The organism is Riemerella columbina, from assembly GCF_030517065.1.
GTDB lineage: Bacteria > Bacteroidota > Bacteroidia > Flavobacteriales > Weeksellaceae > Riemerella > Riemerella columbina_A.
The window spans coordinates 1556433-1614103 of the sequence record NZ_CP103950.1 but is presented as its reverse complement, the minus strand read 5'-3'; the positions used below and the strand labels follow the sequence as shown (position 1 = coordinate 1614103).

At 40.7% G+C, this 57671-nt stretch carries 51 protein-coding genes and 3 tRNA genes (2 of these 54 cut by a window edge); 38 read left to right on the top strand and 16 right to left on the bottom strand.

Annotated elements, in window-relative coordinates; all coding sequences use genetic code 11:
* The 4 genes from NYR17_RS07665 to NYR17_RS07650 all read right to left on the bottom strand — a co-directional run.
* A protein-coding gene (locus NYR17_RS07665) for a peptide MFS transporter (RefSeq protein WP_302505131.1) crosses the window boundary here: on the bottom strand, positions 1 to 394 show its 5' portion. The gene continues 1253 nt to the left of window position 1, outside the view; 394 of the gene's 1647 nt are visible here — the first part of the coding sequence; its start codon is at positions 392 to 394; its stop codon lies beyond the left edge, outside the window.
* A gap of 146 nt (positions 395 to 540) precedes the next feature.
* Entirely contained in the window at positions 541 to 1101 is a 561-nt protein-coding gene (locus tag NYR17_RS07660) for a hypothetical protein (RefSeq protein ID WP_302505130.1), read from the bottom strand.
* Between the two features lie 202 nt (positions 1102 to 1303).
* The gene (locus tag NYR17_RS07655) at positions 1304 to 2863 is read right to left on the bottom strand and encodes an Rne/Rng family ribonuclease (RefSeq protein WP_302505129.1); all 1560 of its coding nucleotides are present in this window, start codon (positions 2861 to 2863) and stop codon (positions 1304 to 1306) included.
* Positions 2864 to 3096: 233 nt separating this feature from the next.
* Positions 3097 to 3390: an HU family DNA-binding protein gene (locus tag NYR17_RS07650; protein WP_302505128.1), complete on the bottom strand. Its 294-nt coding sequence runs from the start codon at positions 3388 to 3390 to the stop codon at positions 3097 to 3099.
* 46 nt (positions 3391 to 3436) lie between these two features.
* Here NYR17_RS07650 and mutY point away from each other — a divergent pair, with 46 nt between their 5' ends.
* The 7 genes from mutY (at position 3437) to arfB (ending at position 10568) form a co-directional block, all read left to right on the top strand.
* Positions 3437 to 4471 (top strand): A/G-specific adenine glycosylase, encoded by a 1035-nt coding sequence (gene mutY / locus NYR17_RS07645; RefSeq protein ID WP_302505127.1) that lies wholly within the window; start codon positions 3437 to 3439, stop codon positions 4469 to 4471.
* Between the two features lie 71 nt (positions 4472 to 4542).
* A complete protein-coding gene (locus NYR17_RS07640; RefSeq protein WP_302505126.1) occupies positions 4543 to 5649 on the top strand; it encodes an AI-2E family transporter in 1107 nt (368 codons plus the stop codon).
* Between the two features lie 154 nt (positions 5650 to 5803).
* On the top strand, positions 5804 to 7042 hold the full coding sequence (locus NYR17_RS07635; RefSeq protein WP_302505125.1) for an aspartate kinase: 1239 nt from the start codon (positions 5804 to 5806) through the stop codon (positions 7040 to 7042).
* Positions 7043 to 7062: 20 nt separating this feature from the next.
* On the top strand, positions 7063 to 8886 hold the full coding sequence (locus NYR17_RS07630) for a lysophospholipid acyltransferase family protein (RefSeq protein WP_302505124.1): 1824 nt from the start codon (positions 7063 to 7065) through the stop codon (positions 8884 to 8886).
* A 116-nt stretch (positions 8887 to 9002) separates the two neighbouring features.
* Positions 9003 to 9078: transfer RNA gene (locus tag NYR17_RS07625), tRNA-Phe, on the top strand.
* 81 nt (positions 9079 to 9159) lie between these two features.
* Positions 9160 to 10179, top strand: coding sequence for an AMP-binding protein (locus NYR17_RS07620; protein WP_302505123.1), 1020 nt, complete (start codon positions 9160 to 9162; stop codon positions 10177 to 10179).
* On the top strand, positions 10176 to 10568 hold the full coding sequence (arfB, locus tag NYR17_RS07615; RefSeq protein WP_302505122.1) for an alternative ribosome rescue aminoacyl-tRNA hydrolase ArfB: 393 nt from the start codon (positions 10176 to 10178) through the stop codon (positions 10566 to 10568). Before NYR17_RS07620 ends, arfB begins: the two co-directional genes overlap by 4 nt.
* A gap of 4 nt (positions 10569 to 10572) precedes the next feature.
* Here arfB and NYR17_RS07610 read toward each other — a convergent pair whose 3' ends face one another.
* A complete protein-coding gene (locus NYR17_RS07610; protein WP_302505121.1) occupies positions 10573 to 11547 on the bottom strand; it encodes a deoxyhypusine synthase family protein in 975 nt (324 codons plus the stop codon).
* A gap of 204 nt (positions 11548 to 11751) precedes the next feature.
* Here NYR17_RS07610 and NYR17_RS07605 point away from each other — a divergent pair, with 204 nt between their 5' ends.
* The 3 genes from NYR17_RS07605 (at position 11752) to NYR17_RS07595 (ending at position 15519) form a co-directional block, all read left to right on the top strand.
* Positions 11752 to 14124 carry a M1 family metallopeptidase gene (locus NYR17_RS07605; RefSeq protein WP_302505120.1) on the top strand — a complete coding sequence of 791 codons (2373 nt, stop codon included), beginning with the start codon at positions 11752 to 11754 and terminating at the stop codon, positions 14122 to 14124.
* A gap of 251 nt (positions 14125 to 14375) precedes the next feature.
* Entirely contained in the window at positions 14376 to 15158 is a 783-nt protein-coding gene (locus tag NYR17_RS07600; protein ID WP_302505119.1) for a HipA family kinase, read from the top strand.
* Entirely contained in the window at positions 15136 to 15519 is a 384-nt protein-coding gene (locus tag NYR17_RS07595; RefSeq protein WP_302505118.1) for a DUF3037 domain-containing protein, read from the top strand. Before NYR17_RS07600 ends, NYR17_RS07595 begins: the two co-directional genes overlap by 23 nt.
* 377 nt (positions 15520 to 15896) lie before the next feature.
* On the opposite strand, the gene NYR17_RS07590 is transcribed toward NYR17_RS07595, so the two are convergent.
* Together NYR17_RS07590 and radA are read right to left on the bottom strand one after the other, a co-directional pair.
* Positions 15897 to 16076, bottom strand: a complete 180-nt coding sequence (locus tag NYR17_RS07590) for a hypothetical protein (protein ID WP_302505117.1) — start codon at positions 16074 to 16076, stop codon at positions 15897 to 15899.
* Between the two features lie 218 nt (positions 16077 to 16294).
* Complete coding sequence (radA, locus tag NYR17_RS07585) at positions 16295 to 17647, bottom strand: DNA repair protein RadA (RefSeq protein ID WP_302505116.1); 1353 nt, start codon at positions 17645 to 17647, stop codon at positions 16295 to 16297.
* A gap of 136 nt (positions 17648 to 17783) precedes the next feature.
* On the opposite strand from radA, the gene NYR17_RS07580 reads away from it, so the two are divergent.
* Positions 17784 to 18545, top strand: a complete 762-nt coding sequence (locus NYR17_RS07580; RefSeq protein WP_302505115.1) for an enoyl-CoA hydratase/isomerase family protein — start codon at positions 17784 to 17786, stop codon at positions 18543 to 18545.
* 214 nt (positions 18546 to 18759) lie between these two features.
* On the opposite strand, the gene recA is transcribed toward NYR17_RS07580, so the two are convergent.
* Entirely contained in the window at positions 18760 to 19800 is a 1041-nt protein-coding gene (gene recA, locus NYR17_RS07575; RefSeq protein ID WP_302505114.1) for a recombinase RecA, read from the bottom strand.
* A 189-nt stretch (positions 19801 to 19989) separates the two neighbouring features.
* Here recA and NYR17_RS07570 point away from each other — a divergent pair, with 189 nt between their 5' ends.
* The 8 genes from NYR17_RS07570 (at position 19990) to murI (ending at position 29383) form a co-directional block, all read left to right on the top strand.
* A complete protein-coding gene (locus NYR17_RS07570; RefSeq protein ID WP_302505113.1) occupies positions 19990 to 20682 on the top strand; it encodes an SIMPL domain-containing protein in 693 nt (230 codons plus the stop codon).
* Between the two features lie 147 nt (positions 20683 to 20829).
* Positions 20830 to 22455: a CTP synthase gene (locus tag NYR17_RS07565; RefSeq protein ID WP_302505112.1), complete on the top strand. Its 1626-nt coding sequence runs from the start codon at positions 20830 to 20832 to the stop codon at positions 22453 to 22455.
* Between the two features lie 91 nt (positions 22456 to 22546).
* Positions 22547 to 24340, top strand: coding sequence for a membrane protein insertase YidC (yidC, locus tag NYR17_RS07560; protein WP_302505111.1), 1794 nt, complete (start codon positions 22547 to 22549; stop codon positions 24338 to 24340).
* A gap of 95 nt (positions 24341 to 24435) precedes the next feature.
* On the top strand, positions 24436 to 25242 hold the full coding sequence (locus tag NYR17_RS07555; RefSeq protein WP_302505110.1) for an SDR family oxidoreductase: 807 nt from the start codon (positions 24436 to 24438) through the stop codon (positions 25240 to 25242).
* A gap of 1 nt (position 25243) precedes the next feature.
* Positions 25244 to 26848, top strand: a complete 1605-nt coding sequence (locus NYR17_RS07550) for a BamA/TamA family outer membrane protein (protein WP_302505109.1) — start codon at positions 25244 to 25246, stop codon at positions 26846 to 26848.
* 78 nt (positions 26849 to 26926) lie between these two features.
* Positions 26927 to 27535, top strand: a complete 609-nt coding sequence (locus NYR17_RS07545) for a DUF6759 domain-containing protein (protein ID WP_302505108.1) — start codon at positions 26927 to 26929, stop codon at positions 27533 to 27535.
* 123 nt (positions 27536 to 27658) lie between these two features.
* Positions 27659 to 28462, top strand: coding sequence for a hypothetical protein (locus NYR17_RS07540; protein ID WP_302505107.1), 804 nt, complete (start codon positions 27659 to 27661; stop codon positions 28460 to 28462).
* A gap of 144 nt (positions 28463 to 28606) precedes the next feature.
* The gene (gene murI / locus NYR17_RS07535) at positions 28607 to 29383 is read left to right on the top strand and encodes a glutamate racemase (RefSeq protein WP_302507041.1); all 777 of its coding nucleotides are present in this window, start codon (positions 28607 to 28609) and stop codon (positions 29381 to 29383) included.
* Positions 29384 to 29386: 3 nt separating this feature from the next.
* Here murI and NYR17_RS07530 read toward each other — a convergent pair whose 3' ends face one another.
* Together NYR17_RS07530 and NYR17_RS07525 are read right to left on the bottom strand one after the other, a co-directional pair.
* Positions 29387 to 29944, bottom strand: a complete 558-nt coding sequence (locus NYR17_RS07530) for an RsmD family RNA methyltransferase (protein ID WP_302505106.1) — start codon at positions 29942 to 29944, stop codon at positions 29387 to 29389.
* Positions 29945 to 29980: 36 nt separating this feature from the next.
* The gene (locus NYR17_RS07525; protein ID WP_302505105.1) at positions 29981 to 30700 is read right to left on the bottom strand and encodes a DUF3822 family protein; all 720 of its coding nucleotides are present in this window, start codon (positions 30698 to 30700) and stop codon (positions 29981 to 29983) included.
* A gap of 180 nt (positions 30701 to 30880) precedes the next feature.
* Here NYR17_RS07525 and fbp point away from each other — a divergent pair, with 180 nt between their 5' ends.
* The 5 genes from fbp (at position 30881) to NYR17_RS07500 (ending at position 37320) form a co-directional block, all read left to right on the top strand.
* Positions 30881 to 31891 (top strand): class 1 fructose-bisphosphatase, encoded by a 1011-nt coding sequence (fbp, locus tag NYR17_RS07520; protein WP_302505104.1) that lies wholly within the window; start codon positions 30881 to 30883, stop codon positions 31889 to 31891.
* 1 nt (position 31892) lies between these two features.
* A complete protein-coding gene (locus tag NYR17_RS07515; protein ID WP_302505103.1) occupies positions 31893 to 32897 on the top strand; it encodes an o-succinylbenzoate synthase in 1005 nt (334 codons plus the stop codon).
* 229 nt (positions 32898 to 33126) lie between these two features.
* Positions 33127 to 34797, top strand: a complete 1671-nt coding sequence (locus NYR17_RS07510; RefSeq protein ID WP_302507039.1) for a glutamine--tRNA ligase/YqeY domain fusion protein — start codon at positions 33127 to 33129, stop codon at positions 34795 to 34797.
* Positions 34798 to 34867: 70 nt separating this feature from the next.
* The gene (locus NYR17_RS07505; protein ID WP_302505102.1) at positions 34868 to 37078 is read left to right on the top strand and encodes a hypothetical protein; all 2211 of its coding nucleotides are present in this window, start codon (positions 34868 to 34870) and stop codon (positions 37076 to 37078) included.
* 8 nt (positions 37079 to 37086) lie between these two features.
* Positions 37087 to 37320: a hypothetical protein gene (locus tag NYR17_RS07500; protein ID WP_302505101.1), complete on the top strand. Its 234-nt coding sequence runs from the start codon at positions 37087 to 37089 to the stop codon at positions 37318 to 37320.
* On the opposite strand, the gene folP is transcribed toward NYR17_RS07500, so the two are convergent.
* Positions 37310 to 38134, bottom strand: coding sequence for a dihydropteroate synthase (folP, locus tag NYR17_RS07495; RefSeq protein ID WP_302505100.1), 825 nt, complete (start codon positions 38132 to 38134; stop codon positions 37310 to 37312). The two genes, NYR17_RS07500 and folP, sit on opposite strands and share 11 nt — an antisense overlap.
* Positions 38135 to 38322: 188 nt before the next feature.
* Here folP and NYR17_RS07490 point away from each other — a divergent pair, with 188 nt between their 5' ends.
* Together NYR17_RS07490 and ffh are read left to right on the top strand one after the other, a co-directional pair.
* Positions 38323 to 38649, top strand: a complete 327-nt coding sequence (locus NYR17_RS07490) for a DMT family transporter (protein ID WP_302505099.1) — start codon at positions 38323 to 38325, stop codon at positions 38647 to 38649.
* A 272-nt stretch (positions 38650 to 38921) separates the two neighbouring features.
* Positions 38922 to 40289: a signal recognition particle protein gene (gene ffh / locus NYR17_RS07485; protein ID WP_302505098.1), complete on the top strand. Its 1368-nt coding sequence runs from the start codon at positions 38922 to 38924 to the stop codon at positions 40287 to 40289.
* Between the two features lie 86 nt (positions 40290 to 40375).
* Here the strand turns inward: ffh and NYR17_RS07480 are convergent, their stop codons facing one another.
* Together NYR17_RS07480 and NYR17_RS07475 are read right to left on the bottom strand one after the other, a co-directional pair.
* Positions 40376 to 40867 (bottom strand): DNA-deoxyinosine glycosylase, encoded by a 492-nt coding sequence (locus NYR17_RS07480; RefSeq protein ID WP_302505097.1) that lies wholly within the window; start codon positions 40865 to 40867, stop codon positions 40376 to 40378.
* Positions 40868 to 41461: a Crp/Fnr family transcriptional regulator gene (locus NYR17_RS07475; RefSeq protein WP_302507038.1), complete on the bottom strand. Its 594-nt coding sequence runs from the start codon at positions 41459 to 41461 to the stop codon at positions 40868 to 40870.
* Between the two features lie 157 nt (positions 41462 to 41618).
* Between NYR17_RS07475 and pncA the strand changes: the two genes are divergently transcribed.
* From pncA to NYR17_RS07460, 3 genes are all read left to right on the top strand, one after another.
* Complete coding sequence (gene pncA / locus NYR17_RS07470; protein WP_302505096.1) at positions 41619 to 42224, top strand: bifunctional nicotinamidase/pyrazinamidase; 606 nt, start codon at positions 41619 to 41621, stop codon at positions 42222 to 42224.
* Between the two features lie 99 nt (positions 42225 to 42323).
* Positions 42324 to 44357: a methionine--tRNA ligase gene (gene metG, locus NYR17_RS07465; RefSeq protein ID WP_302505095.1), complete on the top strand. Its 2034-nt coding sequence runs from the start codon at positions 42324 to 42326 to the stop codon at positions 44355 to 44357.
* Positions 44358 to 44537: 180 nt separating this feature from the next.
* Entirely contained in the window at positions 44538 to 45476 is a 939-nt protein-coding gene (locus tag NYR17_RS07460) for an SPFH domain-containing protein (RefSeq protein WP_302505094.1), read from the top strand.
* Positions 45477 to 45557: 81 nt separating this feature from the next.
* Here the strand turns inward: NYR17_RS07460 and map are convergent, their stop codons facing one another.
* The 3 genes from map to gpmI are packed head-to-tail and all read right to left on the bottom strand — an operon-like array spanning position 45558 to position 48400.
* Positions 45558 to 46367 (bottom strand): type I methionyl aminopeptidase, encoded by an 810-nt coding sequence (gene map / locus NYR17_RS07455; RefSeq protein WP_302505093.1) that lies wholly within the window; start codon positions 46365 to 46367, stop codon positions 45558 to 45560.
* Positions 46368 to 46389: 22 nt separating this feature from the next.
* On the bottom strand, positions 46390 to 46821 hold the full coding sequence (locus NYR17_RS07450) for a BT0820 family HAD-type phosphatase (protein WP_302505092.1): 432 nt from the start codon (positions 46819 to 46821) through the stop codon (positions 46390 to 46392).
* A 49-nt stretch (positions 46822 to 46870) separates the two neighbouring features.
* Positions 46871 to 48400, bottom strand: coding sequence for a 2,3-bisphosphoglycerate-independent phosphoglycerate mutase (gene gpmI, locus NYR17_RS07445; protein WP_302505091.1), 1530 nt, complete (start codon positions 48398 to 48400; stop codon positions 46871 to 46873).
* Positions 48401 to 48538: 138 nt separating this feature from the next.
* Between gpmI and NYR17_RS07440 the strand changes: the two genes are divergently transcribed.
* From NYR17_RS07440 to polA, 9 genes are all read left to right on the top strand, one after another.
* Positions 48539 to 48862 (top strand): translation initiation factor, encoded by a 324-nt coding sequence (locus NYR17_RS07440; protein ID WP_302505090.1) that lies wholly within the window; start codon positions 48539 to 48541, stop codon positions 48860 to 48862.
* Positions 48863 to 48910: 48 nt separating this feature from the next.
* Entirely contained in the window at positions 48911 to 49765 is an 855-nt protein-coding gene (locus NYR17_RS07435) for a nucleoside phosphorylase (RefSeq protein ID WP_302505089.1), read from the top strand.
* A gap of 27 nt (positions 49766 to 49792) precedes the next feature.
* Positions 49793 to 50659, top strand: coding sequence for a mechanosensitive ion channel family protein (locus NYR17_RS07430; RefSeq protein ID WP_302505088.1), 867 nt, complete (start codon positions 49793 to 49795; stop codon positions 50657 to 50659).
* Complete coding sequence (gene crcB / locus NYR17_RS07425) at positions 50659 to 51027, top strand: fluoride efflux transporter CrcB (protein WP_302505087.1); 369 nt, start codon at positions 50659 to 50661, stop codon at positions 51025 to 51027. The genes NYR17_RS07430 and crcB overlap by 1 nt, the downstream gene beginning before the upstream one ends.
* A gap of 114 nt (positions 51028 to 51141) precedes the next feature.
* A tRNA-Ser gene (locus NYR17_RS07420) sits at positions 51142 to 51226 on the top strand.
* 324 nt (positions 51227 to 51550) lie between these two features.
* Positions 51551 to 51624 (top strand) — tRNA-Ala (locus tag NYR17_RS07415).
* Between the two features lie 147 nt (positions 51625 to 51771).
* On the top strand, positions 51772 to 52344 hold the full coding sequence (locus NYR17_RS07410) for a hypothetical protein (RefSeq protein WP_302505086.1): 573 nt from the start codon (positions 51772 to 51774) through the stop codon (positions 52342 to 52344).
* A 164-nt stretch (positions 52345 to 52508) separates the two neighbouring features.
* The gene (locus NYR17_RS07405) at positions 52509 to 54833 is read left to right on the top strand and encodes an ATP-dependent helicase (protein WP_302505085.1); all 2325 of its coding nucleotides are present in this window, start codon (positions 52509 to 52511) and stop codon (positions 54831 to 54833) included.
* A gap of 180 nt (positions 54834 to 55013) precedes the next feature.
* Positions 55014 to 57671, top strand: partial view of a DNA polymerase I gene (gene polA, locus NYR17_RS07400; protein ID WP_302505084.1) — the 5' portion only. It continues 153 nt past the right edge of the window; only the first 2658 of its 2811 coding nucleotides appear in the window; the start codon lies at positions 55014 to 55016; its stop codon lies off the right edge, out of view.

Genomic DNA, 57671 nt, shown 5'->3' with positions numbered 1-57671 from the left:
AGTAGAGGTTCCCCAAAAGTGTGGAAATGCTGGGTTTAAAAAATCCATTCCCCACGATAATCAGTCCTAAGGAGGCATAAAATAAAGGCAATTCCTTAAAAAGCCCTAAGCCGATATAGCCCAAGCCCATCAGAAAACCACCGATATACACAGCTTTGATGTAGCCTAAAACCCGATCCGCCAAGAAGCCACCGAGGAACGGCGTAAGGTAAGTGAGCGCAATAAAGGTTCCGAAGATATCATCGGCGTTTTTATCTTCAAATGCTAAACCGCCCGTTTCCGAAGGGTCTATCATATACAAAACGAAGATGCCTAAAATCAGGTAGTAGCCAAAACGCTCCCACATTTCTGTAAAGAATAAATAGGGCAGTCCTTTGGGGTGTTTACTTTTCATAAAATTCTATTTTTTTGTTGGAAACAAATATAAAATTTTTTTTATAAAGTGCAAGTGGCTGTGTTTTGGGTTGATTTGTTCTCTATATCCGCAATAAAAAAGCTGCCTCGTAGAGAGGCAGCTCTGAAAAATTTATTTTGTACGGATTATTTTCCTAATGGAATGTTGTACGCTACACCAGCGCCTATGCTACCAGCGTTGAAGTCTTGGTTGCCGATTTTACCATCATCACCTGTGAATACTTTGGTGTAGTGTAAAAAGAAATTCCAATCTCTGTTATGGAAACCTATTTCTGGCTTAAGGTAGAAACCGCCTTTTGGCATCTCTACAGTGGAGTTAGAAGCCACTTTGTCATCGCCTACAATAAAGCCATAACCTAAATCTGCACCAGCGTAGAAACCTGATTTTTGAGGGTAGAATTTAAACATTGCCGCTACAGGTACCACACCGAAATCGTTGTTTTTGATGCCATCTTTCTCTTTACCGAAAAAGTGGTTGTACCCTGTAGAAATCCCTAAACCGAAACCTGGTGTAACTAAATTTTGGTAAGATAAATCTACGCCTAAGTTAGCCGAGGTATTGCCCCCAGTAGAAGCGCCCGCATTGATGCCTAATTTTAACATATTGGTCATAGAAACGCTCTGTGCAGAAACTAAACCTGCAGACAAAATGCCTAATGCTAATACAGCTTTTTTAATTGATTTCATTATTTTTCGTTTTTTAATTCGCAGGGTGTAATTGTAAAAATCGTGCCAAAGTGATAATATGGTGCGGAGGTTAGTTTTATCTTGTTTATTATCAGGAGTATAGAATTAAATGTTTGTTTAATTAAATATGACAGAAACTCTGCCAAAAAGTGCTGATTTTGTCCATAAAAAAAGCACACATAGAGAAATGTGTGCTTGTGTTTTAGTTTGAGAAACTGACCAATTCTTCTTTCTTATCGTTATAGATTTTGTATTCTAAGTATTTGAAGGAGTCTCTCGGGACTATCGTTACCCATTTTTTGTATTTAAAAAACCATTTGGTTTGTATGCTCATCAGTCCTTTGGTTAGGTAGGCTTCTACAAAGGGATGGGTGTGCAGATATAGGCGTCCTTTTTCTTTTTGTAATAAGTTTCTAATCACCTCAGACATCCGCTCTACAATCACGACTGGTGCTAAGATTTCGCCGTCTTTATTAGGATTTTCTTCCTTAGTTTCTATCACTTTTTCTGGGCGCACGCGCTGTCGGGTGATTTGTATAAGCCCAAACTTGCTGGGCGGTAGTATTTTATGGCGTGCTTTATCACGCTTCATTTCCGTTTTTAGATGTTCGTAGAGTTCTTTTCTGTGGTTGGCTTCTCTCATATCGATAAAGTCCACCACAATAATGCCGCCCATATCTCTGAGTCTCAGCTGTCTGGCGATTTCTGTTGCTGCCATTTTGTTGACTTTTAAGGCGTGCTCTTTGTTGGCGTGGCTCCCTGTGGAGATGTTGTTGCCGGAGTTCACATCAATCACATGGAGGGCTTCGGTGTGTTCTATCACCAGATAGGCGCCTTTGGAACTCGGGATGTTCACATGCTTGCCAAAGCTCTGTTTGAGCTGTTTCTCTACATTGTAATACTCTAAAAGTGGGATATGATTATCATAAAATTCCACTATGTTTTTTCGTTCTGGTGCAATGACTTCCAGATAGTTTCTCATATCTTGCACCATGGTTTCATCATCACAGATGATGCTTACAAAATCTGCATTAAAATTATCTCTTAGAATGGCAGACGCTTTGTCCTCCTCGCTTAAAATTTTAGAGGGGATTTTGTTTTTTTGAATATTTTTGAAACAAGTTTCCCATTTCTCTACCAGATGGTTCATATCATTGTGTAGTTCGGCAACTTTTTTGCCTTCTGCTACTGTTCTGATAATCACGCCAAAGCCTTCGGGCTTTATACTTTCTATCAAGGTTCTTAGGCGGTCTTTTTCCGCATTATCCCTGATTTTTTTAGAGATAGAAACTTTTTGGTCAAAAGGAATAAGCACAAGAAACCTGCCTGTGAGGGATATCTGTGTGGAGATTCTGGCACCTTTGGTGGAGATAGGTTCTTTGGTAATTTGGATGAGCACGGTGTCATCTTTTGCCAAAACGCTATCTATCATTCCATTTTTGTCAATGGTTTTTTCTATTGGAAAATTCTTCAAGCTGGAGTCGTTTTTTCTTTTAGAATGGACTTCTCTGAGAAATTTCTTATAAGTAAGGTACTGTGGGCCTAAATCTTGGTAATGTAAAAACGCATCTTTATCATAGCCGATATTCACGAAAGCGGCGTTGAGGTTGGGTGCTAATTTTTTAATTTTACCTAAATAGATATCACCTACCACAAGGGTATTGTCTTGTTCTTCCTCGTGTAGTTCAAATAAGCGTCCGTCTTCTATCAATGCAATTTTAGAAGCACCATCTTCATTGGATATTAAGAGTTCTTTCTTCATTCTAAAATTTTATAAATAGTGAAACAAAAATATAGTTGATGCTTTATCAACCAAAATAAAAACACCAACTATATTGCTTATGTCATTTAAAAAAGAGACTACAGATTATTTCTTTTTCTTATGTCTGTTTTGTCTTCTTCTCTTTTTTCTTTTGTGGGTTGCCACCTTGTGTCTTTTTCTTTTCTTTCCGCTAGGCATAGTCTTTTATTTTTATTTGTTAATAATAAATTGGATTATTTCTTTACTGGAACTTTGTTTTTCACTTTCTCTGCAAAAGATTTTGAAGGCTTAAATGCAGGGATATTGTGGGCAGGAATTTCTATCGCTGTATTTTTAGAGATGTTTCTTCCTGTTTTTGCAGCGCGCGTCTTGATAATAAACGAACCAAACCCTCTAAGGTAAACATTATCTCCTTCGTATAGAGAATTTCGTATTTCCTGCATCAATGCTTCCACCACTTTTTGAGTGTCATTTTTTTCCATTCCTAACTTATTAGAGATGGTATTTACCAATTCTGCTTTTGTCATGTCCTTTTTTGTTTTTATTTTTGGTGTGCAAATATATAACTTATTTTTGAAAACAAACAAACAAAACCCTGATTTTCTAAACATTGGCACCAAAATCATTGATTGGTACGATGAAAATGCGCGCGAACTTCCGTGGCGAAGCACCCAAAATCCGTATAAAATATGGATCAGCGAGGTTATTTTACAACAAACCCAAGTGCAGCAAGGGCGTGCTTATTACCTTAGATTTATAGAGCGTTTCCCAGATGTGAAAACCCTAGCAGAGGCAGATACAGACGAGGTTCTTCTCTACTGGAAAGGTTTGGGCTACTACTCCCGAGCGCTCAATCTCCACGAAGCCGGACAGCAAATAATGCGGGATTTCAACGGTGAGTTTCCCTCCACTTATCAAGAGATTTTAAGCCTAAAAGGCATCGGTAAATATACGGCAGCTGCCATTGTGAGCATTTGTTTTGGCGAGGCTTATCCTGCGGTAGATGGTAATTTTTACCGTGTTTTTTCCAGACTTTTTGCCGATGATTTTGATATTTCTAAATCCAATGCGTTTCAATATTTTTCGGCATTGGCAGATCGGGTTATGCCGCCGCACCGCCCTGGAGATTTCAACCAAGCCATTATGGATTTGGGCTCGGAGGTCTGCAAACCTAAAACGCCACAATGTGGTCTGTGCCCCGTTTCGGAAGATTGTATGGCTTATCAAACGGGCAGGGCTTTAGAGTTTCCCGTGAAGCATAAAAAAGTGAGCGTCACTACAATGAACCTAACTTATTATATGATACACTGCCAAGGTTATTTTTTAATTAAAAAAAGAAATAGGGCCTCCATTTGGAAAAATTTATACGAATTTCCAACGCAGATTCCTGAGGCGTGGCAGCCTTTTATCCGAGAAACCAAGGTGGTTAACCATAAACTAACCCACCGAAATTTAATCATAGAAATGAATGAAGTGCCCACCAAAACGCTGCAAGAGCTCCACGCCTATGCCCAGCAACACGGCTACGATGTGGTTAATCCAGAAATGGCAGCGCAAAAATCTTTCCCTAAACCCTTAGAACAGTGGTTAAAAGATTTTTTTGTTTAGTGTTTATTATTGCAAATAGTTTCGTTATTTTGCAAAACATAAAACAATAGTATTCAATTTTAAATTCTAAAATGATGGAAATCAAATTACCTTTTATTATGAAACTCGCTATGGTGCTCATTTGCATTTTGGCATTGGGTTATTTGGCAGTTTTAGGGCAAACCATCTTGGCGCCGCTCTTTTTTGCATTTTTGTTGGCGCTGTTATTTGTGCCGTTTGCTAATTTTTTAGAGCAAAAATGGCGATTTTCCAGAGCGCTATCCACTTTTACATCATTATTGCTGATGCTTTTGGTGGTCTCTGGCGTGGTGTATTTTTTCTCGGCACAGCTGAGTGATTTTGTCGCTGATTTTCCTACGCTGATGCTGAATATCAACCAAGCCTTCCTTGATTTGCAAACTTGGGTTTCCAAAACTTTTAAAGTGAATTTTGACCAACAGATGGAGTATCTCAACCAAGGTTTGGAGAAAATATTAGCCTCTTCGGGTATTATTTTAAGTACTACGGTAACAATGTTTTCTTCTGTATTGGCGTTTTTCTTATTCTCGGCTTTGTTTCTTATTTTTATCTTGAATTACAGAAGATTATTGTATAAATTCATAGTTTCTGTGTTTAATGAGAAGCATTTCGCAAAGGTGAATGAGATTATTTTAGAAATTCAAAAAATCATCAAAGATTATATTATCGGCTTGTTCATTCAGATTATTATTGTGAGTACTTTGTCCAGCATTTTATTGACTTGTTTAGGCGTTAAATATGCGCTATTGCTCGGTTTGCTCACAGGGTTGCTCAATGTTATTCCTTATATTGGGATCATCATCACGGGTTTTTTGGCGTGCGTAATTTCCTTTGCTACAGGCGGTGAGCATACGCTTATGGTGCTGATTGGCTACGGCGTAATCCACGCGATAGATGCTAATTTAGTCCTTCCACTCGTGATTGGTTCTAAGGTGAAAATCAATGCATTGTTCTCATTTTTAGCGCTTTTGGTAGGCGAGCATCTGTGGGGGATTTCAGGGATGTTCTTGTGTATTCCATTTTTAGCGATGATGAAAGTGATTTTTGAACGCATAGATGGGCTGAAACCTTGGGGATTAATTTTAGGCGAAGAACACACCCAGCGCAAACGCAAAAAATATAAAATTACCAAAAATATCACCCTTGAAGAAAAGGAATAATATGCGACCAATAAAGGCAATGGAGCGGTATATTTTTTCATAATTGAGGTGTAGAATATCATTTTTTATTTTCTTTTTTTAATAAGATTTCATATTTTTGAAACTTATTTTAAATGAAGAACACAGGATTTGGAGCAAAAACAATTAATTGGGTATGAAAGTTTTTAAGTTTGGCGGCGCCTCCGTAAAAGATGCAGAGGGCGTAAAAAATGTAGCAAAAGTTTTGGCTTCGCAGGGGGGGGGAGCGTGCTTGCTGGTGGTTTCCGCTATGGGCAAGACCACTAATGCTTTGGAGCAAGTGGTGGCGGCTTATTTTAACAATGGAGATTACAAAACGGAAATTAAAACCATCAAGTCTAACCATATCCAGATCGCATCGGATTTATTTGATGCTCAGCACGAGATATTTGAAGAAATAGCCCTGTTTTTTGATGATATAGAGGCTTTTTTAAGACGAAATAAATCTCCAAATTACAGCTTCGTTTATGACCAGGTGGTGAGCTGTGGTGAGCTGATTTCTTCTAAAATTTTAAGTGAATACCTTAATAATCAAGGGTTTAAAAACCAGTGGTTAGATGCACGAGATTTCATCAAAACCAACCATAATTACCGAGAAGGCGTTGTTGATTGGGCGCTTACGGAAGACCATATTAAACAATTGTCTCAAACGGAATGCTATGTTACTCAGGGGTTTATAGGTTCTGATGAGCATAACTTTTCGGTAACCCTCGGTAGGGAAGGTTCGGATTATTCTGCGGCTATTTTTGCGTATGCCTTAGATGCCCAAGTGATGACCATTTGGAAAGATGTGCCAGGCGTGATGACGGGCGATCCACGGAAATTTGATAAGGTAGAGTTGCTCTCTCATATTTCTTATGAAGAAGCGATAGAAATGGCGTATTATGGCGCTTCGGTGATTCACCCTAAAACCTTGCAACCGCTCAAACAGAAGCATATTCCATTCTTTGTGAAATCTTTTTTAGAACCAGAGCAAGCGGGGACCAAAATTGGGAATTCCGAAAATAATCAAAAGAAAGAATCCTATATTTTAAAAGAAAATCAGCATTTAATCCATATTTCTACCAGAGATTTTTCGTTTATTGCGGAGGATCATATCAGTTATATTTTTAATCTATTGGCGGAATATAAAATTAAGGTGTCTCTGATGCAAAATTCTGCGATCTCTCTGGCGTTGTGCTTGGAGGATAAATATGGAAAATTAGATGATTTTAACGAGGCTTTGCAGGCGGAATTTAAAACAGAACTGACCAAAAATGTGCAGCTCTACACTGTGCGAAATGCCCATATGAAAAACATAGAACACTTTTACGAAGGCAAAAATATTTTATTAGAACAATTGTCCAGAAACACGGTGCAAGTTGTTACTTTTTGACCACGAAAAAACAAAAATATATGAGTCTCATTTCAAAGAATGATATAATAAAAGCCGCAGGTTTTAACCGTTTAGGCTTGCTTAAAAAGCCTTTGGCTACGGCTGTGATGTATTTTACGAAAATCAACAAAGTGAATCAACTTTATGATAAATTGAAAGATACAGAAGGCAGTGATTTCTTTGACCAATTCATCAAAGAGAGGCAACTCAAATATGTGGTTTTTGAGGAAGATTTACAGAAAATCCCTAAAACAGGACCTTTCATCTTGGTGGCTAACCATCCACTGGGCGCTATTGATGGTATTTTGATGTGTAAAATCCTCACAGAAATTCGCCCTGATTTTAAGGTGATGGGCAATTTTCTTTTGGAGAAAATAGAGCCAATGAAGCCTTATGTGATCGCTGTTAATCCCTTTGAAAACAGGAAACACCTCAAAAATAGTGCGTTAGGAATGCGGGCAGCATTGGCGCATTTGCAAGAGGGCGGTTGCTTGGGGATTTTCCCTGCAGGCGAGGTTTCCAATAAAAACAACGCCTATGCGGAGATTTTGGATAAAGCGTGGGAGAAGCCAGCTTTAAAATTGATAAAAAAAGCCAAAGTTCCTGTAGTACCGATGTATTTTCACGCTAAAAATAGCCGATTGTTTTACTCGGCGGCGCAGGTGCATCCTGATTTACAGACGCTTTTGCTCCCTTCCGAGATGATGAACAAACGCGAAAAACCAATTCGCATAAGAATAGGGAAGCCCGTTTCGGTCAAGACAATGGAAGAGTATGAAACACCAGAGGAACTGGGCGATTTTCTTCAGAAAAAGATTTATTTAATGAAATCTTATTATGATAAGCGCAAATCTTTGGTGGATTTAATGAAACTTCCGAATTTAAATCTTAAATTGTCACCAAACAAATCCGCAAATGTCATACAGAATATCATTGAAGAAACGCCAAAAGAAGACCTTCTGAAAGACATCAACAGCCTGAGGGCAGAGAACAAAATGCTCTTCAAAAACGGCAATTACGAAGTTTATTTCGGCGCTTATCAGGAAATTCCGTCCATTATGCGGGAGATTGGCAGGCAGCGCGAATTGACTTTTAGAGCCGTAGGCGAGGGCAGTAACCTCCCTTTTGATTTAGATGAATACGATCGCCATTACCACCACCTGTTCCTTTGGGATGAAGAAGCGCAGAAGTTGGCAGGAGCCTACCGTATGGCGTTGGGGACAGAGGTAATGAAAAAATATGGCATCAGCGGTTTTTACACCAGTTCTCTATTTGATTTTGATCAAGAATTGCAGCCTTTTTTTAAGAAAGTGATAGAAATGGGGCGCGCCTATATTTCCACGGAATATCAGCAAAAACCATTGCCGTTATTTTTACTTTGGCGAGGCATTGTGCATGTGTGTTTGAGAAATCCAGAGCATAAATTTTTGATGGGTGGCGTAAGCATCAGCGACAAATTTTCCGATTTTTCTAAATCGTTGATGATAGATTTTATGCGTTCCCACTACTATGATTCTGCGGTGGCGCAGTACATTCATCCTAAAAATGAATTCAAAGTCCGAATGCGCGAGCGAGATAAAAACCTCTTTTTTGAGGCTATAGACTCTGATTTAGGCAAATTGGATAAGATTATTGATGATTTAGAGCCAGAAATGCGCCTCCCAGTTTTGATTAAAAAATACATCAAACAAAATGCAAAAGTCGTGGCTTTTAATGTAGATCCCAATTTTAATGATGCTGTAGATGGGCTGATGTACATTCGGATTAGCGATTTACCAGAAAGTACGATAAAGCCAGTATTAGAGGAAATGAGCGAGCAGATGAGAAACGAAAATGAAAAATAATAATTCTGATAAACAGAGGGTTAATAAATAAAGTTAAAAAAGTTGATAAAAAACTTGCGTGGTAATATAAAAGTGTATATCTTTGCACCACTTTAAAACAACTGATAAGCAGTTATGGTGCCTTAGCTCAGTTGGTAGAGCAAAGGACTGAAAATCCTTGTGTCCCTGGTTCGATTCCTGGAGGCACCACCATAAAACCGCCAAATTAATTTGGCGGTTTTTTTATTATATTTGTATTTCCAAAAGCCTATTTCTTTAAAAATAAAAAATACAATGCTTATAGACGCCTCTCAGGAGATTGATATTTCAAAACTCCGCCCTCAGAACGATTTTGAACACCAAGTGGTGCTTTTCTTGGAGGACTGTTTTTCGGCGGCACCTACGGTGAAGGTGCAGACTTCGGGGTCTACGGGAACACCAAAAATCTTTGAGGTAGAAAAGGAAAAAATGAAATATTCTGCACAGCAAACTTGTCGTTTTTTAGGACTTAATAAAGGCGATACGGCGTTGTTATGTCTTCCTGTGGCGTATATTTCAGGAAAAATGATGGTGGTAAGGGCGTTGGAGCAAGGTTTGAAATTGAAGGTGGTGCCGCCATCTGTTCAGCCGCTAAAAAATCTAAATATAACGGTAGATTTCTGTGCAATGACGCCGCTTCAGGTGGAGCATTCTTTGGCAGAACTCCATCAAATCCGAAAGTTGATTATTGGTGGCGCCGCCGTTTCGGAAACGCTCAACGATAAAATTTTAGATTTGAAAATCCCCCATCAGAAAGTTTATGAAACCTATGGAATGAGCGAAACCCTTTCTCATATTGCTTTGCGGGAGATTTCGCCTCAGAAAGCTCAGTATTTTAAGGCTTTAGATGGCGTGCAATTGTTCCAAGATGAACGCGGCTGCCTTGGCATCAATGCACCTAAATTAAATGAAGACCAATTGATAACCAATGATTTGGTAGCGTTTGGTTCGCCGCAAGAATTTTATTTTTTAGGCAGGGTAGATTCCATTATCAACTCGGGGGGCGCCAAGATTTTCCCAGAACAATTGGAAGCTTTGGCAAAGAGAACCATTGACCGAGAGTTGGTTTTTATCGGTGTTAAAGATGAGGTTTTAGGAGAAAAGTTAATCGTAGTGGTAGAAGGTGAGGAAACGCCAGAAATTAAAACGCAAATAGAAAATTTGGCGTATGAAAAATCCTTTCATCGTCCTAAGGCGGTCGTGTTTATGCCGAAAATACCACGCACGCCTAACGGAAAAGTGAGCCGATTAGAACTCAAAAAATGCTTAGAATGAGTGATTATGCTTCAGAATTTGCCTACAAAACCTCACGAAGTAGTGGGGCAGGAGGGCAGAATGTTAATAAAGTGGAAACTGCCGTTACGGTGATGTGGTGCGTGGCAGATTCGGCGTATTTTTCGGAGGATCAAAAGCAACGGATTATGGAGAAATTAAGCTCTAAAATCAATGCAGAAGGTGTTCTTCAACTCACGGCAAGTGACACCAGAACACAACTTCAAAATAAAAAAATAGCAACAGAGCGGCTAGTTCAATGGATTGAACAAGCCCTCTATATTCCTAAAAAACGGTATAAAACAAAGCCTTCAAAAGCGCAAAGAGAAAAGCGATTGAAGGCTAAAAAGTTAAATTCCGAGAAAAAACAAAATCGGAAATATAAATACTAAAATTTTAAGAATTCTCTAAAATATATTGGAACATCAGCGGTGCACAGATGGTAGCATCACTTTCTACAATAAATTTCGGTGTGGTGATATCCAATTTGCCCCAAGTGATTTTCTCGTTCGGTACAGCGCCAGAATAAGAACCGTAAGAGGTGGTAGAATCAGAAATTTGGCAGAAATAAGACCAGAACGGAATATCGTGCATCTCCATATCTTGGTAGAGCATCGGTACTACGCAAATCGGGAAATCTCCAGCGATACCGCCACCAATTTGGAAGAAACCAACCCCTTTGCCACCGCAGTTTTTAGTGTACCAGTCGGCTAAGAAAGTCATATATTCAATGCCTGATTTCACGGTGGAAGGCTGCAATTCCCCTTTAATACAATAGCTGGCGAAGATGTTCCCCATGGTAGAATCTTCCCAACCTGGCACTACGATAGGCAAGTTTTTTTCTGCCGCCGCCAACATCCAAGAGTTCTCTTTTGGAATTTCATAATATTGCTCCAAAACGCCTGATAGAAGTATTTTGTACATATATTCGTGTGGGAAATAACGCTCGCCTTTGGCTTCCGCATCTTTCCAAATTTCGTAGATGTGTTTTTGTAATCTTCGGAACGCCTCTTCTTCTGGAATACAAGTGTCCGTTACACGGTTGAGCCCTCTTTCCAATAAATCCCACTCTTCTTGAGGGGTAAGGTCTCTATAATGCGGCACCCTTTCGTAGTGAGAATGCGCCACTAAATTCATCAAATCTTCTTCTAAATTAGCCCCAGTACAAGAGATAATAGCAACTTTATCCTGCCGAATCATCTCGGCTAAAATTTTGCCAAGCTCTGCCGTAGACATCGCTCCAGCAAGGGTAATCATCATTTTGCCACCATCTTTTAAATGGGCTACATAGCCTTTGGAAGCATCCACTAAAGCCGCAGCATTAAAGTGCAAATAGTATTTCTCAATAAATTCTGTTATCGGTTTATTCATAAAATTATATTTTGAGCAAAGTTAAGGATTTTTTTTCATCTGAAATCAACCCTAATAATTTAGAGCAAGCCTAAAAACGAAACCCTTACAGTTTAATGTGAGGAAAACTTCAAAAGCCATTTTTTTATGATAAAAATAATTTTTGTAAATAAAAATTCTTATTTTTGAACACAGATTAAACGATGGACTAAAATGAACCATATCATGAAAGCAAAGTTATGGATAATAGGCGTGTTTTGTGGTGTTTTGTCTTATGGACAGAATATTCAGAACAACCCTAAAAGCAACCACGGCAATAAATTTGAGCAATTAGGCACCATTTTACCGACGCCTAATGTGTATAGAACCGCCTCGGGCGCCCCTGGTAGTCAGTATTGGCAGCAACGCGCAGACTATGATATTTCGGCGTATTTAGATGAGGAAAAGCTCAATTTAAAAGGTGCCGAAACCATTACTTATTACAATAACTCGCCTGATCAGTTGGATTATCTCTGGCTTCAGTTGGACGAAAATGAGCAATCTACGGTTAAAAATGCAGGCTATCAGTTCAGTTCTCGTTTGCCTAAAATAGCCACTGATGAAGGCTTAAAAGTAACCAACTTACCGGAGAAAGATAATGGCTATGGTGTTAATATAGAGAAAGTTACCGATGCCAATGGCAAAGCTTTACCTTATATTGTCAATAAAACGATGATGAGAATAGACTTGCCGAAACCTTTAAAAACAGGCGAGGTGTTTAAGTTCAACATTGAGTGGAATTACAACATTCCCAACCGCATTACCATGGGCGGCAGGGGCGGTTACGAGTATTTTCCAGAAGATGGCAATCATATTTTTACCATCACGCAGTGGTATCCGAGAATGTGCGTGTACAGCGATTTTAAAGGTTGGCAAAACCACCAATTTACAGGCAGAGGCGAGTTTGCGCTGACCTTTGGCGATTTTAAAGTCAAAATGAATGTGCCTGCAGACCATATTGTAGCGGCAACGGGCGAGGGGCAGAATTATAAAGAAGTGCTTACACCAGCCCAATACAGCCGATGGCAAAAAGCCCAAAATGCCAAAGAACCCGTGGAAATTGTCACCTTAGAAGAGGCTAAAACCGCCGAAAAAAATAAAAATAAAAACCGTAAAATTTGGCAATTTAAAGCCGATAATGTCCGAGATTTTGCCTGGACTTCTTCGCGTAAATTCATTTGGGACGGAATGGCAGAAATCATCAAAGACAACGGCAAAAAGGTGATGTGTATGTCCATTTATCCTAAAGAAGCCTATGCGCTGTATCGCCCATTTTCTACCAAAGCCGTGGCACATACCATCAGGGTTTATTCGGATTTTACCATTCCTTATCCTTATCCTGTGGCGCAGTCGGTGGAGGCTGCAAACGGTATGGAATATCCAATGATTTGCTTTAATTATGGGCGTACCGAGAAAGATGGTACCTATTCCGAAGCCACCAAAAACGGAATGATTGGCGTGATTATCCACGAGGTGGGGCACAACTATTTCCCGATGATCATCAACTCTGATGAAAGGCAATGGAGCTGGATGGATGAGGGGCTCAACACTTTTTTACAATACTTAGCGGAGAACCTTTGGGACAAAAATTTCCCCACCCGAAGAGGTCCTGCACGGAATATCGTAGACTATATGAAACTCCCGAAAGACCAATTGGAACCCATTATGGTCAATTCCGAAAATATCAACAATTTTGGAGCTAATGCCTATGCAAAGCCAGCTACGGGGCTCGTTATATTGAGGGAAACCATTATGGGTAGAGATTTATTTGATAAAGCCTTTAAAACCTATGCCAAAAGATGGGCGTTTAAGCACCCTGAGCCTGCGGACTTTTTCAGAACGATGGAAGATGCCAGCGCCGAGGATTTAGATTGGTTTTGGAGGGGTTGGTTTTTTGATATTGATCCTGTGGATATTAGTATTGATCAAGTCACTGTGGCAGAGCCAGATTTTAGCGCCGAACCTCCTAAAAAAGAGGTGCATATTAAGGTTGATGAGCCTCAGATTAACGATTTTGAAACCATCACACAACAGCGCAACCGAGAGGAAGGCAAAACTTTTTATACCGATGCTGACCACAGTCTTAGGGATTTCTATTGGCGCTATTCTCGTGGAAAAGAACAATTAAAAGTGAAGGAAATCAGCCGTGTGGAAGAACCTTTTGAGCGGGTGAGTGCTAAAAACATTAAGAATTTAGAAAATATTAAAGCCTACCAAATTGATTTCTCCAATAAAGGCGGAATGGTAATGCCGATTATCTTAGAATTTACCTTTGAAGATGGCACTAAGTTGCACGATAAAATCTCGGCGCAGGTATGGCGTAAGAACGAGCAAAAAGTGTCCCTCACTTATTATTTTGATAAAAAATTGAAAGCCATACAGCTGGATCCAAGAGAGGAAACCGCCGATATTGACACCACCAATAACCATTGGTCAGCGGAAGGTCAAGCACCTGAGGTTTCTAAATTCCAAGTCTTTAAGATGAAGGGAGAGCCAGCGCGCCGTGGGGCATCGCAAGGGAGATTAAATCCAATGCAAGCCGCAAAGCCTCAACAGTAGGAAAGGTTATTTTTGAAATAAAACCATTGGTTTTGAGAATTTAAGAAATTAACAAAGATGATTTTATCATCAAAAAATGCGCTATACTATCATTTTTAAGTGTAGTGCATTTTTTATAAACCTAAGTGATTTTATTTGATGAGAAATTTGCTTTGTAGGCTTGATTAAAGGCATAAGAATTTTTTTTTCAATCTTTCAATTTTTAAATCATTGAATCATTTTGAACCTGAAAATTTTCTTACCTTTGTGCGATGCAAGAGATGAGAACGGTTACCGTGATGCGCTATATTACGCCACTGAGAGAGGGTGGCTCTTTGCCGGCGTTGGCAGAGGCTGATGATGATTTTAAGTATGTGCTGAAATTCCGTGGGGCAGGGCACGGCGTGAAAATGCTCATCTCCGAGTTGCTCGGCGGGAAGATTGCCCAAGCTTTGGGACTGCAAATTCCAGAGTTGGTTTTTGCTCTGTTGGATGTGGATTTTGGGCGTACCGAGGGCGATGAGGAAATCCAAGACCTACTGAAAGCCAGCGAGGGGCTCAACCTCGGTCTGCACTACCTTTCGGGGGCGCTTACTTATGAACCTTCCATTAAAATTGACCCTCTTTTGGCATCAAAAATCGTGTGGTTAGATGCCTTTACCACCAATATTGACCGCACTTTCCGAAACACCAACCTGCTGATGTGGCACAAAGAATTGTGGGTGATAGACAATGGGGCGTCCTTTTATTTTCACCATTCGTGGGCGAATTTTGAGAAGGCAGCTCAGTCGCCGTTTGCCTATGTGAAGGACCACGCCCTTTTGCCCCAAGCCAGCGAGTTGGCGGCGGCAGATGCGTGGGCACATCAAGTATTGAACGAGGATTTTTTCCGAGAATTGGTCAACCTCATCCCCGAAGAATGGCTCCAGTGGCAAGATGTGGAGGAAACGCCCGCACAGATCCGAGAGGTTTATTTTCAGTTCCTCACCCGCCGACTTCAACATTCATCAATATTTCTAAAAGAAGCCGAAAATGCAAGAGGACAAATTATATGAATACGCCGTAATCCGCTTAGTGCCGAAGGTTGAGCGTGAAGAGTTTTTTAATGTAGGCTTGGTTTTGTTCAGCAAGAAAGCCCGCTATATCCGTGTGGCGTTCCACCTTTGCGAGGAAAAATTCCGACTGATGCGCTGCCCGATGGACTATGAGGAGGTGGCACACCAGCTGTCCAACTTCAAGAAAATTGCAGAGGGTAGCCCCGAGGGTGGTACCATTGCTCAATTGGATATTCCAGAGCGGTTCCGTTGGCTGACCGCTGTTCGTAGTGCCGTCATCCAAACCTCCCGACCGCACCCAGGCAAAACCCAAGACTTAGATGCCACCTTTGACCGCCTCTTTGAGGAGTTGGTGAGGTAAATAGGGAAGAGGGAACCGCTAATATATAATGCTGATACGCTAATAGGTATCAGCATTTTTGATATAGATAATCTATTTATTCATCAAGTTAAGACTTTTCTTTATATATAAGATAGATTTCTTCATTCTGTTACCTATTTTTCACTATACTATTTAAATAAACTTCTAATATATGATGATAATATGCTAATGGGTATCAGCATTTTTGATATAGATAGTCTATTTATTCATTAAGTTGAGGTTTTTCTTTATATATAATATAGATTTCTTCATTCTGTTGTCTATTTTTCGCTATACTATTTAAGTTAATGGCTTATTGATTTTTATATTTTGATTATATAAATGAGTTTTTATTTTAAATAAATTGATTGTTTTTGCTAATATATAATAGAATTGTTTATAGAAATGGATAAACCGCAAAGGTAATCCATTTCTATCTGCGGTTTATTGATTTCTATCTGCGGTTTATTGATTTCTGCGTGCGGTTTACTCATTTCTATCTGCGGTTTATTGATTTCTATGTGCGGTTTATTCATTTCTGTCTGCGGTTGGTTCATTTCTGCGTGCGGTTTATTGATTTCTGCGTGCGGTTTATTAGTTTCTGTCTGCGATTGATTGATTTCTATGTGAGGTTGATTAAATTCTAAGTGCAGATAATTGATTTCTGTATAAGGTCAATCAATACCTAAGCAGCAATCAATAAAAAATCGGAGGGGTTAATTATGATAACCTCACCGATGATAGATGACCAATAGCGGATATTGAGCAACGGATGTCAAAAAAGCATCTCGTGGAAGTCTTCTATTTTAGACACTTCTACAATCTCTATGTTAATTTTGCGTCTGGGGATTTTATTTTGTTTAGAAATGAAAATCTTATCGTAGCCAAGCTTCTCCGCTTCGGAAATACGCTTCTCAATCTGGGGCACAGGGCGAATCTCACCGCTCAAACCGATTTCCCCAGCGAAGCAAAACCGCTCTGGGATGGCAATATCCTCGTTAGAGGAGAGAATGGCGGCGACCACAGCTAAGTCCAAGGCTGGATCATCCGTTTTGATGCCGCCTGTGATGTTCAGAAAGACATCTTTGGAGCCCAACTGGAAGCCTGAGCGCTTCTCTAAAACTGCCAAAAGCATATTCAGCCGTTTGGCATCAAACCCCGTAGAACTGCGCTGCGGTGTGCCATAAACGGCGGTGCTCACCAAGGCTTGCATCTCCAAAAGCATCGGGCGGTTGCCCTCCAAAGTCACGGCAACGGCATTGCCAGAGAAGTCCTCCAGCTTTTTGGTAATCAGCACTTCGGAGGGGTTTTTAATCTCCTTGAGCCCAGCGGAAATCATCTCGTAGATGCCAATTTCTGCCGTAGAACCGAAGCGGTTTTTGTTGGCTCTAAGCAATCGGAACAGGTGGTTCCTATCGCCATCAAAGTTAAGCACTACATCTACCATATGCTCCAGCACCTTGGGGCCTGCAATCTGCCCATCTTTGGTAATATGCCCTACCAAAAATATCGGAATATTGCTGGCTTTGGCGTATTTGATGAGCTCCGAGGCGCATTCTCTAATCTGCGAGACGGTTCCTGGGGAGCTCTCCATCGTTTGAGAATGCAGGGTTTGTATGGAGTCCACAATCACGAAATCTGGCGATAGTTTCTGCGCTTCGTGGAGGATTTTTTCAATGGAAGTTTCGGTGTAGAGAAAACAATTGGGGTTCTGTTTTTCGGTCAGTCGGTTGGCTCGCATTTTAATCTGAGAGGCGCTCTCTTCGCCAGAAACATAGAGGATTTTCTTCTTCATCTTCAGGGCGAGTTGCAGCAATAGTGTAGATTTTCCGATGCCGGGCTCTCCACCGATGAGCGTAACAGAGCCTAAGACGATGCCGCCACCCAGCACGCGGTTGAGCTCCTCGCTTGGGGTTTTTATGCGCTCTTCTGTGTGGGTTTCTACCTCTATAATATTGATGATGTGGGGTCTGCCGAAGTCGCCAGCGTAGTTTTTAGAAGAAGATGCGGGGGTGGCTATTTCTTCCACCAGCGTATTCCACTCGCCGCAGTTTTGGCATTGTCCGTGCCATTTAGAATATTGAGTGCCACAGTTTTGGCAGTAATAAACGGTTTTTATTTTAGCCACTTTAGAATTAAAATTGAGATTAAACAGGTGCAAGTTACAAAATAAAATTCTTATTTTTTGCTTTATGGTCTGGCAATGGCAGTTTCTATTCGCAAAAAAATATTATCTTAGTGGCTCATAAATAATCAAGTATAAAATGGAAGCATTTGTAAGCGCAGAGATTAAAAATTCTATAGCCGAAATTACCTTCGGGACGCCAAAAAGTAACGCCTTGCCAGGGGATATTTTGGAGCGATTGGCGACCACCATACAGCAAGAAGCCGCTAAAACAGAGGTGAAAGCTTTACTAATCAAGTCCGTGGGTGAGCGAGCTTTTTGTGCAGGTGCCAGCTTTGATGAGCTTTTAGCCATTGAAGATCTTGAAACTTCTAAGCGGTTTTTTGGCGGTTTTGCTAAGGTTCTCCACGCGATGAGAACTTGCGGAAAGATCGTGGTGGTAAGGGTGCAAGGCAAGGTAACAGGTGGCGGTGTGGGCATCGCTTGTGCAGCGGACTATTGTTTTGCGACTAAGGCGGCAGCTATGGCTTTAACGGAAATCAATTTGGGGATTGGTCCCTTTGTGATTGGTCCTTATGTGGAGCGTAAAATTGGGGCTTCACAACTGATGGCAATGGCAATAGATGCGGAGTTTAGAACGGCAGAATGGGCAGAGCGCTACAATGTTTATCACCACCTCAGCGATTCTATAGAGGAGATGGATACCCATATAGAAGGCTTTTTGGCTCAGCTTTCGGGGCGTAGTGCTCAAGCGCTGGCTTACCTAAAAGAGATGGCGTGGCAGGGAACTTCGCACTTTGATGCTCTGATGCCTCAACGCATAGAAATGAGTGCCAGCCTCGTTTTAGAAGACACCGCCAAAGCCAACATCCAAAAAATAAAAGAGCGGCTGAGGAAGTAGCCGCTCTTGGTTAAAGATTTTTTGCTTATAGAAAAAATAAAATTTTATTTTTTCATCAATTTTTGGACATAATTATAAGGTAGAGAAGCGGGCGTGCTTTTCTCTTTCCAGTGAAAGGATTTAAAACCGCTCTCTTCTGCCCAATTTTCCCAAACAATTCTCAAACGCTTGTTGCAAAAACCAAAAAACCTCCTATTTTAGGAGGTTTTTGAACTTATTTTTTAGCTTGTAGTTGTTCTCTAATTTTTTGTTCCAGCTCTTCGGCGAGTTCTGGATTGTCTTTGATGAGCTCTTTTATCGTGTCTCGTCCTTGTCCTAAGCGGGTATCGCCGTAGCTGAACCAAGATCCACTTTTGCTGATGATACCTAATTCTGTGGCAACATCTAAAATCTCACCCGTTTTAGAAACCCCTTCGCCATACATCACATCAAATTCGGCACTTTTGAATGGCGGTGCTACTTTATTTTTAACCACTTTCACACGGGTGCGGTTACCGATAACATTACCTGCTTTGTCCTTGATTTTTCCAGTGTCGCTCAACTGTCTGCGGATGTCAATTCTCACCGAAGCATAGAATTTTAGAGCATTTCCGCCTGTGGTCGTTTCAGGACTTCCGAACATTACGCCAATTTTATCCCTCAATTGGTTGATGAAAATCACCGTACATTTGGTTTTAGAAATAGAGCTGGTCAGCTTTCTCAGCGCTTGCGACATCAATCTGGCGTGGAGTCCCATTTTAGAATCTCCCATATCGCCATCAATTTCAGCTTTTGGGGTCAATGCCGCCACGGAGTCTATCACCACGATATCTACACCGCCAGAGCGAATGAGGTTATCGGCGATTTCCAGCGCTTGCTCGCCATTATCAGGCTGAGAGATGATCAATTCTTGTAAGTTGATGCCCAATCTTTCGGCATAGCTCATATCAAAAGCGTGCTCAGCATCAATAAAAGCGGCTACACCACCTGACTTTTGAGCCTCGGCGATGGCGTGTAGCGTGAGGGTGGTTTTTCCTGAAGATTCAGGACCGTAGATTTCTACAATTCTCCCCTTAGGGTAGCCACCAACGCCCAATGCCAAGTCTAAACCTAACGAGCCAGATGAAATCACTTCAATATTGTTATCCACAATACCGTCGCCTAATTTCATCACGGTGCCTTTACCATAAGCTTTGTCTAATTTCTCTAATACGGCGGCTAACGCCTTTTTTTTATCTTCAATCGGGTTGATTTCCTTTTTATCTGTTTTTGCCATTGCTAAAAATAATTGAACTCCAAAATTACAAAAATAAATATTGGTAAGCAATAATTTTCTAATAAATAAATATAAAGTTCTGATTAATAATGAGATATAATCAGTGCAGATTTCCTTTGGATAAAAGTACTTTTGATCTACGGCACATTATTTGGTGATGATTTAAATATCAATATTAAAAATTAAGAAATGATGAGAAAATTGGTTTTATTAGGCATTCTTTTGGTGGGACAATGGATGCTGGCACAGAAAAATTTTATAGATCAGCCGTATTTAGAAACCTCGGCAAAAGCAGATTCTATGGTCATCCCAGACCGTATTTACCTCAATATTCTACTCAACGAAGCGGATAGCAAAAATCGGATTTCTGTGGAAGAGCAGGAGCAGCGTTTAGAGAAGGTGCTAAAATCTTTAGGCATAGAGGTGAAGAAGGATCTATCACTGCAATCTTTGGGGAGCAATTATCAAAGCTATTTTTTAAGAGGTCAAAATGTGGTGAAGCAAAAACGCTATAACCTATTGGTGAGAGATGCCGTAACGGCTGGAAAAGTGCTGATGGGCTTGGAGCAACAGGGGATTTCTAATGTGTACATTTCTAAAGTGGAATATTCCAAAGCTGAAGAATTGCTGATGACCCTCAAAGCGATGGCAGTGGCGAAATCTCACAAAATAGCAGAAAATATGGTAAAACCATTGGGTCAAAAGTTAGGAAAAGCCATCCATATGGTAGATGAAAGTGTTTACTATACGCCTGTGGCAGCCAATATGATGATGCGAAAAGAATACACCCAAGCCTCGCCTGCACCACCAGAACCGATAGACACGGAGTTTAAGAAAATTAAATTTGAAGCCAGCGTGCGCGTAGTTTATCAGTTAGATTAAATTTTTACTTTATAAAGACATTAAAGCCACTGTTTTGCATTTTGAGCGGTGGCTTTGTTGTGTCAAAAGGTGGGGCGTAGCACAATAAATGAAACTAAAAATTGGTTACTTCGTTCATTTGTTTTAACTTTGCACAAACCTAAACTAATGAGTAAAAAGAATACCAAATATATCTTTGTTACCGGTGGTGTTACCTCTTCTTTGGGTAAAGGGATTATCTCAGCATCACTCGGTTTATTACTAAAATCAAGAGGCTTCAATGTTACAATTCAGAAGTTAGATCCTTACATCAACATAGACCCCGGCACGCTCAACCCTTATGAGCACGGCGAATGCTATGTAACGGAAGACGGCGCCGAAACGGATTTGGACCTCGGGCATTATGAGCGATTTTTAGACGCGCCAACCTCTCAGAATAACAATGTTACCACAGGTCGCATTTACCAAACGGTGATTGAGAAGGAGCGCCGTGGCGATTTTTTAGGGAAAACTGTGCAAGTCATTCCGCACATCACCAACGAAATCAAGCGGAGAATTAAAATCTTAGGACAGAAGGATTACGATATTATCATCACCGAAATTGGTGGTACCGTGGGCGACATAGAATCTCTGCCTTATATAGAATCTGTGCGCCAGCTCAAATGGGAACTCGGCGAGCATAACTCTATGGTGATCCACCTCACGCTGTTGCCGTATTTGGCAGCCAGTGGCGAGTTGAAAACCAAGCCTTCTCAGCATTCGGTAAGACAGCTGATGGAAAGCGGTATCCAAGCCGATGTTTTGGTGTGCCGTTCAGAACACAAAATCCCGAAAGATGTTCGCGCCAAATTAGCCCAGTTCTGTAATGTGCCGAGCGATAATGTGATTGAGTGTATGGATGCCGATACCATTTATCAAGTACCGATAGAGCTCCAAAAACAACACTTTGATGAGGTGGTGATGAAGGCTTTAGACCTTAAAGAAACTGCCGCCGCAGATTTAGACAATTGGAAAAACTTCCTTAAAAAATATAAAAACCCTAAGCGCTCGGTGCAGATAGCTCTTGTGGGGAAATATGTATCCCTCCAAGACTCGTATAAGTCTATTGTAGAGGCATTTATCCACGCTGGCGCCGATTTAGAAGCCGAAGTCAATATCCGCTGGGTGTATAGTGGCGATTTAGAAAATGAAAATGCCGCCGAAGTTTTAAAAGGCGTAGATGGCATTCTGATAGCCCCAGGTTTTGGAGATAGAGGTATAGAAGGCAAAATTGTAGCCGCCCAATATGCGCGTGAACAGGGCATTCCTGTGTTAGGCATTTGTTTGGGAATGCAGATTATGACCATAGAATTTGCAAGAAATGTATTAGGGTATGAAAAAGCCAACTCTATGGAGTTTGATATCAACACGCCTTACCCTGTAATTTCCCTAATGGAAGAACAAAAAAATGTGGTAGAAAAAGGCGGAACAATGAGGTTGGGCGCGTGGAAGTGTAGTCTCAAAAAAGGGTCTAAATTAGCAGAAATTTACCATACCTCAAACATTGCGGAGCGCCACCGCCACCGCTACGAGTTCAATAGTGAGTATAGAGAAGATTATGAAAACCAAGGGCTTATCCCAACAGGAACCAACCCAGATACAGGATTGGTGGAAGCGGTAGAGCTGAGCGGGCATCCGTTTTATGTGGGCGTGCAGTACCATCCAGAGTACAAAAGTACGGTCGCTACGCCGCATCCGTTGTTCAAAGCCTTGGTGGAAGCCGCTATGCTTTATCAAGAAAAAAGGAATTCTTAACGAAAATAACGGTTAATTATCAAAAAAAACTTAAATTCGCAGTCCGAAATTTTAGGGAGCCTCTCCCTTTTCTTTATGTAAAATAATCATTATGATGCAACAAAATAACGGAATAGATAAAAATCAAATTTTAGGGTTTATCTTTTTGACGCTTTTTCTCTTCGGGGTGATGTTCTACTTCCAGAACAAATCATCAGAGGAGCAACCACAGACCAAAACGGAACAAACCCAATCGCCAAAATCGGTGCAGCCTACCACGGCTAAAAACCTGAACACAGCGGTGGCAGCCTCCGAAATTAAAACGGTGGAGCTCAAAAATGATAAAATCACAGTGGCGTTTAATACCCTTGGTGGGCAGATTTCATCAGTGATGATGGCGCAATATAAGGCGTATAACCCCAAAACCAACCGAGATGATTTGCCGTTGTATCTCATCAACAATAATAATTCTTCCTACGGCTTTCAGTTTAAGGATAAAACGGGGAAAATCATCAACACCCAAGATTTAATTTTTACCCCAGAAGTTCAAGGGAACATCGTGAAAATGACCGCCGCATTCAATGGCGCTAAGCTCCAGTATATTTACACGCTTTCTAATTATCAAGTTGATTTTCAGGTGGCTACGCAGGGGCTTTCGCAGATTGTTTCTGGCAATAAGGCAGATTTTCTTTGGAATTACTCCCCAAGAGAGTTTGAAAAAGGAAGAGCTCAGGAGCAACAGCACACAGAGTTTGTATACGCTTTTAACCAATACAAAAGCACCGATTATGATGCGAGAACGACGCTGGAAGAACCTGATGAAACCCTCAATTGGTTAGCGATAAAACAACAATTCTTCGCTCCGATTATAGAGGCGAAACAAGGTTTCAAAAACTCAAAAGGAAACCAAGACATGATAGAGCAAGGCGAGTATTTGAAGAAGTTCAACTTTGATGGACAATTGGAGCTGGCTTCTGGAGAATTTAACCAAAACTTCACTTGGTATTTCTTGCCTTTGGATTTAGATTTACTAAAAACCTACAACAAAAACTTTGATGAAATATTGCCATTAGGCTGGTCGTTTATCGGTACCGTTAACCGTTGGATTTTCATTCCAATGTATAATATGATATCCTCGTGGGGCATTGCTGCAGGTTGGGTAATATTCTTGATGACGATTCTTGTGAAAATTGTATTGTCACCGATTACCTATAAACAGCACAAACTCAGTGCGATGATGCGTGTGATCCGCCCAGAAATAGAGGAGGTCAACGCCAAGTACAAAGATGCCGACCCAATGAAAAAGCAACAAGAAGTAATGGCGGTGTATAGAAAGGCGGGCGTTAACCAGTTGGCGGGCTGTCTGCCAGCATTATTGCAGATCCCGATTTTCTATGCCTTGTTCCGTTTCTTCCCGAATATGTTGGATTTAAGGGGAAAAAGTTTCTGGTTTGCAACAGACCTTACCGCTTATGATGATATTATAAAACTGCCATTCCACATTCCATTTTTGGGTGAGCACATCAGTTTATTTGCGTTGGCGTGTACAGCGGTAGTGCTGATCTATACGATGATGACGGCAGGTAATATGCAACAGCCAACCCAAGAAGGTATGCCGAATATGAAACCATTGATGTACATCTTCCCACTGATGTTCTTCTTCTTCCTTAACTCGGCAGCATCGGGATTATCGTGGTATTATTTCGTGTCTAATGCCATCAATATTTTGATTATCTTAGTGATTAAATATGTGATTTTAGATGAAAAGAAAATCCATGCTCAGATCCAAGCCAACAAGGCGAAACCTAAAAAAGAAGGCAAATTCCAAAAGAGAATGAGAGAGATGATGGAGAAGGCACAAGAGCAACAAAGATTGCAAGAACAACAGCGAAAAAATAAGAAATAATTTTCCATTTTCTGATTTAAAAACGGCTTGCACTAAGTGAGTCGTTTTTTTATTTGTGCTAAAATGCTTATTCTTGCATAGAAAAATTGGGTTTTATGGAATCACCACAGCAAAAAGTCATCATCATTACAGGCACTTCAGCAGGAATAGGGAAGGCATTGGCAGATTATTTTGGAAAGAAAGGGCATCGTGTCTATGGGCTCAGCCGCACGCCCACCCACTCTGAATTTTGGACCTCCATTTCTGTAGATGTCACCGAGCAACAGCAAATTACAGAGGCAGTGCAGCAGATTTTAACCCAAGAACAGCGGATAGATGTTCTCATCAACAATGCAGGAATGGGTATGGTGGGCGCTGTGGAAGATGCCACCAAAGCCGATATTTTAAAACTGTTCAACCTTAATCTGGTGGGAGCAGTGCAGATGATGAGTGCTGTAATGCCCACGATGAGAACCCAGCAGCGTGGCGAAATTATCAATATTTCCAGCATTGGCTCAGAGATGGGCTTGCCGTTTAGAGGTTTTTATTCAGCCTCTAAAGCCGCTTTGGATAAGGTAACCGAAGCGATGCGCTATGAGGTTGCCCAATGGCAGGTGCAAGTCTGCGCGCTACATTTAGGCGACATAAAAACCAATATTGCAGACCACCGTGTGAAATCTCAGGTATCACCCGCTTACCAGAGTTTGTTTGAAAAGGTCTACGCCCTGATGAACGCCCATGTAGACCAAGGCACGCCGCCAGAAGCGGTCGCCCAATATATAGAGCAGTTGCTCCAGAAAAAATCGTGGAAGCCCCATTATTATTATGGTAAATTGGGACAGAAAATAGGCGTGCCTCTCAAATGGCTATTGCCTCAAAGGTTTTATGAAAAACTGATGCGCAAGTACAATCAAATGGATTAAAATGATAAAGCAAATAAGGCTTATTTTCCTGATTTTGTGTAGTGTTTGGGCGAAAACACAGCAATTGCCTATGGTGCTGATAGACCAAGAAACCCAGCAAAAAGTGTTGAGAAAAGATTCTCTCGCTGCGGCTCAATTTTTAGATTCTTTGGTGGAACAGCATTATTATTTTGCCAAGGTGCTTAGGGTAGAGCAGAAGCCTGAACAGATTGAAATTCTGTATGATAAAGGGAAAAATTATAACCAAGCTTGGGTGGTTTTCTCTCCAGAAATAATGGAGAAACTGCAATTTCCTACGCCCTATTTTACACCGAATTTAGAGGCTTTAAAACATCAAATCAACCAAAAATATATTGATGAAGGCTATGCGTTTAGCCGCGTGAAAACCCAATATTTGCGGATGAAAGATGAGGTGCCAGAGGTTAAAATCTCATTGGTAAAGACCGAAAAGAGAACGATAGATGGCTTTCAAATACGAGGTTACGAGCGCCTGCCTAAACGCGTGGTTAAGAATTTAGAACGCCAGTTTGTGGGCAAAACTTATGAGCCTCAAGCTTTAGAGAAGATCATGAAAGTCTTCCAAAATCATCAGTTTGTGGCTTTGGAGCGGTCGCCGCAAACGCTTTTTACGGCAGATTCTACGCAGGTGTTCCTTTTCTTAAAAAAGAAAAAAGCCAATTATTTTGATGGTGTTTTGGGCTTTGGCAATAATGATTCCGAGAAAATAAGCCTAACGGGAAGCCTTAATTTTAACTTTAAAAATATCTTTAATGCTTTTGAAACCGTGCATTTCTTCTGGCAGAAAAACCCGAATGGCGGACAGACTTTCAACTTAGAAACGGAATTGCCGTATATCTTAAATTCTGATGTGGGGGCGCAGTTTCAGATGAATATTTTCCGACAAGATTCCACTTTTGCGAATGTTAAAATCCAGCCGAGCCTCTATTACCAATGGCAAAATCAGCATAAAATTGGGTTGAAAGGGCATTTTGAGTTGTCCTCGGCGCTTCAAGAGCGGACCACAGCCAAGAATTTTAATAAAAAAGGCGTTGGACTTTGGTATGAATTTGAACAAAATAGCCCGTATGAACTCTTGCTCTATCAAACGAAAGTAAAAGCCGAAGCTTCGGCGCTTCAGATGCAAGATATGGATGCGGAGCAGCACTTTGGACAGCAATATTATGAGGTCTTTGGGGAGCATAATATTCGGTTGAAAGGGCGGCATTTTCTCAATGTTAAAGCCGAAATGGTAGGCATCAGCACACCTGAGCAACTGTCTGTCAATGAGATGCTGAGGCTGGGCGGTTGGAATTCCCTCCGAGGTTTTAATGAAAACAGCTTGTTGGCACAGTTTTATGCTTATGGCAGCGCTGAATACCGCTATTTAATTGGCAATCAAGCTTTTTTTGATGTGTTTACGCAATTGGCACATTTGCAAAATCCTTCTTTTGATCGCGCCATTCGGCTTTATAGTATCGGCACAGGGTTTAGGATCAAATTACCATTGGGCATTATGAGTTTTCAGATTTCTAACGGGACAGCCTTTGGAGAGCCACTTAGATTTAAAGACACCAAAATCCATTGGGGCATTTTAGCTCAATTTTAAAAATAAAAAATAATGGCAAAAACACTTGTAAAATGTCGCGTATTCTATTATTTTTGCGAGGCTAATAAACAATAGTAAATGAAAAGAAAATTTTTTCTTCCGCTTGTAATGATGATTTTAGTGGGTTGCGGAACACAAGACAATAATGTTAATGCGATTTTAGAGAGTCAGAGCATTACAGAAATCGAAAATTATATTCAAAAAACGAGTCTATCAGACCCTAATCGATTTCTACTTAAACAAAAGTTGGCAGTTCTGAAAAGCAAAGAATGGATGAAGCAAAAATCCGTGGTTATGGTATATCCTAAACCAGTGTTTAATATGACTTTGAAAAATAATTCATTGGTGGTTTCTGATGAAGAATTTAAAAAACTAATGACCGAATATGAGGCTAAACATAGCCAAAGAACACTCAGTTTATTAAACCAACTCTTTGATAGCGATCCTACCAATAGTCAAACCATAGTATTGGTGAAGAATAATTCAGGATGTAATTTAGTGATGAAACTTCAGGGGAAAGGGCTTTACCAGCTCCCTGTGCCTGCCCAAGGTGAAAACAGCATCGTTATAGAAAAAGGCGATTATGAGTTTAGTGGCGTATTATGTGGCGCCGTCTATGCTTCTAAAAAGAATGTTCATAAAAATATGATCATCTCACTAACAGCGCCCACCTCTATACAGAATTAGAATTTTACAGTTTAATTTTAACTTCTATTTAATCTTTTATAGCGTTGATTTTGTGAAAAAATTAACGCTATTTTATGGCGACTTCCTTTATTTTTGCAGGAAATATTGAAATTGAAGATTAAAATGAAATACCGCTTATGGGGATTGGTGTTGTGCTGGAGCGTCATCATTTCGGCGCAGCAATTCCAAGGGGAGGTGATGATTAAAGAGGGCGCCCATACCTATTTTAATCCCGTTTATGTGACCAACTTGACCACGCAGAAAACACAGCTGAGTGGTTATAGAGGGCAGTTTTCGGTGGCGGCACAGCTGGGCGATGTGGTCAGATTTACCTCTCTATCCACCGAGCGAAAAGATGTGAAAGTCACCGCAGAGATGCTCCAATCTCAACATAACATTATCGCGTTAGAGTGGGCATACAAGGAAATTGCGGAGGTTAGAATTTCCAAATTTAAGCCCAGTGGCATCCTTAAAAAAGATATTTTGGCATTGGAAAATCCACATTCGGCATTGGAAATCAAGCGGAAACTCAACCTGCCAGAACCCAAAGGCGAAAGCCTTCCAGACGCTCCTGTGGCTTTGGCTGGGGGAGGGCTGAGCTTTAATCTGAGTACCATTTATGATATGATTTCTGGCGAGCAACAGAAGAAACAGCGCTTGCAAGCGTATGAAAAAATGCTGAATACCACCAGTGCCATTCGGAAATATTATGGTGATGCCTACTTCATCAATCAGAAAATTCCCCAACATTATATTGATGATTTTTTACAATTTGTCTACACTTCGGAGCGGTTGTCCCCCTTGGTGGAGCAAGGCAGGTACGAGGTGGCAAAGGTTTATTTTGAAAAATATTTCCCTGTTTATCGGCAGCGCCTTAAAAATAACCACCTGATGGATGCTGACCAAAATGAAAAAGAAACGCCTTAAATGAGGGGAGTCCCTCCATTGTAGACACCGTATCATCGGCAAAATATCATTAAAAATGTTTACCTTTGCAGCACCAAAAGAGGCTTTATTTTGAAAAATAAACATCAGCATTATTCGCATTTATCACCGCAACAGCCCATTGGCATGTTTGACTCTGGCGTGGGCGGACTGACCGTAGCTAAGGAAATTAAAAGGCAGATGCCTCACGAGAGCATCATTTATTTTGGCGATACCAAGCACTTGCCGTATGGGGATAAATCCAAGGAGGCGATTATCCGTTTTTCTGAAAAAATCACTTCTTTTTTGTTGGAACAAAACTGCAAAGCCGTTGTGATTGCCTGTAACACTGCGACCGCCAATGCCTTAAAAGAGGTTAAAAAATTGGTGGGCAACCAAGCGTTGGTTTTTGATGTGATTAACCCTGTGGCGGAGAAAGTGGCGTATGAAATCCATACGAATGTGGGTGTTATTGCGACCAAAGCCACCGTGAATTCTGGCGTGTATAGAAAAAGCATTCGCAAGTACAATAAATATATCAAGGTAGATGAGTTGGCAACGCCGCTGTTGGTGCCTGCCATAGAGGAAGGCTTTAAAAACCATCCGATTACGCACGCCATTCTCTACCATTATCTCAGCAATAAAAAACTCAAAAATATTGAGACTTTAATCTTGGGCTGTACCCATTACCCACTGTTGATAGATGAGGTAAAACAGTACTACGGCAACAGAGTCCGAGTGATCGACTCGCCGAGCATTGTAGCGAATGATATTAGAACTTCATTGGAGAAGAATAACTTGCTCAATGATGGTTCGGCAGGGGTGGAGACCCAATTTTACCTCTCAGATTTAACCAAAAACTTTGAGAAAATCTCTAAGAAATTCTTTGGTAAAGCGATCCATTTAGAGCTCAAAATATTGTAACCTCTAAGGCTGAAGTTGAAAGAACGAAAAGCTCACATTGCCGTATTTTCGGGTTTCAGTGCATAGCGGATGCTCTATTTTCATTTTGCTCTGATGTTCTAAAATCAAGATGCCGTTGTCCTTCAATAAAGGTTGTTCCAGCACCAGTTGAAGGAGTTCTTGATATTTATTTTCAGGCAAATCAAAAGGAGGATCGGCGAAGATGAGGTCGTAAGATTTATCTTGATTTCGGCGCTTTTTTAACCACTCAAAAACATCGCTTTTTTGAACATTCAGCTGTAACCCAAAGCCCAAATCTTGCGCGGTACTGTTGATAAATCCCGCGTGTTTGGCATTAAACTCTATTGCCGTAATATCTTGGCACCCCCGTGACGCCAATTCTAAAGAAATAGAACCGATGCCCGCAAATAGATCCAATGCGGAAATAAAGCCCAAATCCAGCCGATGTTCTAAAATACTAAACAAAGCCTCCTTTGCGAAATCCGTTGTAGGACGGACTTCAAAATGTTTTGGTGCGGCTATTCTTTTGGATTTCCATTGTCCCGAGATAATTCTGTACATAAATTGAAGCGTGGGTTTAAAAAGTGAAAAAAGCGTTTATAGCGCCATAATGAAATTTTTCTGATGCAGGTTGTCAAAGCCGATTTTCAGGTGCTTCACAAATTTGGTAAGCTCCGAAATAAAGGTGTCATTTTCCGTTGTTTCACCATACACAAAAAAGTGGGTTTCCGCCAGCCCAAAGCCGATTTTGCTCAGCGTGAACATAATGAAATAAAGAAAATCCACTTCGGAATTCACATCTAAATTATTATACAACACCACTTGATTACCGTTCAGGGCAAAAAACTCGCACTGGTGGTGGTAGAGGTTGATGTGGATTTCCTTCTTCCCGTGGTTTTGTAGCGTGTTGAGAAACTTTTCTCCCGAGAAATTAAAATATGCTTTTGGTGCTTGTTGTTTAATCATTTGGTAAAAAACTCGGGGTAGGGTATAGTAGAACTGAACTTTATATTTTTTATTGAGAGAGAGCATCACCTCCTCGTTTTCCTCATCTACAGGGGCATTGTAGCGGATTAGATCATAAGCCAACTCGTGCTGAGAGAAGCCTTCGGGCATCATCGTGAAGTGGTTGAGCGCAGAAATCACACGCACCGCCGAAAGGTGAGGCACCGCGAGGCAAGTGGCTAATTTTTCCTTTAAAAAATCAATAGACTGTTCTTCTTCATTAAAGAAAGCCACATCTTCCACCACTTTTTTGCCTTGGATCAGTTGGTATTGCAAGCCGCCTTTGGTAAAGAGTAAAACTAATTGTTGCATAAAATCAAAAGATTTAGGGGCAAATTTAACGATTATTTTTGATATCATCAATCTTATCTATTGGAATGCCCAATGCGCACCGCTGATAAAAGTCAGCCAGAGATTAAATTCTCAAAGGTAAAATGCGGATTATATCAAACTTTTTTACGAAATTTGCGCTATTAACTATAAAATGTAAAAATGTCAGAACAAGCATTACAAACACTCGGCGAGTTTATTATTGATAAACAAGATGATTTTCAGTATTCTACAGGGGAGTTTTCTCGGTTGCTTAGCGCCATTCGGTTGGCTTCTAAGGTGGTCAATAGAGAAGTGAACAAGGCGGGCATCGCCGATATTATCGGTAAAGCAGGCAACACGAATATACAAGGCGAAGACCAACAGAAATTAGATGTTTTAGCCAATGATATCTTCATCAATGCGCTGTCTCAGAGAGAGGTCGTTTGTGGGATCGCCTCAGAAGAAAGCGATGATTTTATTGAGATTAAATGCGGAGAAAATGGACACCTTAGCAAGTATGTGGTGCTGATAGACCCATTGGACGGCTCTTCTAATATTGATGTGAATGTTTCTGTGGGGACTATTTTCTCTATTTACAGAAGGGTAACGGAGCCTGGAACGCCGGTGAAACTCAAAGATTTTTTACAAAAAGGCGTTAACCAAGCGGCGGCTGGCTATGTGGTTTATGGCTCTTCTACAATGATTGTTTATACCACTGGGAACGGTGTTAATGGCTTTACCTTAGACCCAAGTTTGGGCACTTATTATTTGTCTCATCCTAATATGACTTTCCCTAAAAAAGGAAAAATCTACTCTATCAACGAAGGGAATTACATCAAATTTCCTCAAGGGGTGAAGGACTACCTCAAATATTGCCAAATGGAAGAAGGCGATAGACCTTATACTTCGCGATATATTGGTTCGTTAGTCTCTGATTTTCATAGAAATATGATTAAAGGCGGCATTTATATTTACCCATCTTATTCGCACGCGCCTAATGGTAAATTAAGGTTACTCTATGAGTGTAATCCTATGGCATTTCTTGCGGAGCAAGCTGGGGGCAAGGCTTCTAACGGCTATCAGCGTATTTTAGAAATAGAGCCTACCGAGCTTCATCAGCGGGTGCCTTTCTTCTGCGGAAGTTCCGAAATGGTAGAAAAAGCCGAAGAGTTTATGGCGCAATATCAATAGAATGCAGGCTTCTTATCGAAAATATACGCTTCATTTTAAGGTGCCAAGCGGTACTTCGCGTGGCGTTTTAACCACCAAAGAGACCTATTTTTTAGAGGTAAAAAACGGAGAAAAAACAGGACTTGGCGAGTGTGGTTTATTCCGTGGTTTAAGTTGTGATGATGTCCCCAACTATGAGGAAACCTTAGCGTGGCTTTGTGAAAATATCAATAAAGATACTGATTTTTTAAAGGAAAAATTACGGCGCTATCCCTCTATTTGGATAGGCTATGAGCAAGCCTTACGGAATTTAGACTATGGTGGTGCGCTTTATTTTCCATCGGAGCTGACGCAAGGTTTAGGGCAAATTGCCATCAATGGCTTAATTTGGATGGGCTCTCAGGAATCGATGCAGCAGCAGATCGAGGCTAAGCTCGCCCAAGGTTTTGATTGTATCAAATTGAAAATTGGAGTGGATTGGAAAGTGGAGCGAAACATCTTAGCCCAGTTGCGGCGCCTATTTCCAAAGGAACAATTGGAATTAAGGGTAGATGCCAACGGCGCATTTGATTTTGATGAAGCGCAAAAGGTCTTGGAGGATTTGTATCAACTGGATATTCATTCTATAGAACAACCCATCAAGGCGGGAAACAAAGCGCAAATGCAACAATTGTGCGCCAGTACGCCCACGCCCATTGCTTTAGATGAGGAGTTGATTGGCGTAGTAAACCTTGATGAAAAAAGGGAGTTGTTGGAATTCATTCAGCCGCAATATATTATTTTAAAACCATCTTTGGTGGGCGGTTTCTCTGGCTCAGATGAATGGATAATGCTCGCAGAATCGTTGGGTATAGGCTGGTGGATTACCTCCGCTTTGGAGAGCAATATTGGGCTCAATGCCATTGCGCAGTACACCTATACCAAGAACAACCCAATGCCACAAGGTTTAGGCACAGGCGAACTATTTACCAATAATTTGGAAACTCCGTTATTTTTAGAAAAAAATCAACTTCGGTTTTTGGTATAAGTAGTTGATATATAAAGATGTAATTGGTTGACACATAAAAAACAAAGGCTGTTTCTACGAAGGGTAAAAGCAGCCTTTTTTCAACATTTGTGTTCTGAAAAAACTATTTATTAAGTACAAGATTCTTATAAGCAAAGTCCGTGCCAAAATTTTAAATTGAGGCAGAAGTTTGTCTGTTGATACTCAAAAAAAAATCATAAATTTGCAGACTAAGAACTTTATAGAAGCTATGGAAGAAAAAAAATCTCTCAATTTTATTGAGCAAATTATAGAAAAAGATTTAGAAAATGGAATGCCTAAGGAAAATTTGAGATTTCGTTTTCCGCCAGAACCCAACGGATATTTGCATATTGGGCACACCAAAGCCATTTGCATCAACTTTGGGTTGGGTAAAAAATACAACGCCCCTGTTAATCTTAGATTTGATGACACCAACCCAGAAAAAGAAGAGCAAGAGTTTGTAGATGCCATCCGCAGAGATATAGAGTGGCTCGGCTTTGAGTGGGATCAAGAAGTGTATGCATCGGATTATTTTCAGCAACTTTATGAGTGGGCTGTAGAGATGATTAAACAAGGAAAAGCTTATGTAGATGAGCAATCATCAGAGGAGATTACGGCACAAAGAAAAACTCCGTTTGAAGAAGGCGTGGAGTCACCATACCGCAACCGCCCTATTGAAGAGTCTTTAGAGCTTTTTGAACGAATGAAAAACGGCGAATTTCCAGAAGGCAGTATGAGTTTGAGGGCTAAAATTGATATGGCTTCGCCTAATATGAATATGCGTGACCCTGTGATGTACCGCATCTTGAAAAGACCGCACCACAGAACGGGCGAGGCTTGGAAAATCTATCCAATGTACGACTGGGCGCATGGCGAAAGTGACTATTTAGAACAAGTATCGCACTCGCTGTGTTCGTTGGAGTTTGAGAACCACCGCCCACTTTATGAATGGTACCTTTCCAATGTTTATGATGAAGGCAAAGTAGCGCCAAAACAAAGGGAATTCGCCAGAATGAATGTATCTTATATGATCACTTCTAAGCGAAAACTGCAGCGTTTAGTGGCGGAAAATGTGGTGACAGGCTGGGACGATCCGAGGATGCCTACCGTTTCAGGGCTGCGCCGTTTGGGGTATACCGCGAATGCCATTCGTAATTTTATTGATAGAGTAGGGGTTTCCAAAAGGGAAAATTTAATTGATATTCAGCTTTTAGAATTCTTTGTGAGAGAGGATTTGAACAAAATCGCTAAGCGGGTAATGGCGGTGGTAGACCCTGTTAAATTGGTGATAGAGAACTATCCTGACCAAGAGGAAGAGTGGTTAGAAACCGAAAATAACCCCGAAGATGAAAACGCTGGCACACGGAAAATCCCGTTTTCTAAAGAACTTTACATTGAGAGAGAGGACTTTAAGGAAGAAGCCAACCGCAAGTTTTTCCGTTTAAAATTAGGTGGCGAGGTCAGATTAAAATCGGCTTACATCATTAAAGCTGAGCGCGTAGAGAAAGATGAAAACGGAGAAATTACCACCATCTATGCCACCTATGATCCAAAATCAAAATCTGGAAGTGGCACCGAAGAGAGTTTAAGAAAAGTGAAGGGTACTTTGCACTGGGTATCCGCAAAACACGCAGAACCGATAGAAGTTCGCATTTATGACCGCTTATTTACAGAGCCACAGCCAGATGCCGAAAAGGATAGAGATTTTATGGAACTCATCAACCCAGATTCCTTAAAAGTGGTGCAAGGCTTTGCAGAACCTTCGTTAAAGGATGTGCAGGTGGGTGAGCCTTTGCAGTTTCAGCGCATCGGCTATTTTACCAAAGACCAAGATTCTACCGAGGAGAAAATGGTATTCAACAGAACGCTAACTCTTAAAGATTCTTATAAACCAGAATAAATAATCTATAGAGCTAAGGCAGAATGAGTTACGGCTTATTCTGCCTTAATTTTTTTTAATTAAAGACCAGATGAGATTTTTTTTATCTTTGATATTAGTCGGCTGGGGTTGGTGGTTACAAGCTCAAAATCAACCGATTAAAGACACCAAAACGAAGGATATAGAAACGGTGGTGGTATTAGACCGCAGCGACCCCAAAGCCTTGAAAATTTTAGACGAGGTCAATGCGCGCTTTCAAGACAATAGCCCTCGCCAGTTGCCTTCTTACGCCTTTAAGTCTTACGAAAAAATATCTATAGATTTTGATGAAGACAGCCTAAAAACTTACCAAGATTTCATCAAACATAGAGCAGATTCGTTGGCATTATTACCGAAAAAAGACTCGGAAACAAAGAAAAAACTCATCAAATTTGATAAAGAAAGTATTTACAAAATAGCCGCCCAAAGCAAATTATTCATTTGGGAGCGTGCACAGGAGTTTCTTTATTCTCAAAAATATGGCGATAAAATTAAGGTTTTAGACCAAAAAATGTCAGGAATTAAGCAAGTTCCTTATGAAATATTGGCTTTAATGGAGTATGACAAAAATGAAGAGCCCGAAGAGGTTGCCCAAAAAAATAGAGCGCTATACCGCTTTTTCTTGGCTGATAGCTTGATGATAGAGGGCAGAAAAACCTATGTGATCCGCTTTAGATTTGCAGGAACTAAACAAACACTGAAGTCTAAAAAATACAACGGTTATATTTACATCGACCAAGCCACTTACGGCATCAAAGAGATAGCAGGAAATCGGCAGACTAAGGGGCAAGAGTATATCAAAAAAACTTGGAGATTGCAGTCTGGAAAATGGTTTATAGAACAGGAAAAAGGCAAATTTAAGATCGGTTCTTTTTCATTTAAAGATGAAGATTGTAAAAAACAAAAATTCGGAAATTATCTGTGGGTTAATTATTATTACTTTGATTATCAAGTGCCTATGGATAATGAGGAAGCGAGTGTGTTTAAAGGTTACACAATGTCGGTAGAGAATGCTGATGGCTCAAAAATAGCGGAATTTAGAAAGGAAAACCTTTCTGAACGAGATGTTTTGGCTTATGAAAAAGTGGATAGCATTGGTCAAAAATATAAGGTAGACCAGAAATTGGGCTTTTTATCCACGCTACTCAGTGGGAAAATCCGCTGGGGAAAAGTGGACTTTTTGGCAGGCGAAATTTTAAAATACAACAGCTACGAAGGCACCCGCATAGGTGTAGCGGCAAAACTCAATGAAAAATTTAACCCTTATATCTCGCCAGATGTCTATGTGGCGTATGGTTTCAAGGATAAAGCGTTTAAATATGGAGTAGGGGTAGATGTGAAAACCACCCTCCAAAAAAATAGCTTTTTTAGGGTAGAATATTATAATGATGTCCAATCTGCAGGGCGTTTCAATGAGAATTTTTGGAATTTTAGAATGCAGCTGATGAACGGCGGAGTGGACCTGAATAACGACCGTTTCTGGCGTTTCAAAGGAGGAAGTCTCAGTTACGAAACGGATTTTGGCAGTGCGATCACAGCACGCCTGCGTTGGAGATATCAGAATGAGAAAGCGCTGTTTGGTTACCAATACAAAGATCAAGGCGATACTTTTGATGCCGGTAGCGTGATGTTCAGCCTAAAATATGCGCCATTTGAAAAAAGTCTGATGACGCCAAGCGGCAAGTTTACCTATGATACAGGGCATTCCGCGTTATATTTTAATTATGAACAAGGGCTTAATCCTTTTCATTATAGCCGAATAGATGCGCTTTATTCGCGTTATTTTAAGACGCAATTGGGCGGTACGGGAGCTCGGGTTTATGGTGGTTTTGTGTTAGGAGATGTGCCAATTTGGCATAATTTTGAAATCGCAGGGCTTAATGCCGCCAAGGGAGGAACGAATTTTAACTTGACTTCCTATTTAGGTTTTGCCACGATGGATGCCCGAAAATATTATGCTGACCGCTTTGTTGGGACTTATATCACCCACCGAATTCCTTGGAACTTCAAGAGTTTTGGCAGGAATATTTCTAATTTTGATGTGGTTTATAAAGCCGCAATTGGAGGGATGAAACACCCTGAATATCACCAGTTTAATTTTGAGCCGCTGAATCATCTCTACCAAGAAACAGGGATAGAGTGGAATAATTTTCTGTCCACCAGCTTTAATCTTGGGTTTTTCTACCGTGTAGGTTATTACCACAGCCCTCAGTTTAAAGACAATTTTGCAATTCAATTAAAACTAAAATTATTAGGATTTTAATACGAAATATGAAAACAGTAGAAATTAAAGCCCAAGATTTTTTTGAATTTCTTAAGCTAAAAGATGCTTCTATGTGGGATATTTTTGCACAAATGATTGATGGAGAGCCTAAGCAATTGGTGTTTCTATCGGAACAGAAAGAGGTGTTGTTCTCATATACACTTCCCACTACTTTGGAAGCTCTGCAACAAGATAAAACCTTATTTTCTAAAGAATACGCCGAAAAACTGGCTAAGAATTAAACATCTGTATAGTGTTTTGAGCTTCTGCCACATCGTGAACGCGGAGGATGGAAACGCCTTGCTGTAGCATTTTGAGATGTAGTGCTTGCATTTCAGCATTGATGTAGTGCGGGGATTTTCCTAAAGGTTGATAAATGAAAGATTTTTTAGAAATCCCCACTAAAATTGGAAATTCTCCAAAACCAATATAACCGACTTCTTCCACCATTTGCATTTGATTTTCAATGGTTTTACCAAATCCGAAACCAGGGTCTAAAATCAGATCTTTAATCCCTAAGGTTTTAAGGTAAGCTGTGGTTTCAGAGAAATAAAAGTTAAGATGCGTGATGATGTCGTCGTATTGTATTTTTTGATGCATATTTTGATAAGTGGCATTGCTGTGCATCAGAATATAAGGCAATCCAGAGTGGGCAACGGCGCTCAGCATCGGTTGGTCAAAGGTACCACCAGAAACATCATTCACGAGGTCTATGCCTTCTTGATGCCCAAATCGCACCACCTCTGCATAGAAAGTGTCCAAGGAAATCAGGGCTTCGGGGAAGTTTTTTTTGATTAAAGAAATGAGGTTGCCGAGGCGCTTTATCTCCTCTTCCGCCGAGAGAAATTGAGCGTTGGGGCGCGTAGATTGAGCGCCAATATCAATAAAAGTAGCCCCTTCTTTGAGCATTTGTTCGGTATGTTGCAGGGCTTTTTTTTGGGAATTAAATTGACCTCCATCAGAAAAAGAATCTGGTGTGATGTTCAGAATTCCCATAATTTTAGGCGTGGATAAATCCACTAACCTCCCATTGCAATTGATATAATGCTGTTTCATAGCGAACAAAATTACTGAAAAAATATGAAAAGAATCGGTTGTATTTGTTTTAAAATTAGAATTATGGTATTTTGAATAATAATGTGTTTAAATTGTGATTATTTTAATTTTGTTTTATAAGAGGGAAGATTTTGCCGTTTTACGAACGCTATTTTCTCGTTTATTTTCCTTATACTTGCTAAAAAAATATGAATTGGCTGTGGCTCATTATTGGAGGATTGTTTGAGGTTGCCTTTACCTTTTGCATCGGTAAAGCAAAGGCGAGTAGCGGAGCAGAAATGTACCTTTGGTACCTCGGTTTTTTGATTTCGGTGAGCTTGAGTATGGGCTTACTCATCAAAGCCTCGCAACATTTGCCTATTGGTACGGCGTATGCGGTCTGGACGGGGATTGGCGCAGTTGGCTCGGTGCTTGTTGGTGTTTTTGTGTTTAAGGAACCCGCTTCATTTTTAAGGTTGTTTTTCCTCAGTACCTTGGTGGCATCTATTATTGGGTTGAAAATAGTAAGTTATTGATTTTAAACTGTATATATTTCTATTGAAGTTGTAAAATCTACAAATTGAGGAGAGGGAATTTTTATTCCACATTATAATTATAGTCAATTATTTAGGCTCAACTTGATAAAAACTCAATTTTTTATCATCGTCGTTATCATTTTTTACAATCCCCAAACACTGATCTATGCCATTGCGTTTCCCCTTCCATGCCAAAAGGTTGATTTAAAATAGGCTATGTTTTCTTTAAATCTTAAAAATTCCGTATTTTTGCAACTTTCAATACAAAAATTATGTTCAATAGTTTACAAGATAAATTAGATAAAGCGCTGCACAACCTCTCTGGGCGTGGTAAAATCACAGAAATCAATGTGGCAGAAACCGTAAAGGAAATTCGCCGTGCCTTGGTAGATGCAGATGTTAATTATAAAATCGCTAAAGACCTGACCAAAAGGGTGCAGGAAAAAGCCATCGGTCAGAATGTTCTTACCAGTCTTACCCCTGGACAGCTGATGACCAAAATTGTACACGATGAATTGGTGGAATTGATGGGCGGCACGCAGGAAGGCATCAACCTTTCGGGGAAGCCTACCATTATTCTTATTGCGGGGCTACAAGGTTCTGGTAAAACCACTTTTTCTGGAAAATTAGCCAATTACCTCAAAAAGAAAAGAGCCAAAAATCCACTTTTGGTGGCGTGTGATGTGTATAGACCTGCCGCCATAGACCAGCTGAAAGTTTTGGGGAACCAAACGGGCATTCCTGTTTACACCGAAGAAGACAATAAAAATCCATCTAATATTGCAGAAAATGCCATCAACTTTGCTAAAGCCAACAAGCACGATGTGGTGATTGTGGATACCGCTGGGCGTTTGGCTATTGACGAGCAAATGATGAATGAAATTAAGGCGATACATTATTACATTAAGCCTACGGAAACCCTTTTCGTGGTGGATTCTATGACAGGGCAAGATGCCGTAAATACCGCAAAAGCCTTTAATGATGCCCTCAATTTTGATGGCGTGGTGCTGACCAAATTAGACGGTGATACCCGCGGTGGTGCGGCGCTTACCATCCGTTCTGTGGTGAACAAACCGATTAAATTTATCTCCACAGGTGAGAAAATGGAAGCCTTAGACCTCTTCTATCCAGAGAGAATGGCAGACCGTATTTTGGGAATGGGAGATGTGGTTTCCTTAGTAGAAAGGGCTCAGGAGCAGTTTGATGAAGAAGAAGCCCGCAAGCTACAAAAGAAAATCGCCAAAAACGAATTCGGGTTTGATGATTTCCTTAAGCAAATCCAGCAAATCAAAAAAATGGGGAATATGAAAGATCTCTTGGGGATGCTCCCAGGCGTAGGCAAGGCGATTAAAGATGTTGATATTTCCGATGATTCCTTTAAACATATAGAAGCCATTATCCACTCGATGACGCCAGAGGAACGCAGAAGACCGAGTATCATTGATATGAGCCGTAAAAAAAGAATTGCCAAAGGTTGTGGCAGAAAATTAGAAGAAGTCAACCAACTGATGAAACAATTTGACCAAATGAGCAAAATGATGAAAATAATGCAAGGACCACAGGGTAAACAACTGATGGCGATGATGGGTAAAATGGGCGGAGGAATGCCAAATATGGGCGGACTATTCGGGGGAAGATAGGATTTTCTCCATTAACAATAAATCAAAAAAAGACTTGGGAAATGAAAAAATCCAAGTCTTTTTTTGTGAGGTGAAGTTGGCTTTTTTCAACCTAAATCATTTAAAATCTGTTGCCAGACTTTCAATTTCTCTTGGTATGGAATGGTATGCAGCGGACTGGTGGAAGGCAGTGGTTTTATGGGCAGTCTAAAATCTTTGCCTAAGACTTTTAGCGTGGTTTGGTAGGATTTCTGCCCATTGCAATAAATGCTTTTGATATGTGGCGCTCGTGCCAAAACCTCGTGGAGGTTATGCACCGCTTCGTTCTTAATGGTGGCATCTAAACTGCCTTTGCGTTCGCAACTTTCTATCACATCCCAAAGGGCAATGCCGTGTTGCTGGAGCACCGCAATCCGTTGTGGATAGTCCGTGGTATAAGGCACTGCCAAGAGTTCAAAAATGATTTTCCAAAACTGATTTTGAGGGTGAGCGTAATATTGATTCATTGCTAAAGATTGCGCCCCTGGGATAGAGCCCAATATTAGAATTTGAGATGCCGAAGATAGCACAGGTGCAAAGCTATAAATCCGTGACTCCATTTATTGTTGAGGTTTAAAATTGCGCTCTGCCAAATGTTTCCGCACACGGCTTAGACTTTCGGGCGTAATGCCTAAATAAGAAGCCACCATCCACTGCGGCACCCTCAGCAAAATATCGGGATACATTTTGATGAAATCCAAATACCGTTCCTCTGCCGAGGCGCCCAAAAGGGCATTCACACGATTTTGCAAATTCCGAATGTGTTTTTGCAACAGAATATCTTGCGGTTTTGCCATTTGTGGAAAGCGCTTGACCAGCTGTGTAAAAAATTCAGCATCTAAAATCAGCACCTCGCTGTCTTCTATCGCTTCAATATAAAACTGAGAAGTTTCCCCAAAAAACAAACTATTTCGGTCGGAAATGAGCCAATGCTCTGGTGCAAATTGGATGATGTGTTCCTTGCCATCTCGGTCTATAGAGTACATCCGCAGCAATCCTTTTTCCACGAAAACGGTAAAATCTCCTACCTCGCCAGCCTGCAAGATCAACTGCCCTTTTTTCACTTTTTTAATGGTATAAAGCCCCTCGCAAGCGGAAAGCGTATCTGGTGGAAGCTCTAAAACCTCCGAAAGGTGGTGATTAAAATTCTGCATATTCATCATAGCAACTCGATTTTAGAACCAAAGATAATCATTTTTGATGAGATTTGACCTTGTCCTAAAAACCGGCAAAGCATCTGCCTATTTGTCAGCCCTTTATTTTTTGGCTAAAAGTTTGCCACAAACCACCATATCAATTTAAAGTAAAATTATGAAAAAAGCGTTAATCGTGGTGGATGTTCAGAATGATTTTTGCGAAGGTGGTGCCTTAGCGGTGCCTCACGCCAACGAGGTTATTCCTTACATCAATGCCCTGATCCAAGAGAATGATTATGACCAAATCATCTTCACACAAGATTGGCACCCAGCTAACCACAAAAGTTTCGCCTCTAACCAAGGTAAAAAAGTGGGCGATACCATTACCCTCAACGGTATTCCGCAGTTTATGTGGCCCGACCATTGTGTGCAGAACACCCATGGCGCTGCCTTTCATCCAGATTTGGATATGAGCCGTCCGCACCATATCATCCAAAAAGGCACCAACCCAGAAATAGACAGCTATAGCGCGTTTAAAGACAACAACCATTTTATGAAAACGGAACTCGCGGATTACCTTAAATCTCACGATATTCAGTTGGTGGAAATTGCTGGTTTGGCGTTAGATTATTGTGTAAAATACACTTGTATAGATGCTGTGCAAGAGGGCTTTATTACTTGTTTGCACTTTAATGGCACGCGTGCGGTTAATGTCCGCCCAGAGAATGGGAGAGATGCCATTTATGAAATGCTACAGCACGGCGTGACCATCTTAGGCTAAAATTTTAGCCCATATTGGACTTAAAAAGGCACAGCAGAGCGGTGTCTTTTTATTTTTATGCGTTTAAAAAGTATTATCTTTGCAAAAAATTAAGAAATAATGGCAGAGAGAAAGTTAATCACAGCAGCCCTCCCTTACGCTAATGGTCCCGTGCATATTGGGCATTTGGCAGGGGTTTATATTCCGGCAGATGTCTATGCGAGATTTCAGCGGAGACTAGGCAAAGAAGTCGCGTTTATCTGCGGATCTGATGAGCACGGCATCCCCATCACCATCAGAGCGAAAAAAGAGGGTGTATCTCCTCAAGATATTGTAGATCAGTATCATAGCATTATTAAAAAATCTTTTGAAGATTTAGGAATTTCCTTTGATGAATACTCCCGAACCACCAGCCCAGAGCACTATAAAACCGCCTCTGATTTCTTCCTTAAAATGTATGAAAAAGGGCGTTTTACGGAAGAGGTTTCGGAGCAATTTTTTGATGAGCAAGCTGGTGAGTTTCTTGCCGATAGATATATTGTGGGCACTTGCCCTAAGTGTGGTAACGAGAATGCCTATGGCGACCAATGCGAAAAGTGCGGCTCCACTTTATCTCCCACAGAATTGCTCAATCCTAAATCAATGCTCAGCGGAAACAGCCCTGTCCTCAAACCGACCAAAAACTGGTATCTTCCACTTAATGAATACGAGGATTTCCTCAACCAATGGATTATAGAAGGGCACAAAGACGACTGGAAACCCAATGTTTATGGGCAGGTTAAATCTTGGCTCAATGATGGGCTAAAACCACGCGCTATGACCCGAGACCTTAACTGGGGAATCCCTGTGCCACTCCCTGATGCCGAAGGTAAGGTGCTCTATGTTTGGTTTGATGCGCCTATTGGTTACATCTCTTTCACCAAAGAATGGGCGGATAAAAACGGCAAAGATTGGAGAGACTTTTGGCAAAGTGAAGACTCGGAGCTGATTCACTTTATAGGGAAGGATAATATTGTCTTCCATTGTATTATTTTCCCAGCGATGATGAAGGCTCACGGTGATTTTATTATGCCGACTAATGTGCCAGCTTTTGAGTTTCTCAACCTTGAAAATGATAAAATCTCCACTTCCAGAAATTGGGCGGTTTGGGCGAATGAATATGTGGAAGATTTTCCAGAGCAACAGGATGTTCTCCGCTATGCTTTGCTTTCTTCAGCGCCAGAAACTAAGGACAACAACTTCACTTGGAAGGAGTTTCAAACCAAAAATAATTCGGAGTTGGTGGGGATTTTCGGTAACTTTATCAACCGTGTGGCGGTGCTCATCCACAAATATTATCAGGGAGTGGTGCCAACAGGTGATGCTAACGCTCCTGAGTTGCAGGAAATTGGTAAAGCGGCGAAAGAAATTCATCATTACTTAGAGAAATTTGAGTTTAGAAATGCACTTTCTGCCCTGATGAACCTTGCGCGCTTTGGAAACCAATACCTCCAAACCGAAGAGCCTTGGAAAACCATTAAAACCGATGAGGCTAAAACGGCTCAAACTTTATTTGTAGGCGCTCAGATTGCCGTGGCTTTAGCTCAATTATGCGAGCCTTTTATGCCGTTTAGCTCAGAAAAATTATTACAAATGTTCCGCTGTACGCCGCTCAAATGGCAAGATATAGAGCAACAAACCGTTCTCATCCCAACAGGACACGAAATCGGTGAAGCGGCTTTGTTATTCTCTAAAATAGAAGATGAAGTGATAGAAGCGCAGATTTTAAAACTGGAACAAACCAAAATCAACAATAAGAAAACGAACCCTAACGCAGAACCGATGAAAGAAGAGATTACTTTTGATGATTTCACGAAAATAGACCTTCGTACGGCAACCATATTAGAAGCCGAAAAGGTGGAAAAAGCCGATAAACTCCTTAAGTTTAAAGTGGACACTGGCGTAGATGTAAGAACCGTGGTTTCTGGTGTTGCCGAGAGCTTTACCCCTGAAGAATGCATCGGTAAACAGGTGATGATTCTCCTTAATTTAGCACCGAGAAAAATCCGAGGGATAGAGAGCCAAGGGATGCTCCTACTGACCACAAAACCAGATGGCAAACTTTCTTTTGTTACCCCTGATGACCGCGTGGAAAATGGCGTGAGCATCGGATAAATTACGATAAAATCTATATGACCAACTTTCCGCCGAAGCAATTTATTGCTTCGGCAGATTTTTTTACTGGCTCTTCATTTTAATATTAGTTAATAATAGCCTCAAAATAGAATATTATATTCTCATTATTCTTGCCTATTTAATAAAAAATTGTTATATTTACACCAAAATAGAATTGATATGATGACTTTATTTGTTGCTGGCTCTATAGGTGCCATTTTATTTTTCGGAATTGTATTCCTTAGTTTTTTTGGCTTGTGGTTTATTGTGAAACAGCAAACTGCCGTGGTGGTGGAGCGTTTGGGGAAATTCCATAGCGTGCGAAACTCAGGCTTCAACCTTAAAATTCCCTTTATAGATCAAATTGCAGGGCGTATTTCTTTGAAAATCCAGCAGTTAGATGTGGTGGTGGAGACCAAAACCAAAGATGATGTTTTCGTGAAATTAAAGGTATCTACACAGTATCTGGTGATTAAAGATAAGGTTTATGATGCTTTCTACAAGCTGGATAATCCGCAGGCGCAAATTACCTCTTACATCTTTGATGTGGTGCGTGCTGAGGTGCCAAAATTGAGGTTAGATGATGTGTTTGAGAAGAAAGACGACATCGCTATTGCGGTAAAATCTGAACTCCAAGAAGCAATGAACGATTATGGTTATGATATCATCAAAACTTTGGTAACGGATATAGACCCTGATGAACAGGTGAAACACGCGATGAACCGTATTAACGCTTCTGAGCGAGAAAAAATAGCGGCTCAGTATGAAGGAGATGCACAGCGCATTCTCATCGTGGAAAAAGCAAAAGCGGAAGCGGAAAGCAAAAGGCTACAAGGACAAGGGATTGCAGACCAAAGACGCGAGATTGCCAAAGGGCTGGAAGAGTCTGTGAATGTTCTTAATAAGGTGGGCATCAACTCCCAAGAGGCTTCGGCTTTAATTGTGGTGACCCAGCATTATGACACGCTTTCTTCCATCGGTGGTACCAATAAATCTAACCTGATTTTATTGCCAAACTCTCCGAGTGCTGCTGGCGATATGCTCAACAATATGATCGCCTCGTTCTCCACCGCCAACATCATCGGCGAAGAGATGAAGAAGAAAAATAATCAGCGCTAACTAAAGGCTAAGAATTATTTACAAAAAACGGATAGAGAAATCAACTCTATCCGTTTTGTTTTATATTTAGCCCTTCAAAACTTAAAAATTCATCGTGAAAGGTGCCTCTTCATCGCTCTGGATGCCTAAGGCTTCATAAATGTATTTGAAAGTGGAAAGGAGCACAGGCTTACCTTTAATTATGCAGACATCGTGCTCAAAATGTGCCGATGGCGAGCGGTCTTTGCTGGTCACCGTCCACCCATCAGAATGGAAAACCACTTCGTGAGTGCCCAGATTGATCATCGGTTCTATAGCGAGTGCGATGCCGTCTTTTAGCACTTTGCCACTGCCTTTTCTGCCATAATTTGGCACTTGTGGATCTTCGTGCATTTTTCTGCCCAAACCGTGCCCTACCAACTCCCTGACCACACCGTAGCCGTGAGCTTCGCAATAAGATTGTATGGCGTAAGAAATATCGCCCACGCGCTTGCCACGCACGCATTGCGCTATGCCTTTATATAAAGATTCTTTGGTCACTTTGAGGAGTTTTTTAACCTCTGGAGCCACCTCGCCCACCTCAAAAGAATAGGCGTGGTCACCATAAAAACCATTCATATAAACGCCACAATCTACGGAGAGAATATCGCCCTCCTTCAATGGTTTGTCGTTGGGAATGCCGTGTACCACCTCTTCGTTTGGAGAAATGCAGAGGTTTTTAGGAAAGCCATACATCCCTAAAAAAGCGGGCTCGCCGCCGTGGTCACGGATATAATCTGCCGCCAATTGATCTAAATGGTTGGTGGTTACCCCAGGCTGAATTTCCTTTGCTAACATCCCGAGGGTTTTAGAAACCAACTGTGCGCTCTCCCGCATCAGCCGTAGTTCCTCTATCGTTTTTAATTGTATCAATGCTATTGTATTTTATAAAATTTTACCAGAAAAGTCCTTTTTTCTTTTCTTTTTTCATTTTAGAATATGCCAGAACTTCCTTGCCTTCTACCTTAAATTCTATTCTATCTTTAATGATGTTATAAACCTCGCCCCAACCTGGGAAACCGCCTAAATTTCTATCATCAATGAATAAATCTGCATCTATTTTTCGGCTTTGTGTGGTATGGTCAAAGACTTCGCCTTCAAAACTGGAATTAACGGCATAAAATTCTAAGCCATTTTTTCTGCAAAATTCTATGGCTTCTTCCAAAGTTTTACCACTTCGGTAGGTCCATAATATTAAACGATAGCCTTCCATCTGCAGTTTTTTTAGGGTTTCAAAGGCAAACACCTTTGGCTTTCCTATCCCTGGGTAGGCATCTTCCACAATGGTGCCATCAAAATCTATGGCTAATTTTTTATTATTCAGCATAAGTTTAACATTTTAAAGTCTGCAAATATAAGCATAATCATCTGAACGCCTAAGATACCAAAATATCTCCCGTCATCACTTCTGGAATAGGTAATCCCATCACTTTGAGAATGCTTGGTGCTACATCGCCCAATTTCCCTGGTTTGAGCTGCCAAGTACGGTCTTTATCAATCACAATGAGAGGCACCAAGTTGGTAGAATGCTGAGTATTAGGGCTTCCATCTGGGTTGATCATCACATCAGAATTGCCGTGGTCAGCCAAAATAAAAACAGTGTAGCCGTGCTCATAAGCGGTTGTAGCCACTTTTTTAATGCATTGGTCTACGGCTTCGGCGGCTTTCATTGCAGCTTCAAAAACGCCTGTATGCCCCACCATATCGGTATTGGCGAAATTTAAACAAATAAAATCCGCTGACTCTTCTTCTATCGCAGGCACAATCCGCTCCGTAATATCGTAGGCGGACATTTCTGGCTTTAAGTCGTAAGTAGGCACATCTTTGGGGCTTGGACAAAGGATCCGGCTTTCATTCTCAAAAACTTTCTCTCTTCCGCCTGAAAAGAAAAAGGTCACATGAGGATATTTTTCGGTCTCTGCCACTCGGATTTGAGATTTTCCGTAAGAGGCTAAAACCTCGCCCAAGGTCTGTTGGAGGACTTCTTCATCAAAAACGACATTGATATTTTTAAATGCTTTATCATAATTGGTCAGTGTAACATAATGCAAGGCAAGCGGCTTCATCCCAAACTCTGGAAACGATTGCTGGGTAAGCACTTCGGTAATCTCGCGACCACGGTCGGTACGGAAATTAAAGCTCACCACCACATCACCTTCTTGGATTTTTGCCACAGGATGAAAGGCTTCATCTAAAACGATAATTGGCTTCAAAAATTCATCTGTAACCCCTTCATCATAAGAGACTTGTATGGCTTCAATAGGGTTTTGTGTAGAAGTTCCTATGGCGTTGACCATCGCATCATAAGCCAGTTTAACGCGTTCCCAGCGGCGGTCTCTATCCATAGCGTAATAGCGCCCCACAATGGTGGCTAATTTGCCCGTGGTTTTCGCCATAAAGGCTTGTAAATCTTCTATAAAGCCCTTGCCAGAATGAGGATCACAATCCCTACCATCGGTAAATGCGTGAACATAAACGCCTTCAGTAAGTCCGAAATCTGCCGTGGTGGATAGTAATCCCTTTAAATGGTTGATGTGAGAATGCACGCCACCATCTGACACTAAGCCGATAAAATGGATGTTTTTATTGTTGTTTTTAGCGTATTCCAAGGCATCCACAATAACTTTTTCTTGAGCTAAAGTATTGTTTTCCACCGCGATATTCAGTTTGACTAAATTCTGAAAAACCACGCGCCCAGCGCCTAAATTCATATGTCCCACCTCGGAGTTTCCCATTTGTCCTGCGGGTAGTCCTACGGCTAATCCACTGGCTTCCAGTGTGGTATTCGGATATTTTTGATAGCAAGAATCTATAAATGGCGTTTTGGCTTGGGCTATGGCAGAAATTTTATCATCTTTCCCTATGCCCCAGCCATCTAATATGGCTAATAATGCTTTTTTTGACATTTTTAATCGGTTTTTAATTGATTATACAAATTTACGAATTAAATTTCACCCAACAACACTGCCCAAGCATTAAAATAGATGAGAAAAATCTGCCTTTATTCTTTGTTATGATTCAATTTTAATCCTTAATTTTGACCTATGGATTTAAGAGAGCAATTAAAAAATTTATTCCCAGACCATATAGAACAAGAGATTGAGACACCCGAAACGCCTTTTGTACAGAAAGCACCACTCATCTGCAAGTATGAAAAAAAAGGGAGAAATGGTAAGCCCGTCACTTTGATAGAAGGCTTTGAGGGCGACCATTCGGCGCTAAAACAACTCTCTAAAAAGATAAAAACCACGCTCGGTATCGGTGGTTCTGAAAAGGATGGTTATATTATCATTCAGGGCGACCATAGAGACAAAATTATGGATATTTTGCACCAAATGGGCTACAAAACCAAACGCGTGGGTGGATAGTTTCAACAATAATTAAAAATTAGACAAAAATATTAAAAATATAAAATTATGATTGATCAATTAGCGGCATCAGAATTGGTGCTTAATGAAGATGGCAGTGTATATCACCTTAATTTGTTACCCGAAGATATCGCGGACAAAATTATTTTAGTAGGCGATCCAGACCGTGTGGCAAGGGTTTCTCAGTATTTTGATAAAATAGAAATCAAGAAAAATAAAAGAGAATTCTACACCCATACTGGGGTGCTTCGTGGGGAGCGTATTACCGTAATGTCCACGGGAATAGGCACTGAGAACATTGATATTGTGATGAATGAACTGGATGCTTTAGTGAATATTGACCTTAAAAATAAGGAAATCAAAAAGGAACACCATACTCTAGAACTGTTTAGATTAGGGACTTGCGGTAGTGTGAACCCTGATATAGAAGTAGACCAAATGTTGGTAACGCAGAATGTGGTGGGCTTGGATGGGCTATTGCATTTTTATCAAGATTATCGCTTTGAAAATGAATTTTCTAAAAAATTCTTAGCCAAGTTTCCGTACGAAAATATTAAGCCAATGCTGTACTTTTCAGATTGGGCAGAGGATATTTCGGATTATTATAAAGATGCCAAATACCACGGTAACACGGCCACTTTCCCTGGGTTCTATGCGCCACAAGGCAGGCAATTGAGGCTGAAAGCGGTGGATGATCAGTTTTTGGAAACTTTAAATAGTTTGGGCGTTTCTAATTTTGAGATGGAAACTTCCGCTATTTATGGATTATCTAAGTTATTAGGACACAAGGCTTTAACGGTTAATTGTGTTATCGCTAACCGCCGCAGAGGAGAGTTTTCTGCCGACCACCATGCGTCGGAAAAAAATATGATCACTTGGGTTTTAGACCGACTGATTAAATAATCAATTTTCAAACAAAACAATAGTATTATGGATAAAGAAATCAAAGATTTTAATGGTTTACTGTATGATTCGTGGTTAAATTTTCTTGAAAATCTACCAGCCATTGCTATGGCAATTTTGGTATTTTTAATAGGTTTTTTTATCATCAAATACGTCAGTAAAATCGCAACCAATTTGATTGAAAAGAAGTCTGACGACCCTTTGGTTAGTGATTTTTTGGTCAATATTATTTCATTCATTTTGATGCTTTTCCTCATCGTGATTTGTATGAGTATTTTGGGGTGGGGCAGCATTACGGATAAAATTTTGGCTGGAGCTGGGATTAGCACCTTTGTGATTGGTTTTGCCTTAAAAGATATTGGCGAAAATTTCTTAGCGGGTATCCTTATGGCGTTTAAAAAACCCTTTCGTGTAGGGGATTTAATAGAAGTAGAAGGCATTAAAGGTAAGGTGGCCCGAATGTCTTTGAGAGAAACCAACATCAAAACTTTAGATGGTAAAGATGTTTTTGTGCCCAATGGTTTGATTTTGAAAAATCCGTTACAAAACTACACTTTAGATAATTATTTGAGAAATGATTTTCTTATCGGATTAGATTACGATGATGATGTGGAGACTGTTTTGGCGATTATAGAAGAAACGGTCAAGAGTTTTTCGGAAATAGAAAAAACGCCAGCACCAAGCGTTTATATTGAAGAATTAGCCGCCAGCACGGTGAATGTTCGTGTGATGTATTGGATACAAACGGCGGATATGACAGTGCCTTCCAGCAAACTTAAAAGTAGAATTATGCTGAAAGTTTATAAAACGGTGCTCCAAAAAGGTTATAAACTTCCTGCCGATATTTTGGAGGTGAAGTTAGACCAACCCGTGCCACAGAGTAAAACCAACTGATGAAGACTTTTCTTTATATTTTTTTAGGCGGAGGCATAGGCAGCGTGTTGCGGTTCTATGGCTCCGCTTTTACTCAAAATTGGCTTAAATGGTATACATTTCCCATTGGAACGCTCTTCGTTAATACGATAGGATGTCTTTTAATAGGGCTTTTTTCTGCTTATTTTATTAAAAATGATCCACAAGGGTTGAAGTTTTTATTCATCACAGGGTTTTGTGGTGGCTTTACCACTTTCTCTACTTTTTCTTATGAAACTGTGATTTTATGGCAGAATCAGAACTATACGACGCTCTTTTTTTACTTGATTTTAAGCTTAGCTCTCGGAATTTTGGCTACTATTTTAGGGTTACAATTGGGTAGGATTTAATTTTTTAAAGCTAAAAATCAATTATTTAAAGAATAAGTAGCTCAAAAAATTTGCAGAGAATAAAAAAAGTTATATCTTTGCACCACTGAAAACAAAACGAAATTCGTTTTGCTTGGAGAGATGGCAGAGTGGTCGAATGCGGCGGTCTTGAAAACCGTTGACTGTCACAGGTCCGGGGGTTCGAATCCCTCTCTCTCCGCAAATTCTTTGCAAAAGCCGATAAACAGGGAATTCCTTTATCGGTTTTTTTGTAAAATAAACAAAAGTAAACAAATCTGTTTTTCTACCGCCCCTTGTATCTGAAATGAAAAAAGTTTCGGATAATGAAAAACATTTTTACTGAACCTAAAATTAAATCTTTCCCACTGGAATCTGGAAAGGGTTGCTTTAAAGGAGGAAACCAGAATTCTATCAGTTTCATGATTTTATAACTTGATCACATTTGTTAAAAAATCAGAAGATAAAAAACTCATAAATTTTTTTGGTATTTAAAGATAAAACCGTATTATTGCAAAAATTTTTAGGGGAATTGGCGCAGTTGGCTAGCGCGTTTGACTGGCAGTCAAAAGGTCACGGGTTCGAATCCCGTATTCTCCACAAAATATACTGATAATCAGTAAGTTATAAATTTTAGGGTTAAAAAAGGGACTATTGAAATTTTCAATAGTCCCTTTTTTTTGTGCAGGGGTTTTGATTTTTCGGATTTAGGTTGTACATTTGTCAGCAAACCATAAAACAAAACCTATGAATAAACCTTTATTATTGGGCTTATGTCTTTTTTCGGCGCTCAACTTTCCCGCACAAGAAAGCACCAAAGATTTACGCCAAGACATTGAAGACCTTAAAATCAGTGTGAAGAATTTACACACCGAAATTCAATCGGTCAAGTCGGAGAATATTTACCTCAAAAAGGCGCTGGACATCAACCAGCCTATATTGGAGGTCAAAGGCGAAAATACAACTTACAAAATCACCAAAGTTCAAGGCGATAAAAGCAAAAAGCTGGTCACCATAACCTTGCTTATTGAACCCATCCACGAGAATGAAAGCTTTTATATTGATGAATGCTCAACATTTGATATTGAAGGCAATGAAATAAAGATGGATTATTTTAAATCCGAAGAGTATCAAGGAGAAATTTTTCTAAATACACCCAAGAAGATCAAATTGACATTCGTTTATAAAGATGTAGAAGAGGGAATGCCTCAAATCATCAAATTGTTACGATTTAAAAATAGATATCATACAAAAAACACCGGTGGTTTTGGAAAATCGGAGAGGATAGAATTCAAAGACTTTAAGGTAACTTATTCATAAAATAACCTTTCTAACGAAAGGGAAGAGCGCGGGTTTTTGGCTCGTGCTTTTTTATTATCCTTAAATTTTTGAATATGAAATGGTTCGCAGTGAAGTCAAAAAGCCATTTTTATTTATCGTTTTTAGGTTGTAAATTTGTCAGTTCTTAAATTAAAAACGCCAAGATGATAGATTATTTAAAAGGATTGAACGAAGCACAGTATCAAGCAGTTACCACTTTAGATGGTCCTCTTATGGTTTTAGCGGGTGCTGGTTCTGGAAAAACGCGAGTGCTCACGATGCGCATTGCCCACCTGATTACCAATGAGGTAGATCCTTTTAACATTTTGGCGCTCACCTTTACCAACAAAGCCGCCAAGGAGATGAAGGAGAGGATCGCAAAAGTGGTCGGCGAGAGTGATGCCCGCAGCCTATGGATGGGGACTTTCCACTCGGTTTTTGCACGGATATTGAGGAGCGAAGCCCATTACCTCGGCTTTCCCTCTAATTTTACCATTTATGACACCCAAGACTCCCTCAATGTGCTTAAAAAAGTCATTAAGGACCTCAATATAGATTCGGATTTATACAAACCCAAGAAAATACAAGCCCGAATTTCGCAGTACAAAAATAACCTGATTACCGTGCGGGCGTATTACAACAATCCCGAGTTGTTGGAGGCAGATGCGAAAGCCAATATGAAGCTCTTAGGGCGGATTTACCAAAAATATGTGGACACCTGTTTCAAAAATGGGGCTATGGATTTTGATGATTTGTTGCTCCGTACCAATGAACTCCTCACGAGGTTTCCAGAGGTATTGGCGAAGTACCAAGAGCGCTTCCGTTATATTTTGGTTGATGAGTACCAAGACACCAATCATTCTCAGTATCTGATAGTTAAGGCTTTAGCATCTAAATACGAAAATATCTGCGTGGTGGGAGATGATGCCCAATCTATTTACTCATTCCGAGGGGCTAATATTTACAACATTCTCAACTTCCAAAAAGACTATCCAGACGCGGTTTCCATCGCTTTGGAGCAAAATTATCGCTCTACGCAGAACATCGTTAATGCTGCTAATGTCGTGATTTCTAAGAACCAAATGCAGTTCAAAAAAAATGTATTTAGTCAGAATGAAGAAGGCGAGAGGCTAAAGGTATTCAGAGCCCTGTCAGACGCAGATGAAGCCCGTTTTGTTGCAAGTAATATCTGGGAAAAGCGCCATACGGAACAGCGGTCGTTCAAGGATTTCGCGATTCTCTACCGTACCAATTCTCAAACCCGAGCCTTTGAGGATGCCCTCCGTAAAAAAGGCATTCCGTACCGTGTGTATGGCGGGCTTTCGTTCTATCAAAGAAAAGAAATTAAAGATTTGGTAGCCTACCTCCGCCTGTTGGTCAACGAAAACGATACCGAGGCATTGCTTAGAATCATTAACTATCCCGCCCGAGGCATTGGAGAAACCACCCAAAATAAACTGATGGTTTATGCTGATGCTCAGGGCTTAACGATTGCTCAAGTTTTATCCGATTTGCCACGCCACGCCGCCCATTTAGGGATGAATAATGCCGCCCTAAACAAGCTGAATGACTTTTGGCAGATGATAAAAGCCTTCCAAGTGATGCTCAAAACCGAAGATGCCTACACTGTGGGTATGGAAGTGGTAAAACGCAGCGGACTGATTAAATTTTTAAAGGACGACCAAACGCCAGAAGGCATTTCCCGATTGGAGAATGTCCAAGAATTGATGAACTCTATGCAGGGCTTCATTGAGGAGCAACAGCAGTTAGAAGATGGAGATGCCAGTCTGTCTAATTTCTTAGAAAATATTGCGTTATCTTCTGATACTCAGGATAAACAAGAGGATGAAGACCAAGTTTCGCTGATGACTATCCACCTTTCCAAAGGGTTAGAATTTCCTATTGTCCATTTGGTGGGCTTAGAGGAAAACCTCTTTCCGAGCTTTATGAGCAGCACCTCGCGCGAAGATTTAGAGGAAGAACGGCGACTGTTTTATGTGGCGCTCACCCGTGCCGAAAAGCAGGCGTTCCTCACTTATGCCATTTCCAGATTTCAGTGGGGAAAAATTACAGATGCCGAGCCTAGCCGCTTCCTCAGCGAGATAGAGGCGGAATATTTGGAATTCCTCAATCCCAATGTCGAGAAAAAATACATCAATACATCGGGGCTTAAATCCAATATTTTTGATGATACGCCACCAGCAGCTACAGCGTTTAGAAAGAAAGAACCGAAGAAAACCCTTAAGCGCTTAGAGCCGAAAACCACGGAACAAAAGCTAACGCCTTTGGCATCGGCGCAGATTAAAACGCCGGCAGGGGCTGGAGATGAAATTCAGGTGGGGGATCAAGTGCGGCACGATCGTTTTGGTGTAGGCGTGGTGGTCTTTTTAGACGGCTCCGATGCCTCTAATGTGAAGGCGCGCATTGACTTTGAACACGAGGGCGAGAAAAACCTGATTTTGAAATTTGCCAAATTAGAAAAATTATAACTGAGATTATACGAATGCATCATCATTGGTGATAAATAAAAAAGCGAAAAACATTGATTTTGAGATAAAAAAGCCGTTTAATTTCAATAAAAAACAAAAATAGAAGTCTAAAAAAGGCATTCAATGGAGATTTCTACTTTAAAACCAACTCGGTTGCGTTAAAAATATTATCTTTGCTCTATGATGGATACCACAGACAAAAGGCTCTATTTAATAGATGCCTACGCAATGATTTTTAGGGGTTATTATGCCTTTATCAGAAACCCGAGATTGACCACCAACGGTTTAGATACCTCGGCTATTTATGGGTTTACCAACTCACTGATAGAGCTCATTAAAAGGGAAAGACCAAGCCATTTGGCGGTGGTTTTTGATGTGGGCAGGCAGAATATTAGGCACGAAGATTTTTCTGACTACAAAGCCAACCGTGCCGAAACACCAGAGGCGATAAAAATTGCGGTGCCTTATATCCATCGTATTTTGGAGGCTATGCACATTCCTATTTTGGGCGTGGAAGGCTATGAGGCAGATGATGTCATTGGCACTATTGCTGGCAAGGCGGAGAAACAAGGCTACGAAGTCTTTATGGTAACGCCAGACAAAGATTTTGCGCAACTCGTTACGGATCATATCAAAATCTATAAACCAGGACTAAAAGGTGGTGATATTGAGATTTTAGGCGTGCCGGAAGTTTTAGCCAAATATGAGATTGACCACCCTAAGCAAATCATAGATTATTTAGGAATGATGGGGGATAGCGTGGATAACATCCCAGGTTTAGAGGGCGTAGGAGAGAAGACCGCCAAAAAATTCATCAAAGAATTTGGGTCAATGGAAAATCTATTGGCAAACACCCACCAGCTGAAAGGCAAGTTAAAAGAAAAAGTGGAAGCATCGGCGGAGCGTGGTTTGTTGTCTAAAAAATTAGCCACCATCCTTTGTGATGCGCCTATTGCGTTTAACGAAACCGAATACGACTTAGAAACTCCAGATTTTGAGACGGTTAAAGCTGTGTTTGAAGAGATAGAATTTCGCCGTTTATACGAAAATCTTTATAGAGCTTTTACTCAAAAGGAAACCCCTGCGGCGGCGCCTGTTCAAGAAAATCAGCCTCAGACAGGGGGTGTGCAGTTGGACTTATTTTCAGACTTTGAGGCATTGGAGAAAAGCACCACCAGCAAGAAAAATATCCAAGATACCGACCACCTTTATCAATATATAGACACCGAAAAAGGGCAGCGGCTATTGGTGGAGAACTTACTCTCGCAGTCCGCCGTTTGCTTTGATACGGAGACCACGAGCTTAGATGAGATGCAAGCGGAACTGATTGGATTAAGCTTTTCTTATAAAAAAGGCTTGGCGTACTATGTGCCGATTCCTGAGGATAGAGCGGCGGCGCAGGCAGTGGTGGAGCGCTTCCGACCGTTTTTTGAAAATGAAGAAATCCTTAAAATCGCCCACAACCTCAAATTTGATTATAAAGTCCTACGGCAGTACCAAATTGAGATCCAAGGTGCCCTTTTTGATACGATGATTGCCCATTATTTGCTCAATCCTGATGGCAGACACGGTATGGATTACCTCTCGGAAATGTACTTGGATTATCAACCGATAGAGATAGAAAGTCTTATTGGCAAGAAAGGGAAAAATCAGAAAACGCTGCGTGCCGTTTCCATAGAGGAGCAAACCCAATATGCCGCCGAGGATGCCGATATTACTTTCCAGCTCTACGAATTATTTGCGCCACAACTTAAAAAAGAAGCGGTAGAGGCGGTGTTTTATGATATAGAAATGCCTTTGGTTAAAGTTTTAGCGGAGATGGAATTGGCTGGCGTAGCTCTTGATGAAGCGTGGTTAGCTCAAGAAAGCATAGACTTAGAGCGGGATTTAAAAGACTTAGAAACTCAGATTTTTAAATTCACAAAAGAACCGTTCAATCTGAACTCTCCCAAACAACTCGGCGAGGTTTTATTTGAAGAATTGAAATTAGATGCCAAAGCCAAGAAAACGAAAACAGGGCAATATTCCACCTCGGAGGAGGTGCTGCAAAAGCTTTCTGGCAAGCACGACATCATCCAACTGATTTTGGATTATCGCCAATTGCAGAAGCTTAAATCTACCTATGTAGATGCTTTGCCGCAGCAGATTAGCCCTGTTGATGGTAGGGTGCACACTACTTTTGCACAAACCGTGGCGGCTACGGGCAGGCTGGCGAGCAACAATCCAAATTTACAAAATATCCCCATCCGAACACTTAGAGGACAGCAGGTGCGTGGGGCTTTCGTGGCGGATCAGGGTTTTAAAATCATTTCTGCGGACTATTCTCAAATAGAGTTGAGGCTTATTGCGGAGATTTCCGGCGAAGACACGATGATTAAGGCGTTCCAAAATGGCGAAGACATCCACGCATCCACAGCTTCTAAATTGTTTAATATTCCGATAGAAGAAGTGTCAAAACTGCAACGAAGTCAGGCTAAAACGGTTAATTTCGGAATTATCTATGGGCAGAGTGCTTTTGCTTTGGCTGAACAAACGGGGCTTTCTCGGGCGGCAGCAAAACAGTTGATAGACTCGTATTATGAGACCTACCCTAAGCTCAAAGCTTTTATGGTGGAACAGGTCAAAAAAGCCCGCCAGCAGGGTTATGTAGAAACCATTATGGGTAGGCGCCGACATCTGAAAGACATCAATTCTAATAACTTTGTGGTGCGTGGTCACGCCGAACGAAATGCGGTGAATGCTCCAATCCAAGGCAGTGCTGCGGATATTATTAAATTAGCAATGATTAATATCAGCCGCACGCTTTCTCAGCAAAATTTAAAAACCAAAATGCTCCTC

Coding starts and splice junctions, on each gene's coding strand:
- NYR17_RS07435 (WP_302505089.1), top strand. CDS start 48,911: ATGATTGATCAATTAGCGGCATCAGAATTGGTGCTTAATGAAGATGGC.
- NYR17_RS07460 (WP_302505094.1), top strand. CDS start 44,538: ATGATGACTTTATTTGTTGCTGGCTCTATAGGTGCCATTTTATTTTTC.
- NYR17_RS07600 (WP_302505119.1), top strand. CDS start 14,376: ATGCAAGAGATGAGAACGGTTACCGTGATGCGCTATATTACGCCACTG.
- NYR17_RS07620 (WP_302505123.1), top strand. CDS start 9,160: ATGCTTATAGACGCCTCTCAGGAGATTGATATTTCAAAACTCCGCCCT.
- ffh (WP_302505098.1), top strand. CDS start 38,922: ATGTTCAATAGTTTACAAGATAAATTAGATAAAGCGCTGCACAACCTC.
- NYR17_RS07595 (WP_302505118.1), top strand. CDS start 15,136: ATGCAAGAGGACAAATTATATGAATACGCCGTAATCCGCTTAGTGCCG.
- recA (WP_302505114.1), bottom strand. CDS start 19,800: ATGGCAAAAACAGATAAAAAGGAAATCAACCCGATTGAAGATAAAAAA.
- NYR17_RS07490 (WP_302505099.1), top strand. CDS start 38,323: ATGAATTGGCTGTGGCTCATTATTGGAGGATTGTTTGAGGTTGCCTTT.
- folP (WP_302505100.1), bottom strand. CDS start 38,134: ATGAAACAGCATTATATCAATTGCAATGGGAGGTTAGTGGATTTATCC.
- NYR17_RS07450 (WP_302505092.1), bottom strand. CDS start 46,821: ATGCTGAATAATAAAAAATTAGCCATAGATTTTGATGGCACCATTGTG.
- NYR17_RS07505 (WP_302505102.1), top strand. CDS start 34,868: ATGAGATTTTTTTTATCTTTGATATTAGTCGGCTGGGGTTGGTGGTTA.
- NYR17_RS07515 (WP_302505103.1), top strand. CDS start 31,893: ATGCAGGCTTCTTATCGAAAATATACGCTTCATTTTAAGGTGCCAAGC.
- NYR17_RS07580 (WP_302505115.1), top strand. CDS start 17,784: ATGGAAGCATTTGTAAGCGCAGAGATTAAAAATTCTATAGCCGAAATT.
- NYR17_RS07410 (WP_302505086.1), top strand. CDS start 51,772: ATGAATAAACCTTTATTATTGGGCTTATGTCTTTTTTCGGCGCTCAAC.
- NYR17_RS07605 (WP_302505120.1), top strand. CDS start 11,752: ATGAAAGCAAAGTTATGGATAATAGGCGTGTTTTGTGGTGTTTTGTCT.
- NYR17_RS07570 (WP_302505113.1), top strand. CDS start 19,990: ATGATGAGAAAATTGGTTTTATTAGGCATTCTTTTGGTGGGACAATGG.
- NYR17_RS07650 (WP_302505128.1), bottom strand. CDS start 3,390: ATGACAAAAGCAGAATTGGTAAATACCATCTCTAATAAGTTAGGAATG.
- NYR17_RS07405 (WP_302505085.1), top strand. CDS start 52,509: ATGATAGATTATTTAAAAGGATTGAACGAAGCACAGTATCAAGCAGTT.
- arfB (WP_302505122.1), top strand. CDS start 10,176: ATGAGTGATTATGCTTCAGAATTTGCCTACAAAACCTCACGAAGTAGT.
- NYR17_RS07555 (WP_302505110.1), top strand. CDS start 24,436: ATGGAATCACCACAGCAAAAAGTCATCATCATTACAGGCACTTCAGCA.
- NYR17_RS07530 (WP_302505106.1), bottom strand. CDS start 29,944: ATGTACAGAATTATCTCGGGACAATGGAAATCCAAAAGAATAGCCGCA.
- metG (WP_302505095.1), top strand. CDS start 42,324: ATGGCAGAGAGAAAGTTAATCACAGCAGCCCTCCCTTACGCTAATGGT.
- NYR17_RS07545 (WP_302505108.1), top strand. CDS start 26,927: ATGAAAAGAAAATTTTTTCTTCCGCTTGTAATGATGATTTTAGTGGGT.
- NYR17_RS07590 (WP_302505117.1), bottom strand. CDS start 16,076: ATGAACCAACCGCAGACAGAAATGAATAAACCGCACATAGAAATCAAT.
- NYR17_RS07610 (WP_302505121.1), bottom strand. CDS start 11,547: ATGAATAAACCGATAACAGAATTTATTGAGAAATACTATTTGCACTTT.
- NYR17_RS07640 (WP_302505126.1), top strand. CDS start 4,543: ATGATGGAAATCAAATTACCTTTTATTATGAAACTCGCTATGGTGCTC.
- NYR17_RS07635 (WP_302505125.1), top strand. CDS start 5,804: ATGAAAGTTTTTAAGTTTGGCGGCGCCTCCGTAAAAGATGCAGAGGGC.
- crcB (WP_302505087.1), top strand. CDS start 50,659: ATGAAGACTTTTCTTTATATTTTTTTAGGCGGAGGCATAGGCAGCGTG.
- NYR17_RS07565 (WP_302505112.1), top strand. CDS start 20,830: ATGAGTAAAAAGAATACCAAATATATCTTTGTTACCGGTGGTGTTACC.
- NYR17_RS07500 (WP_302505101.1), top strand. CDS start 37,087: ATGAAAACAGTAGAAATTAAAGCCCAAGATTTTTTTGAATTTCTTAAG.
- murI (WP_302507041.1), top strand. CDS start 28,607: ATGTTTGACTCTGGCGTGGGCGGACTGACCGTAGCTAAGGAAATTAAA.
- NYR17_RS07630 (WP_302505124.1), top strand. CDS start 7,063: ATGAGTCTCATTTCAAAGAATGATATAATAAAAGCCGCAGGTTTTAAC.
- pncA (WP_302505096.1), top strand. CDS start 41,619: ATGAAAAAAGCGTTAATCGTGGTGGATGTTCAGAATGATTTTTGCGAA.
- fbp (WP_302505104.1), top strand. CDS start 30,881: ATGTCAGAACAAGCATTACAAACACTCGGCGAGTTTATTATTGATAAA.
- NYR17_RS07660 (WP_302505130.1), bottom strand. CDS start 1,101: ATGAAATCAATTAAAAAAGCTGTATTAGCATTAGGCATTTTGTCTGCA.
- NYR17_RS07525 (WP_302505105.1), bottom strand. CDS start 30,700: ATGCAACAATTAGTTTTACTCTTTACCAAAGGCGGCTTGCAATACCAA.
- NYR17_RS07510 (WP_302507039.1), top strand. CDS start 33,127: ATGGAAGAAAAAAAATCTCTCAATTTTATTGAGCAAATTATAGAAAAA.
- NYR17_RS07430 (WP_302505088.1), top strand. CDS start 49,793: ATGGATAAAGAAATCAAAGATTTTAATGGTTTACTGTATGATTCGTGG.
- NYR17_RS07655 (WP_302505129.1), bottom strand. CDS start 2,863: ATGAAGAAAGAACTCTTAATATCCAATGAAGATGGTGCTTCTAAAATT.
- NYR17_RS07440 (WP_302505090.1), top strand. CDS start 48,539: ATGGATTTAAGAGAGCAATTAAAAAATTTATTCCCAGACCATATAGAA.
- yidC (WP_302505111.1), top strand. CDS start 22,547: ATGATGCAACAAAATAACGGAATAGATAAAAATCAAATTTTAGGGTTT.
- NYR17_RS07550 (WP_302505109.1), top strand. CDS start 25,244: ATGATAAAGCAAATAAGGCTTATTTTCCTGATTTTGTGTAGTGTTTGG.
- NYR17_RS07475 (WP_302507038.1), bottom strand. CDS start 41,461: ATGCAGAATTTTAATCACCACCTTTCGGAGGTTTTAGAGCTTCCACCA.
- gpmI (WP_302505091.1), bottom strand. CDS start 48,400: ATGTCAAAAAAAGCATTATTAGCCATATTAGATGGCTGGGGCATAGGG.
- NYR17_RS07540 (WP_302505107.1), top strand. CDS start 27,659: ATGAAATACCGCTTATGGGGATTGGTGTTGTGCTGGAGCGTCATCATT.
- NYR17_RS07480 (WP_302505097.1), bottom strand. CDS start 40,867: ATGGAGTCACGGATTTATAGCTTTGCACCTGTGCTATCTTCGGCATCT.